This window comes from Pseudodesulfovibrio alkaliphilus, assembly GCF_009729555.1.
GTDB lineage: Bacteria > Desulfobacterota > Desulfovibrionia > Desulfovibrionales > Desulfovibrionaceae > Pseudodesulfovibrio > Pseudodesulfovibrio alkaliphilus.
The window spans coordinates 1-56,908 of record NZ_WODC01000007.1 but is presented as its reverse complement, the minus strand read 5'-3'; the positions used below and the strand labels follow the sequence as shown (position 1 = coordinate 56,908).

The window sequence follows — 56,908 nt, the reverse complement described above, 5'->3', positions numbered from 1 at the left end:
CGGCTCTGTGGTGGCCATGATGAAGGTGGCACGCGGCGGAGGCTCCTCAAGGGTCTTGAGCAACGCGTTGAACGCCTCCTTGGTCAACATGTGCGCCTCGTCGATGATAAAGACCTTGTAGCGGCACTCCACCGGAGCGTACCCGATGTCCTCCTTGAGACGGCGGGCGTCATCGATGCCCCGATTGGAGGCCCCGTCGATCTCTATGACATCCACGGCCACCCCGGCCGTGATCTGCCTGCAGTTGGAGCACTGGTTGCACGGCTCGGCCGTAGGTGAATCAACGCAATTGAGGGCCTTGGCGAAGATACGGGCGATGGTGGTTTTGCCCACCCCCCGCGTCCCAGAAAAAAGATAAGCCGGAGCGATGCGGTCCTGCTGCGCGGCCCGCGAGAGGATCGCCTTGATGGCTTCCTGCCCGGCGACCTCGGCAAAGGTCTGGGGCCTGTATTTGGCGGTGAGATTCGATGTGCTCATAAGTCTGCCTGATGCTTGTGCGCGGCCGCAAATTTCGACAACAGCGCATGGGATTGGGGGAAATCCGACCAGCCGCGCCGGATTTCCCCCTTGTCTAGCAGATGACGGGCCGACTTGCCACTAGATGGTGTAGCGGTGAAGCCAGTGCTCGTAGTCGGGGTTCTCACCCTTGACGATCTTGAAATACTCGGTTTGAAGCAGCTTTGCCACCGGCCCGGCCTTGCCCTCGCCGATCTCGCGGCGATCAATGGAACTGACCGGGGTGAGTTCGGCCGCTGTGCCGGTAAAGAAGACCTCGTCGGCGATGTAGAGCATGTCGCGGGTGATGGGCTCCTCGCGGACCTCGTAGCCCAGGTCCGTGGCCAGGTTGATGATCGAGTCGCGAGTCAGGCCGCCCAGAACGCCATCGGAGTGCGGGGTGTAAATGACATCGTTGACCACCATGAAAATGTTCTCGCCAGACCCCTCGGACACATGGCCGGTGGTATCCAGCAGCACGGCTTCGTGGTAGCCGTCGGCCACGGCCTCGGTCTTGGCCAGCACGGAGTTGACATAGTTGCCGCAGGCTTTGGCCTTGGTCATCATCACATTGACGTGATGGCGGGCAAAGGTGCTGGTTTTGATCTTGATGCCCTTTTCCAGTGCCTCGTCACCCAGGTACGCGCCCCAAGGCCATGTGGCGATGACCGTGCGGATGGGATTGTTGCCAGGATGCACCCCCATGACGCCTTCGCCGATAAAGACGAGCGGGCGCAGATAGGCTCCGGCCAGCTTGTTGCGCATCAGGGTCTCAATGGCGGCATCGCATAATTCGGCGGCGCTGTAGGGCACCTTGAGGCCCAGTATCTTGGCCGAGTTGACCAGTCTGATCATATGCTCTTCAAGCCGGAAGACCTCGGAGCTGCCGTCGGTACACTGGTAGGCCCGGATGCCTTCGAAGACGCCGGCACCATAGTGCAGTGTATGGGTCAGGACGTGGACATTTGCCTCGTCCCAGGGGACTTGTTTGCCATCAAACCAGATGGTTTCCGATTTTTGGACCATGAAATTCGCTCCTTGGGAAGTGTGTGGCAGGAAGCCTCGACAATGCACGAGTAAAAAATGAAAAGTATGAAAAAGCGACCACAAGGTCAAGATGCGATGCCAAAGGCCTCGGAATTTCATTTTGACAGGCCAAGGCGTCGAGAGTAAGAAATCTACTCTTGCACCCATACTTATTTCAGGAGTTTCTTGCCATGTCCAAATTCGCGAGAGTCGATAGGCTCCCCCCTTACGTCTTCGCCCAGGTCAACGAGTTGAAGATGAAGATGCGCCACGCGGGCGCGGACATCATTGATCTTGGCATGGGCAACCCCGACGTGCCCACTCCCAAGCCTATCCTCGACAAGCTGACTGAAGCCGCCTATCGACCCGGCAACTCCAAGTATTCGGCATCCAAGGGCATCAAGGGACTGCGCAAGGCTATTCGCGACTGGTATCTACGCCGTTATGATGTCTCCCTTGACGACAACCAGGAGGTCTGTGTGACCATGGGGGCCAAGGAGGGGTTAGCCCACTTGGCGCTGGCCATGCTCAGCCCCGGCGACGTAGTCCTCGCCCCGGACCCGGCCTACCCCATCCATCCTTACGCCTCCATCATCGCGGGAGCCGACGTACGTAGGGTGCCCATCGGTCCCGGCCAGGACTTTTTCGAGAACCTGGAAACAGCCGTGCGTCATACATGGCCCAAGCCAAAGCTCCTGATCATCAACTTCCCGCACAACCCGACCACCCAGTGCGTGGAGCTGCCCTTTTTCCAGCGCATTGTGGACTTCGCCCGCGAACACAAGCTTTTCGTCATCCACGACCTTGCATATGCGGACTTCGTCTTTGACGGCTACACCGCCCCGAGCTTCATGCAGGCCGAAGGGGCCAAGGACGTGGGCGTGGAGTTCTTTTCCATGACCAAGAGCTACTCCATGGCGGGTATGCGCGTGGGATTTTGCGTGGGCAACCCGGACATGGTTCAGGCCCTGACCCGCCTCAAAAGCTATCTCGACTACGGCATCTACCAGCCCATTCAGATTGCAGCCACCTGCGCCCTCAATGGCGACCTGGGCGAGAATCCAAAATTCACCACCGAGGACATGGACAAGGCGGTGAAAGAGATCATGTCCGTGTACACAGACCGGCGCGACGCCCTGTGTGAAGGTCTCAACCGCATCGGCTGGACCGTGACCCCGCCCAAGGCGACCATGTTCCTATGGGCTCCCATTCCCGAGGAGTTCCGCCACATGGGCTCGGTGGAGTTTGCCAAGATGCTTCTGCAGGAAGCCGAGGTGGCTGTTTCTCCCGGCCTCGGATTCGGCGAGTACGGCGACGACCATGTCCGGTTCAGTTTTGTGGAGAACCGTCACCGCACCAATCAGGCAGTGCGCAATCTCCGAAAATTCTTCGGAAAGGGCTAATCGAGGTTTTCATGGACGTGATACGACTTGGCTTGGCCGGCTTCGGCACCGTCGGCACCGGCCTGGCCCGGATACTGGACATAAACGGAGAGCGCATTGAAAAGCGGCTGGGCAAACGCATAGAGATCAGGCGCGTACTCGTGCGGGATCTCGACAAGACGCGCTCCTTCGATCCCGGCCCGGGCGTGACTTTCACCAGTGATCCCGAAGCCTTGGTCAACGACCCGGACATTGACATCGTGGTCGAGCTGATGGGCGGCCTGGACACGGCCAAGGCGCTGATCCTCAAGGCTTTCGCTGCGGGCAAGCATGTTGTCACGGCCAACAAGCACCTGTTGGCCGTGGACGGCTTGGAACTCTTCGAGGCTGCTGCCGCCAGCGGCACGGGACTCATGTTCGAGGCCAGTTGCGCAGGCGGAATACCCATTGTCCAGACCCTCAAGGAGAATCTGGCCGGCGACGAGATCGTCAAGATGCTCGGCATCATGAACGGCACGGCCAACTACATCCTCTCCGAGATGACCACCAAGGGCATGGATTTTACCACCGCACTGGACGAGGCCAAAGCTCTTGGCTACGCCGAGGCGGACCCCACCTTCGACATCGAAGGACACGATACCGCCCACAAGCTCTGCGTTCTCATCCGCATGGCCTTCGGCGTGGACTACCCCCTGGATACTCTGCCCGTGCAGGGCATCTCCACAGTCACGCCGCTCGACATCGAGTTCGCCCGCCGCTTCGGCTACCGGATCAAGCTGCTGGCCCACGCCAAGAAGGTGGACGACAGGCTCGAAGCGGGAGTCCATCCGGCTCTGGTGCCCTATACCTATCTCCTGGCCCGAGTGGGCGGCAACTACAACGCCGTCCGCCTGGAAGGCAACGCGGTTGGACCTATCATGCTCCACGGGCAGGGTGCAGGCGATCTGCCGACAGGCAGCGCCGTGCTGGCCGACATCATGAACCTCGCCCGCCAGACCGGCGGTCGTTGCCACATGCTTGACAACACGGGCTTTCGCAACCAGCATATCTCAATGGCCGCCATCGTGCCACCGGGCGAATCGGAGTCGAAGTTCTATTTCCGATTCACCGTGGCCGACCGAACAGGTGTCATGGCAGCCATCGCCCGTTCCATGGCTGAACACGGCGTATCCATCGCCCAGGCGGTGCAGGATGGCGAGGCCGGAGCCGAGGGCGTTCCGCTGGTTATCATCAGTCACGAGACCCGGGCCGAGGCCGCCGAAGCCGTCATCGCCGAAGTGGACGCCCTGGATTTCAGCGTCGAACCCTGCGTCTGCTTCAGAATCCTCTAACGGGACCATCATGAAACTTCTCTATCTTGTTGCCGACGGCATGGGCGACTGGCCTCTCGAGGAACTGGGCGGCAAAACCTGCATGGAGGCGGCGCACACCCCTTATATGGACGAGCTGGCCAGGACCGGCATTGTCGGCCGCGCCAAAACTGTGCCCGATGACATGCCCCCCGGCTCGGACGTGGCCAACATGTCCCTGCTCGGCTTTGATCCGGCCCGTCACCACACCGGCCGCGGTCCCATCGAGGCGGCCGCCCAGGGCCTCGTCCTCGACCCGGACGACCTTGTCTGGCGGCTCAATCTGGTCACTGTCTCCAAACTGACCATTGACGGCTACATGCGCGACTACTCCTCCGGCCACATCTCCACCGAGGTTTCGCGCCCGGTCATCGAGGCCCTGCAACAAAAGCTTGGCAACGACACCTACGTCTTTTATCCAGGCGTCCAGTACCGACACCTGCTTGTCCAGAAGGGCGGCGCCTTGACCGATGACGCCCGACTCAAGATCAATCCGCCACACGATATCACCGACAAGCCCATCAAGTACGATCTGCGAGCCTTTTCCCGCAGCTCGCCACTCTGGGACCTCGTCTTTGAGGCGGCCGACCTGCTTGCCGATCGGGATATCAACATGAGCATGGCCAACGCCATATGGCCATGGGGTCAGGGCCGTCCCCTCATGCTACCCGACTTCGCCGAAATCTTCGGCCTGCGAGGCGCGGTCATCTCGGCTGTGGACCTGATCAAGGGATTGGGCAATGCCTCGGGAATGCGTGTCCTTGACATAGAAGGGGCCACCGGCCTGCTCGACACCAATTATCAGGGCAAGGTCGACGCCACCCTCAACTTTCTTGAAAATAACGATTTCGCCTTCGTCCACCTTGAAGGGCCGGACGAGTGCGGTCACGGCGGGAACGCAGCCGAGAAGGTCGAGGCCATCAACCGTTTCGACGCCCGTGTCGTCGCCCCGCTGCTGGCCGCCCTCAAGGGCCGCGACGTGGGCTTCATCGTCACCTGCGATCACTTCACGCCAATCGCCGAGCGCACCCACACCACGGACCCGGTCCCCTTCATCATCAACGGCCCCGGCTGCCCAGCCTCGGGCGTGGATGGATTCAGCGAAAAGACGGCCGCAAGCACCGGCCTGATCCTGGACAAAGGGCATGACCTGCTGCCCTTTGCCCTCAAGACCTTGGGGATGCGGGTATGACCGCCGCCATACAGTTTCCGGCCTCGTCCAGTTGGTACCGCCACTATGTCTCCTATGGAGAAACCGACACTATGGGCGTTCTTTACTATGCCGAATATCTGCACATCTTCGAACGCGCACGGAGTTTTTTCATTCGTGAACATGGCATGAGTTACGCCGAGGTGGAACGGCGCGGCATCATCCTGCCCGTGCGCGAGGCCCAATGCCGCTACCGCGTCCCGGTCCGATTTGACGACGAGATTCTCGTCCATGTCGGCATCACTCGGTGGAACCGGGCCTCCATGCTCTTTGGTTACGAGGTCATGAATCATGACAGGACCGTACTCCATGCCACGGGCATGACCGAACACGCCGCCGTGGACGCCACCGGCAGGCCTGTGCGCGTACCAGACTGGCTGCGTGAACTCTTTGCCTGATCACCCTTTCCCTTTTGACAAACCACCCCCTTTTATCTTGAAACTCATCAAGATCGTGATGCTTTCTTAACGGAAACACCTTAAACAAGCGTTTACATCCTGCCGAGCCTCTGGCACACTTTGCCTATGTTCATCGATGCCCACATGCACGCCTTTCATCCAAAAATCGCACAAAAGGCACTCGCTCAACTGGATGACCACTACACCATCACCCCGGTGGGCACCGGCACCTTGGACGATCTGCTGAACCGGCTTGACCGGGCGCATCTTGACTCGGCCGTGGTCCTTACCGCCGCCACCACCCCGGCCCAGGTCATTCCGGCCAACGACTGGGCGCTGTCCATCAAACGGGACCATCCCCGGCTCATCCCTTTCGGCACGGTTCATCCCGGCTTCAAGGCCATGGAAGACGAGCTAGACAGGCTGGAGGAAAACGGGATCAAGGGCTTGAAATTCCACCCGGATTTTCAGGGTTTTCGACTCGACGATCCGGCACTGTACAATGTCATGGAAATGGTCGGAGACCGATTCGTCTGCCTTTTCCATGTTGGCGACACCCTGCCGCCCGACGACAATCCCTCATGCCCGAGAAAACTTGCCCAATTGCGCAAGGTCTTCCCGGCTCCGGTCATGATCGCCGCTCACATGGGCGGTTACCGCCACTGGGAATACGCCCTGGAACATCTGGCGGCCACGGACGTGCTGGTGGATTCGTCAAGCACCCTGGATTTCGTGGACGACGCCATGTTGCTGCGCCTCTACCGCGCCTTTGGCAGCCGCCGTATCCTCTTTGGCAGTGATTATCCCCTGTTCGATCCGGGCTGCGAGATTGAGCAGCTCCGGCGACGCCTTAGCCTCTCCACTATAGAGCTTGAGGCCATCCTGGGCAACGCTGCTGATATCCTGATGCCGGGAAATGCCACCTTTTTCTCTGATAACGATCACTCGGATGCTGCCTGAGCCCCATTTGTTCATTCCACTTGCTGCATCGCCCAATCAACCTGAGCTGACAGAAAATTGTTGCCCCGGGAAACTGTGAACGTGTATGGTAGCAATATTAGACCTTCTCAACCATGGGGGATATGTCATGAAACGAATTTTCGCCGCCATGCTGGCCCTTGCCATGCTCCTGTCGCTGACCGCTTGCGGAAGCAAGAGCTATGAAGTCACCACCAAGACGGGTAGGACCTTCAACACCCAAGGCTCGCCCAAGTACGACATGAAGAGCGAGACCTACACGTTCACGGATGAGGAAGGAAAAGAAGTGATCATCAATCAGTCCGACGTGGACATCATCCGCGAAAGCGGCAAGTAGCCACTCCAGATTCCGAGCTTGCAAGCCCCCGGTCGCGTGACAGGGGGCTTTCCAGTGCCCTGCACCTCAGATCAGGTCGATTATGGAGCCGAAACCGGGATCAAAAAGCCGCTTGTGGGTTCGGACGACGAATCCATCGGTCATGCCCGAGATATAGTCGCAAAGCATACGTCTGCGACCGTGCGGGTCGTCGCATCCGAGAATGGCCGCGTGGTAATGATCCGGCAGCAGCCGCAAGATGGAGTTCGCCTTGCCGACATACTCATCCTCAAAAACCGCAAAAACCTTGCGCAGGATGATACCTCCCTTGTATTCGAGCTGATGCACCTGCGGAGTGCGAAACACCAGATCTCTGGCCAGTTTCTGCATGAGTTTGCAGCGTTGACCGACCTCGGGAGGCACCGAGATGTCGTATAGGTAGCGATTTGTCCTCTCGGCCAGCGGGTTGTCGCGGCGGACCAGGGCCGTAGCGTGGATGAACTGGCCGATAAGCCGCGCCAGAAACGGGCCGAAACCGTCGTTCAAGACCGCATCGCACAAGGCATCGAGAAACCCAATGTCCTCGGTATCCAGTCCGGGTGCCTGTTCGTCCCGCCAATTGCGCAGTTTCTTGATGGAGATGAATCCGGCACGAATGGAATCATCCAGGTCATGGACCGAATAGGCGATGTCATCGGCCCAGTCCATGATCCTGCATTCCAATGATTTGAATGAATTCAGTTCTTTCCCGGAGTTGAAAAGATCACGCAGGCACATGCCCGGGCTGATGAAGTCGAGCACCTCCTCCTGGTTGTCGTAGAGAAAATGCCTGTCCTTGTCGGCCGAATCCCGAAACAGCGTTTTGTACTTGAGCATCCCGTCAAGAAAAGCCCTGGTGGGCTTCATGCCGGTCCAAACCGCCTTCTGGCGGTAGAACAGGCCCACCAGGATGCGCAGATTCTGGGCGTTGCCCTCGAAGCCCCCGGACGGGCGCATCAGCTCATTGAGCGCCCTCTCCCCGGCATGGCCGAATGAGGGATGTCCGATGTCATGCGCCAGACAGATGGATTCCACCAGATCCTGGTCAATGTGAAATCCGTCGCCAAGCTCGGCCGCAGAGCGGTTGAGATGGTTGACGATGGAACGCCCGATCTGGGAGACCTCGATGGAATGGGTTAGCCGGGTGCGATAAAAGTCGAACTCGCCCGAGAGAAAAACCTGGGTCTTGGACTGGAGCCGCCGAAAGGCAGGAGAATAGATAATACGGTCTCGGTCCTGCTCGAAAGGGGTGCGCCCCTTGTCGTGGCGGGACTGCCCATGTCCGATGCTCTCGGTGTCGAAATCGGTGTAAAAACCGTTTTCCATTGGTTCCCCCGCAGGATAGTGAGCCCCGCCGTGTCGGTCTATTCCAGAACTCCGGCCATAAGCGGACCGATGCGGCTTGGCGTGTCTTCTTCAGAAGTGGGCAGCATGCCGAGGATGCGGCCGCGATACATGACGGCGATCCGGTCCGCCAGTTGCAACGCCTCGTTGAGATCGCCAGTGACCAGGAGAACACCCGCCATCTCGCGTGCTTCGAGCAGCCGCCGCCAGACCTCTTCGGTGGCCGAAACATCAAGCCCCTGAGTGGGCTGCTCGGCCACGATGAAGCGCGGCTGGCGGTACAACTCGCGAGCCAGCACGGCCTTTTGCAGGTTGCCGCCGGAAAGTTGCCAGGCCAGGGCATGAATACGGCCTGGCCGGATATCGTATTTCTTGATCAGTTCCTCAGTGTCGCGCTCGGCACGACGTTTGTCGAGCCACATCCCCCTGGCGAACCCCTTGCGCGTGGTCAGCAGCAAGTTGTCCACAAGGTTCTGGTTGCGCATGGTGGCCAGACCGAGCCGATCCTCGGGAATGTAGCACATGGACCGATTCCAAGTGGATTCGGCGAAGAACTTGCGCCATGGCTGGCCCATGATGAAGACGGTGTCAACGGGCGGCTTGACCAGCCCCGTGACGGCCTCCACCAGCTCCTTTTGCCCGTTGCCCGCCACGCCGACAACGGCCACGATCTCGCCCTGACGCACCTCCAGGTTGACATCTGTCAGCCCAATGCCCGTCATGTCCCTGATTTCAAGCACCGGCTCGCCGATCTCTACAGGTTGGCGGTCCACCTCAAGCAGCACCTCCTTGCCCACCATGCGCGAGGCCAGTTCGGCCTTGGATTCGATGGCGGTCGGGTCCAGCTCGCCTTCAATTCGACCACGCCGGAGGATGGCAATCTCGTCGGCCAGGGCAATGACCTCCTCCAGCTTGTGGCTGATAAAGATGACCGACTTGCCCTGCTCTGTCATGCGCCACAGTGCTTCAAAGAGCCTGTTGGTCTCCTCGGGCGTGAGCACGGCCGTGGGCTCGTCAAAGATGAGAATGCGGCTTTTGCGATAAAGCAACTTGAGAATCTCCACCAATTGGCGCTCGCCCATGGACAGGTCGCTAATGCGCCGCGAAACGTCAACGGCCAGTCCGTATTCCTCGGCCAAGGCGGCCACCCGAGCCTCCATCTCGTCCGGCTTGATGAAAAACCCACCCTCCTGGCCGAGCAGCACGTTTTCCGCCACGGTCATGGAATCCACAAGCATGAAATTCTGGTAGACCATGCCGATCCCGGCGGCGATGGCGTCTCTTGAGGACTCGAAGCGCACGGGGTGACCATCCACCTCCATGGAACCGGAGTCGGGCTTGTAGCGACCGGCCAGCATGCTCATCAAGGTGGACTTGCCCGCCCCGTTTTCGCCAAGAAGCGCCTTGATGCGGCCGCAGTGGATATCAAGGTTGATGGCATCGTTGGCCAGCACCTTGCCAAAACGCTTGGTCACGTCCTTAAGCCTGACCACGGGCACGGCCCCATCGGGCAGCGCCCTCACCCGAGCGGGCCGGACATAGCGCAATTCGGACATGGGCTAGGCCTCCGGCTCAATATTGGTGCCCAAAGCGGCCGGGGCGTCGATGCGGCGACCGCGCCAAGCCGAGAAGATGAGCACCAAAATGGTCAGCAGGTAAGGGAGCATCAGAAGCAGCGATGACGGGATGTGGGTTCCCATGGCCTGAAGTCGAAGTTGAAAGGCCATCACCCCGCCGAAGAGATAGGCCCCGATCACTGCCCGGCCCGGCCGCCAGAAGGCAAAGATGACCAGAGCAACGGCGATCCAGCCGCGCCCACCGGAAAGACCGTTGGTCCACAGATGGGTATAGGCCAGCGAAAGATACGCCCCGCCAAGGCCGATGAGAAATCCGCCAGTCAGCACTGCGAAATAGCGCAAGGCCACGGGCTTAAGGCCGACCGCAGCCGCAGCGGCGGGCATTTCCCCCGTGGCCGTGACGTGAAGCCCGAGACTGGTCCGTCGGAAGAAGACCCAAAAGAGCAAGGGAATGACAAAAGAAATGTAGACCAGCATGTCCTGGCGGAAGAAGATGTCGCCGACCACGGGAATAGCCGAAAGCAGCGGGAAGGCGAAAGGATCGAAGCCGGGAGCGGCAAGCCCAACGTAGGGAACGCCGAGAAAGGTACTCACGCCAAGACCGAGAATGGTCAGGGCCAGGCCGGAAACCACCTGGTTGCCAAGGCAGGTGATGCAGACAAAGGCGTGGAGCGAGGCGAAGAGGAGTCCAGCCGTACCGCCAGCCAGAAAGGCGAGCCAGGGCGAACCTGTGGCAAAGCTGGTCACAAAGGCGGCCAGGGCGGCCACAGCCATGATCCCCTCGACCCCCAGGTTGAGCACCCCGCCCTTCTCGGTCATCATCTCGCCCAGAGTGGCGTAGAGGATCGGTGTGCCCGACTGCACCGCGGCGGCCATGAGCGGTATGGTGAATTCCCACATGGGCGTCACTCCTCCCCTTCAAGCGGGACGCGCTCGATGCGGTAAGTCAGAAAGAACTGGCCGGCCAGCACCGTAAGCAGGATCATACCTTCCATGATCACGCCGAAGGCGGCCGGGATCTGCAACTCAAGCTGAAGGTTCTCCACCCCCACCCGCAGGGCGGCCAGCAGAAAGGAGCCAAAGGCGATATTGAGGGGTTCGAGCCGGGCCAGCCAAGCCACCACAATAGCCGTATAGCCATACCCCACCATCAGGCTGGGCTGCAATCGATTGAGCACGGCCGAGGTCTCGATGCACCCGGCCCAACCGGCAAATCCGCCGGAGAGACACATGACGAACATGGTCAGCAGACCGTAGCGGATCTTGGCATAGCGGGCCACGCGGGCTCCCTCTCCGCTGGCCTTGAGCTCGAAACCGAGACGGGTGAAGCGCATGAAAGCCCACAACCCGGTGCCAACCACGGCGCAGAAGAGCAGACCCCAATGAACACGGCTCGTGCCGATGCCCACGATGACCGCCCCGGAAGTGAACTCTGGCGTCATGGGAAAACCGAAGCTGGTCGGGTCCTTCCATACGCCAAAGACAAGGTAGTCAAGAAGGAGGATGGCGATGTAGTTAAGCATCAATGTCGAGATGATCTCGTTGACGCGCAGCTTGAGCTTGAGCACGGCCGGGATGAAGGCCCAGGTTCCGCCCAGCAGGAAGGCCATGATGAACATGAGCGGCATCAGCCCGTACCATGGCAGATGCGGGAAACTGAGCGCCATCCAGGTGGCCCCGATGGCCCCCAGGGCGAATTGCCCCTCGGCCCCGATGTTCCATATTTGCATCCGAAAAGCCACGGCCACGCCGAGAGAACACAGGAACAGAGGTATGGCTTTGAGCAGCGCCCCCTCAAGGGCCCAGAGATTGCCAAAGCTCCCTTCCCAGAGGATGAGCATCCCCTGCAGGGCGTCCTTGCCCTGCCCCGCAAGGAGCAGGCCGCTCACGACCAGCGAAAAGAGCAGGGCGCCCAGGAAAATGACCAGGGCGCCCCACTTCCAGGGTTCATCTCGTTTTCGTATCTTCAGTGCCATCTGTCCGAGTCTTTACTCGGCCGAACCGACGACGCCTTCCACGAACCAGGTCATGCCGAGCATTTCCTCGTCAGTCATGGAAGTTCCCTCGGGAACGGCGATCTCGCCCTGCTGGTTCTTGATGGGACCGGCGAACACGGTGTCAACGCCGTTCATCATCTCGTCGCGCTTGGCCAGCACCATGGTCTTGACATCCTCTGGGACCATCGGCCCCATGGGCGCGATGTCCACCACACCGTCACGCATGGACCACCACAGCGCCTGATCGCCCTGCCAGGAGCCGTCGCGCACCTGTTCCACCGTCTTGACATACATGGGCGCCCAGTTCCACATGGCCGAGGTCAGGTGCGCCTTGGGCGCAAAGGAAGACATGTCGGAATTGTAGCCTACAGAGTAGGCTCCGGCTTCCTGTGCTGCTTCCTGCGGGGCCGGGGAATCCTGATGCTGTGCGATGACATCGCAACCCGCGTCGAGCAGGCTCTTGGCAGCGTCCTTCTCCAGAGCCGGGTCATACCAAGTCTTGGTCCAGACCACGCGCACCTCGGCCTCGGGGTTGGACTGACGCACACCCAGGGCATAGGCGTTGATGCCGCGGATGACTTCGGGAATGGGGAAGGCGGCCACGTAACCGAGCCTGTTGGACTTGGTCATGGCACCGGCCACCAGACCTGTCAGGTAACGAGCCTGATAGATGCGGCCGAAGTAGTTGTTGACGTTCTCGGACTTCTTGAAGCCGGAGCAGTGCATGAACCGGACGCCGGGAAATTCCTTGGCCACCTTGATGGTCGGGTCCATGTAGCCGAAGCTGGTGGTGAAGATGATGTCGAAATCCTTGCGGGCCATGTTGCGAATGACGCGCTCGGAGTCGGCGCCTTCGGGCACGGACTCGACATAGGACGTTGTGGCAAAATCCAGAGCCTCAACGGCCTTGCGGCCCAGATCATGGGCATAGGAGTAGCCCGCATCGCCCACGGGCGAGACGTAAACAAATCCGGCTTTGACCGTCTTCTCCTCGGCAGGAGCGGCCTCTTCCGCAGCCTCGGTGGCTCCGTCGGGGGTAGCCTCGGATTTGGCCGGTGCCTCGGCCTTAATCTCCTCGGGTGCTTCGGCGCAGGCGAAAAGGGACAGCATGAGCGCCAGCGACAGGGCGGACGCAGCGATAAGTTTCATCATTTTTTTCATCGTGGACCTCTCCATGTGCGTTTATATCAACCAATAATATCCCAGCATGATTCTTTGGGCAACACCCACTTCCATGAAGCGAACTTCATCACTTCGTAATATCTGAATATTTATTTTCAACTCTACCCTGAGGTCTGGATGATGGGCTGGACGAACTGGGTGCCGGCATCCCACGGAAAAAGTATCCAGGTATCCTGGCTGACCTCGGTAATGAAGGTTTCGACCATGGGCCTCCCGGCGGGCTTGGCATAGACGGTGGCAAAATGGGCCTTGGGCACCATGTCGCGGGCAATCTGCGCGGTTTTGCCAGTGTCCACAAGGTCGTCGATGAGCAGCCATCCTTCGCCGTCGTTATCCACAGTCTTGAGTACCGTGGCAGTGCCCTGATTCTTCCAGTCGTAGCTGGCAAGACAGATGGTGTCGATGAGACGGATGTCCAGTTCGCGGGCGATGATGGCCGCAGGCACGAGCCCGCCCCGAGTGATGGCAACGATGCCCTTCCACGGCCCCTTCTCCATCAACCGCCACGATAAGGCGCGACAGTCACGCTGCAACTGTTCCCAGGAAACGGGATACATCTTCTGGTAGCGGCTCTGGTCACCCATGTTGGTCGATCTCCTGGCTTTTATCCAAGGGGAAGGAACGGAAGAACAGTGCATTTACCCTTGTTCGTCCGATTAATCAAGGAATTGTGACAGGCCAGACAAGACAGGCACAACACACTGCTTTTTATAGATATAAATTACAAACAAGGCGCTATGGGCACTCCCTCGTCCGCCAGCCACTGCACGCCATGAATGGCCGCGCCGTAGAGGCCGCTACGGTCATCTGCATTGAGCCGCACTGGTAGTGTGCACAAAAAATCGGCATGGGTGGAGCAACTGCGGAATTCATCCAGAAATTCTGGGATAGTGACGAACAGGGCGTTTCTGGCGGCCACCCCGCCTCCGATTACCAGGCCGCCCCTGGACATGACAGCCAAGGCCCAGTTGCGGCACGCCCGGCCGTAGAACCGGGCAAACCATCTGGCTGTGGGGCTTTCAGGGGTGATGACGGCGGAAATGTCGGCAGGAGAAAGCCACTGGCCCGTAAGATGGGCATGAAGAAGACGCAACCCCGGACCAGAGACCACCACATCGGCCTCGGCGCAGCCGCGCCCGGTCTCGCGGCGGACAAACGCCTCGAATTCGGCCTCGTCAGATCCAGTGAAGGGAAAAGCCATGTGCCCCGCCTCGGATGCCAAGGCGATCCACCTTCCCCGGTCTGGAATCAACGCGGCATGGCCGAGTCCCGTGCCCGCGCCGATGATCCCCACCACTCCGTCCGGGTTGGCCTGACCCGGCTGGAGAATCCGGGCGTGGTCCATGACCCGGCTGCGGCAGGCCTGGGCCTGGGCCGCGAAGTCATTGATCAGGCAGGCCCGATCCGCGCCAAGTTCAACATCGCCCAGATCCAAGTCCCAAGGCACGTTGGGCAGTCGGCATCTGGTTCCGTCGACAACCGGACCGGCCACGGCCAGCACCGCTGCATCAAAGCCAGAGTCAAGGGCGAAGCCGCTCTCCCGAAGCTGGTCGATCAGGTGGGCAAAGGATGTGGCCTCACGGGAGGCGAGCCACCGGGCTTCTCCCATGTCAAGCACACCGCTCACAGCCTTGAAGACCGCAAATCTGCTATGAGTGCCGCCTATGTCGGCAGCCAGAATTCTGACCATGTCCTGCCCTCCGCCATGAGGGCAATCTAGCACAATCGGCGGCGAATGACAGCCCGCAGGGGATTGAAACCTGCAAATCCGCCAAGGGCTGATTCGCTCGGTGAATGCCGCGACCGTCAGAGCAGAACGCGAAGAGAGCGGAAGCTTACGCGACCCGACTCACCGCAGCATCGTTTTCTTCCCGGGCTTCGTCAGGGGTGACGAGGTCTTCCACATCCAGGGGGCTGCTGCGTTTTTCAACATATTTGCGGGTGATGCGACGCAGGGTCTCGGTCTTACCCTCGCGCTCGCTGGGGCTGAGAAATGAAGCGAGCTTGCGCTCGAGTTTGTAGGAATTCTGCTCCTTGCTGATGGCCACGATGCCTTCCAGTACGAGCTTTTGATTCAAAAGTTCCACCCTCGTCGAGTAATTAATATTTTCAGCTATGGGTGAAAAGACGAGGTTGCTAAGAACCAATCCATAGAGGGTGGATATGAAGGCCACGGGGATGTTCTTGAGAATGACGGCCGTATCGTTGATGCCCATAAGCAGGCCGATGAGCCCGATGACGCTGCCCGCCACACCGAAAGCCGGGGCCATTTTCGCCATGGTCTGGAAAAACCGCTCGCTCTGCTGTCGGCGCAGTGTGAAGAAGGCCATCTCGGTATTGAGTGTCTCGCGGATTTCCTCCTCCTTGTAGTTATCCACAAGAAGGATAAGACCGTTCTTCAGAAACGAACTGGTGGCCCTGGCTTCGCTTCGTTCCAGGGAAAGCAGCCCGTCCACCTTGCTCTTGACCGAGAGGTCGAGCAGGGTGTTGACGATCTCGCCGGGGGTGACGTGGCCATTGGTGTAGGCGTTTTTGGCCACCTTGAAGGCGTTACGGATGTGGGCCGTCGGATAACTGACGAGCATGGCCGCGCAAAGACCGGAAACCACCACCAGGAACGCGGCCAGATTCCAGTAGGCCGAAGCGGCGCCTGTCAACAGAAAACTGCCTACGAAAAGCAGCAGGCTGAGTATCACGCCGATGAGATTTTTTCGATTCATGGCTTCCTCCGACCGGGTCAGTTTTCGTTGATAATGAGAATTTCCACGCGCCGGTTCATTGCCTGATTGCCTGGATTGGTGCCGGGCAGTTCGGGATGGAGCGCCCCCCTGCCGGTGATGGTCACTCGCCTTGGATCAACGCCGAAGCGGTTCATGAGCAAATCCGCCACAGCGGCCGCCCGGCCGGTGGACAGAGCAAATCCGCCCATGGCACCACCCCCCTCGGCCTCGTCTTCTGACGCATGACCCACCACATGGACCATGCCCACACTCAGACGGGCGACAGCTGATACCTCCTGAAGATACTGCTCCGCTTCAGCCCCTGTCCCCTGCTCTCCTGCACGAAAGAAAAGATCGCCACGCAGACTGACGCGCACTCGCCCCGCCCCTTCGCGGATCACTGTCACCCCATCGGCACGCGAACGGAAAAGCACCTGGTTATCTGCCATACGCACCGTGTCCCGCGAGCCATGGGTGTCTGCCCGGGACGAGAGTTGTCCGATGAGCCCGACAAGCGGATCAAGCGCCCCCATGTCCCGCGCCTGTTCCGCGCTTTGTCGGCTGAAGAGCACCCGCACATCCTGGTGGGTGCTGGCGTAAATGAACAAGACCACGAAAAGCACGAACATGACCATCATCAGGTCTGCCCAGGGCACGGCCCAATCGTTCACTCCCGTGGAACGCCCCCCCCCTTCAATCTGGTCGAAAGAGGATAGTCCCTTGGCGAAATCAATGTTGATGTCTGGCATGGTTCTCCCGCGCCTGAGGCGCACCCGCACTGAAGCAAGAACCACGCCATGAACGCAACCCTGCGAAATGGCGTCATTCCATAACCCAAAGCCGACGAAAACCCGCCGCTCATCACTCCCCGCGGCGGAATTACGTCGCCCACAGGGGAGCAACAGACGCAAAGCGACCCCCCAAATGCTTCATTGACTGTCCTGCAAAAGTGAGCCAGCTTCAGGCCACCATGAAACAGCGCACTCCCGGCCCATTCACGTCCACGGTTCCCATCGTCCTCGCCTCTGCCTCCCCCCGCAGGCGGGAGTTGCTGGCCGATCTCGGCCTTGATTTCGAGGTGGTTCCCAGCCGGGCAACAGAACCCGCACCGCTGCCCGGGGAAAAGGCCGACGACTATGCAGGTCGCATGGCGAGAATGAAAACCATGGAAGTTGCTGAACGGTTTCCAGAACGTACCGTGCTCGGTGCGGACACCATTGTGGTCCTCGGTGACAGGATCATGGGCAAACCGTCCGACCCCGGCAATGCCCTGTCCATGCTCACAGCCCTCTCGGGCCAGACCCACCAGGTAATTTCCGCCTTCTGCCTGATGACCCCTGGCCGCACCCCCCTGACCCGAGCCGTGACAACCGATGTGGACATGCGCGCCTCAACCGAGGCCGAGTTACGCGCCTACATCGCAACCGGCGAGCCCATGGACAAGGCCGGGGCCTACGCCATCCAAGGCGTGGGCACCTTCCTGGTCACGGCCATCAGGGGGTCATACACCAACGTCGTGGGGTTGCCGGTTGCACGGGTGCTGGAGGCACTGGTCGAGGGGGGACTCGTCCGGCCCCGGAATAGCTGAAGGCGAGCCTCCCCTACTTCTTTCTGGGGCTGGCGTAGAGAATCGTCTCATGCAGGGCCGCATGATGATGGCCTAAATAATAGCTATAGCCGCCTGAGATTTCACGGATCAGCCTGGGCAGATGATAGAGATCCTTCGGGGTATGGTACAGGGAGATGGCCAGCTTCGGCGTGAACTTGCCTATGGTTTCCATGGCCCCCTTGATGGCCTCGGCCTCGGCCCCTTCCACATCGAGCTTGATCAGGTCAACCCGCTTCAGGCGGCTGGCCTTGACGAACTCGTCAACGGAGATCACCTCGCATTGCACGGAACCCTGGCCACCGCCGCTTGACACATGTGTGCCCTGGCCAGACAGGTTGAAATGCAGGATGTCTTTTCGACTCCACAGCCCCAGCGGCACAACCTGGTAGTTGGGACACCTCTCGCCAAGGGCGTCGTTGGCCTTGCAAAAGCCAACGGGATCAGGCTCAAAACCATAGATTCTTCCTTGCTCGCCCACGGCCCTGGAGAATTGGGTCTGCGCACCGACAAACTCGGAAACACCGCCGTCAACAATGATGTCGCCCTCCTCGGGCCTGACACTGGGGTGGAAATACTCGGGATACTCGGAAACCCTCAGGTAGCCGACATTCCCTGTCTCCAAGGCCCGAATCCGCGCCGCGAAAACCTCCCGGCTCTCTCTGTCCTCGAGTTGGTTGAAAACGAACTCCAGAGAATCTTTGTTCTCATTGAAATAGTTGGGAATGTGTGTGGTGGAAATGACCGCGTTGTAGGGAATGGGCATGAAGTTGAAGAACGAATCGTATCCGACCCGGGCCAAGAGTTTGGCACAATCCGCAAGCACGCCGTAGTCATAGCTATGATGAAAATGTACAATGTCGAACGACACATTGCCTGCAAGCACACTGATGGGGAAGACGTTGATCGGTTGGCCGTTCCTGTCGGCACCGATCTCCCTCGGAAGATTCTGCTTGTGATCGAAGACAAACACCCCCCGGACATTCTGCATCAACGAATCCGGGATGTGCGTGATGGCCGCGGCGCGGCAAACGATGGCCAGATTGTGGCTGTTCGGAAAGGAATTCGGCCGCAGCAGCGGTGCCTTCTTGATGTATTCCAGAAGCCCCATGACATCTCCTTAGTCCCGCGTGAAGGCCGCCACGCCACCGCCATGATAAGGGAGGCCCGGATCCATCGCGGTCACAGGTTCTTTCGTTAGCCGACCCGGGGAATTATCTCAACGAAAGATTTCCATGGCCCTGGAATACCCTACTTCTCGCTCACAGCCAGCAGCCCCCCGGCACAGAAGAGAATGACCGCCGTGACCCTGTTCTGCAGCCGGGTCAGGCATCTCTCGCGCAACCAGCGAAAGGTCCTGGCTCCGAAAAGGGCGTAGGTCACTGCGCTGCTGCCCTGAACGACGAAGAAGCTCGCCGCCAGGATGAGGAAATGCACATCATAGTGGCCCGGGTCGATGAACTGCGGAAAAAGCACGGTGAAGACCAGAATGGATTTGGGGTTGGACATGCCAGTGGCATAACCGAGGCAGAACAACCGCGCCAATGTCGTGGTCGGCCTCGCCGGGTCCCAGGAAGCGTCCACCGGCGGCTGCCGCCAGTTCCTGACGGCGAGAACCAGAAGATAGACCACACCGACCCACTTGATGATGCCAAATATCAGACTTGAACTCTGGACCACCACGCCAAGCCCGAGATAGACGATGAGCATCTGCGTAACATAGGCGCATGAACCGCCCGCAATGGCGGGCAGCGTCCGGGCAAATCCGTTACGCACACTCGAGGACATGGAGAACATGGTCATGGGTCCGGGCGTGTAGGCGATGGCTGTCATGAGCAGAAGATAGGCGAACCAGGTGTTGAATGCCATTGACGGCCCCTTGCAAAAAACAATGATTGCCGGACCATAATCCACTCCCAGAACAGTGTAAATACGGGCACACGGCCATGATGTTCTTTTTCCCGATTATCGGCCCCGTTGTCATTGAGGAAAAGATCCATCGCCCCTTCTTCCCGGACCGAATCGGAAACGGCTGAAATGACCAAAGGCATACCGGACGGCTGCGTCCTTGACGGTTCTTGAGAACACAAGATACAGGGACGCGAACGTAGCCAAGCCTGTTGTGCAACGATACCGTCTGCATGCTCACAGCAGCCGACGACCGCCGAGGAGAAAGACCGTGCATGTGGAACTGACAAGGCCGACCCCAAGCCATTTCCCGCGCATTGTCGAGGTGTGGGAAGCCTCTGTCAGGGCGACACATGATTTTTTGGCCGCTGAGGACATCGACTTTTTTCGTCCAATGGTCCTTGATGCTTGTTCCCAAGTCAAGGAACTGTGGGGCGCCGTAGACGAATACGGGGACATCCTCGGATTCATGGGGTGCGTCGGGAACAGAGTCGAGATGCTCTTTGTCGCCCCAGCCTTTTTCGGGCGAGGAATCGGAAGTACCCTGCTAATACATGGGATCAGGACACTCGGCGCCACGTCGGTTGACGTGAACGAACAGAATCACGGAGCCACGGCGTTTTACCTGCATCACGGATTCGAAGTGGCGGGTCGATCTCCGGTTGACGGCACTGGCAAGCCATACCCGCTGCTCCATCTGCGACTGCCGCCAAAAGCGTGCCCCCTCCCCTCCCACCCCTGAGGGGCGGACCTGAACTCGCGGCAAAAGGCCATACCGGCCCATCGAACAAGACATTAATGAGGATCTCCGTGAAATCCACATCCCCAATCAATACTCTGGGCACTGCCCTGGCCACCCTTGGCCCCATCGGACATTTTCCGAAGGCCCCTGGCACATGGGGGTCGCTGGCCGCTGTGGTGGCCGCGCCCTGGCTCTTCCTGCCCCTGCCGCTGTGGGGGCGGTTGGCCGTCCTGGCTCTGATCTTTGCGGTGGGAATCTGGGCCTGCGGGGTGGCCGAACGCACCATGGGCCGCAAGGACCCGGGCTGTGTGATTATCGACGAACTCTTCGGCCAATGGCTCACACTGCTCTTTTTCGCGGCCATGCCCATCTGGCAGCTCGGCCTCGCCTTCATCCTCTTCAGGGCCTTCGACATCCTCAAGCCCTGGCCAGTAAAATGGGCCGAGACCGCCTTCCCCGGCGGCCTGGGCGTCATGGCCGACGACGGCGTTGCCGGGCTCTACGCCCTGCTCTGCCTGCACTTTGTCGCATGGATTCTTTGAACCTGACTTCAGCGAGCCTCTGCCCCCAGACCCATGATCGTAAAAAAAAGGCCGCCCCCTCGCGGGGACGGCCTGCAAAACATCCTGTCTGCGAGCGTTACCGGACCACGAACTCGGCCCGACGGTTCTTGGCCCAGGCGGTTTCATTATGGCCGGGATCAAGAGGACGCTCCTCGCCGAAGCTGACGATGCTCATCCGGCCCGGGTCCACGCCCAGAATCACCAGATGCTCGTAGGCTGCCCGAGCCCGACGTTCGCCCAGGGCGAGATTGTATTCCTCGGTGCCGCGTTCGTCGCAATGCCCTTCGATGATCACCCGGACATCGGAGAATCGGCGCATGATGTTCGCCTTCAGCGCCAGGATGGAGCGAGCCTCCGCGTTCAGTTCGTAAGAATCAAAGGCGAAGTGAATGGTAACGCTGGTCAGCTCCTCCACCGCCTCGGCCTTGGCGCGGCGCTCGGCCTCGGAGGCCAGCGTGGATTCATCCACAGAAGGCTGCGCGGGCGCGGGCGGCGGTGTCCACCTGCTTTCGTCCGTAACCTCGACCTGAGTACCGGGGGGGGTACTGGTCGTTGTTTTTTTGGCACACCCGGCCCCGGCGACGAGCGCGAAGGCCAGAAGAATCATTGCCGCGAGATGCCATTTCGAGTTCATGCCCACTCCTTGAGGTAGGGCCGTTTTTCGGCCATTGACGTTTGAGCTGCCCGGGAAAAAGGAATTTCCAGAATATGGTGTACCTTTTCTCCGTGAAAAATCAACCCTGATCCAGTGACGATTCACCATTGCAACGCCGTATCCCACGCAGGGGCAAAGGCCTGCCCCGGCCCGGTGGAGAGCATCCGTGGCGTGTCCCCGTGCCGCGTGGTGAGATATAGCTTGAACTCACCAGTACGATTGGAGGCGAAAGCCAGAAAATATCCATCCGGGTCGAATGCTGGATATTCATCGCTTCCGGGTCCGAACGTCAACTGTTTCTCACGTCCGGTCGAAAGATCGTGGAGAAAAATCCGATGCCCCCCCGGGGTGCGATGGGTATAAGCGATGTAACGCCCGTCAGGACTGATGCAGGGATGGGTGTTGTATGTGCCGCTCATGGTCACGCGACGGACCTGCCCCGACTTCATGTCCATCAGATAAATATGCGGGTTGCCAGCACGGCCGGAGGTGAAGGCCATTTTGGAACCAATACGGTCAAAACTGGGAGAGACCTCGATATACGGACTACTCGCCAATTTGCGTTTGGGCCTGAACGATTCGTCCAGTTCATGGAGGTCCGTGGTTCCGTGAAGATTGAGGGCCGCCACAGGCATGTCGCCGGGGCCGAACATGGGGCTTATCACCGTTGTGCCGAGCCCCTGAGAGTACAAGGTGATCTTCTGCGTTTTGCTGTCGTACACCCCCAGCTCGTGGCGGGTCTTGGCTATGTGGGTGAAGATTATCTTCGACCCGTCGGCCGACCAGGACGGGCTCAGGTTGTAGCCGCCAAGTTTGGTGATGCGCTTCAGCTCGCGCCCCTGGGGCAGGACGGTGAAGATTTCCTTGCCCTCTCCCTCCTGCTTGACAAAGGCCAGCGGCGAGTCGAAGAACCCCTTCTTGCCGGTCAAGGCTTCGAGAAAGGCGGAGCAGAAACGGTCCGCGGCCTGGGCCAGGGTGATCTCGCCCACATCGTTGTATGCCTTGCCAACCACGCGGCGGCCGCCAAAAGTCTCAAAAACCCGCGCCTCCACATATCGCCCATTCCAGCCCGTGGTCATGCAAAGGTCGATACGGGCCAGCTGCATGGGCCGAAAGTCGATATCCCCGCTGCCGACGCCCCGGCTCGGGTCTCCGCCGAGCAATTCGGACAGGGGAATAACTTTCAGGAAGGGAATGTAGCTCAGGTTGTTGGCCACCAGTTCCTCGAACGCCCTGGCCTGAGGCTGGGGCAGTTCATTGCCGCCAAGCGATTTGGGCGGCAGCAGAACGATGTTGACCATGCGTTGACCGGGGCCGTGGATGTCCACGGTAAGCGGTCCCGAACCGAGGGCCGAGGTCGCGGCGAATACCGCGACGACAAGCGTGGCGCAAAGCGTCAGAATGCGTTTCATTGCGGTTTACTCTGAAAGTTCCTGGCTGTTGAAGTTGATGCGGAGGACGCGATCCCTGTCGGTCCTTGGCCGCTCCACAGACTCGGTTTCCCTGATGGCCCGCAGGGCCGAGCTGTCGAACTCGGGATTGTTCGACGACTGGATGACCCTGGAGGAAAGAATTCTGCCTTCGCCGTCAAGGGATATCTCAACGGTGACGACCATGTTCGTCTCGCCCGCGAAGCTCGGATAACGCCAGTTCTTCTTGATGGCCGAACCAACGATAAGGGCATAGACCTCGGACAAGCCCGACCCGCTGCCGCCGACCACCCCGCCCGCAATACCGCCTTCCTGGCCACCCTGCTGACCGCCGTGGGCATAGACCTGAGCGCCCTCGCGCTTCTTGATGGCCGCCAGCTCCCTGGCGATGGCCGCGCTCTGCTGCTGCTCCTGGGTCTTGGCCTTTGCCTGGGCCGTAGCCAATCCCTCGGCCAGCATCTGCTCCGCAGTTTTTTGCGGCTTGGGCTCGGGCTTTTTGGGTTCGGGTTTTTTCGGCTCGGGCTTCTTGGGTTCGGGCTTTGGCTCGGGCTTGGGTTTTTCCTCTTTCTTGACCACTGGCTGCCTGTCCACCTTGGTCGGGCTGATGTCTTTTGGCTCCGGCTTGGCCTCGACCACCGGCACGGGCTTGATCTCTGCCACTGGTTCGGACGCGGCTTCGACTACGGGCACAGGGACCTGGGAAGGAGCTGTCTCCGTAGCGCTCACGGCCTCCACCACCGGGGCCGGTCCGGGCGGCGGCGGAGCCAGCGTCACCAGATCCACCGAATAAACCGGGCGATCCATGCTTACCCGCACGGTCTGACCCCCCGACCAGAACAGGGCAAATGCCATGAACGAGGCGTGGAGCACAAAGGAAATCGTGAACCCGAGACTTTGCCGCATTGGGAGCTGTCATCCAGAGCTATTTTTTTTGACCTTGGGTCTTTCGGTCCGAGGTCTCCTCAGCCACGATGCCCAGACGGTCGATACCCGCCGCCTTGATCTCGCCCATGACCCGGACAACCGTTCCATAGGGCACTGCCGCGTCGGCCCGAAGATAGAGCTGCTTCATCTGCCCGGAGACCAGTCGCGTCAGGTGGCCCTCCAACTCGTCCTCGGCAACCTGGTACTCGTCGAGAAACAAGCTGCCGTCGCCCTTCACGGTGAGCACCAGATGCTCGGAATCCTGAGGCAGACTCTTTACCGTGCGCGTGGTGGGCAGGTCCACTTCAACCCCCTGGGTCATGAGCGGCGCTGTGACCATGAAAATGATCAACAGCACCAACATCACATCCACAAAGGGAGTGACGTTGATCTCATTGAGAAAACCTCCACCCGTCTTGATCGCCATGACGGCCTCCTACTGCTCGCCCTTGGTGGCCCAGGTGATCTCGCGCTCGGCGCGGTTGAGAAACGCCCCGGCAAAATCGATCATCCCGGTTTCCACCTCGTTGAGCTTGCCGAGGAAGTAGTTGTAGAAAATCGTCCCAGGGATGGCCACCAGCAGACCAATGGCCGTGGCCACCAGCGCCTCGGATATGCCGGGAGCCACGGTGGCCAGTGCTGCGGACTGGGTCAGCCCGATGGAGTGAAACGAGTGCATGATGCCCCAAACCGTGCCGAACAGGCCGATGAACGGGGCCGCGTTGGCACAGGTGGCAAGAAAGGGCAGATTGTGGGTCAACGAACGCATTTCCTTTGAAATGCCTTGCTTGAGCACTCGGCGCAAGGTGTCCTTGACCAACAGCCTCTTGCGATCGCGGTTGACATCCGCCTTTTCCAGCAGGCGGAATTCCTTGACCGCCAAGGTGCTCACCCGCGAAAGGGGCGACTGTTCCCTTGAGCCCAAGGCCTTGAGCCCGGACGAAAGGTCGCCCGCGGACATGAAGGCATCATACCCCTCCATGACCTTCTTGCGGGCCGCGCCGATGGTGAAAAACTTGTGGAAGATAATGGCCCAGCTCCACAGGGACATGCCCGCAAGCAGGAGCATGACCATTTTAACGGCCAGTGTCGCCCCGGCCAGGAGGGAGAAGAGATCGCTGTCAGGAAGCATGTTCATGGTTTCACCCCACCAATACGTATGTTGCGAACCGTCTCAAAGGGTTCGAAAAGACTGGTTGAAAATTCGCACCCTGATCATCTGGCCGTTCGGCGCAGACAACGCTCAACTATCTCGCGGGCGTTGGCCTCGGTCTGGCGGTATTCCTCGGTCGTCAGCCCCGCGCCCAGGGCGATGGTTCTGCGCAACTCTCTGGAGACGAGATCCCTTGGCGAATGTGCATCATTGTTGACCACCAGTCTGGCGCCGAGCCGACGGGCCAGCGCGGCCACATGCCCGTTGGTGTAACTGTGACCACCCCGAGTGGTGATCTCAAGGGCCACGCCCTTTTCGGCGGCCAGGGCCACCTCTTCCTCGGTGATCAGTCCGGGATGCGCCAGGATGTCCACCCCGGCCTCAATGGCCGCCAGATTGGTGCCCGGAGCAACGGGCTCAACAGGCGTCTCGCCGTGCATGACCACTATCTGCGCCCCGGCCTCACGGGCCTTGAGGGTCATCTCGCCGATGAGTGGCGGCGGAATATGCGTCAACTCCACCCCTGCCAGAATGGTGATGTCGTAGAAATATCCGTGTCGCTTCACGAAACGCAGGATGTTCTCGACAGTGAAGTAGAGAGTACTCTCATCGGCGTGGTCGGTCATGCACAGAGCCTTGTAGCCGACAACCTCGGCCCTGCGAACAAGCTCCGCCGGAATGAGTTCGCCGTCGCTGAAGACCGTGTGCGTGTGCAGATCGATCATGGAGGGCCTACATCTTGTATTTTATGTCGTCTTCAGAAAATTTCTCAAGCTCTTCCGCCCACTTGTCAGCACTCTCGGTCTTGATAACGCGTTCCGCCCCCTGCTGCATGGCGCCGCCCCCCTGCTCAAGCACATGGTCGGCGGCACGGATGGGGCACTTGGCCCGCACGGCCAGGGCGATGGCGTCCGAGGGGCGGCTGTCGAGCCGGCGAACCTCGTCGCCACGGGCTGTGACGATCTCGGCAAAGAACGTGCCCTCGCGAATGTCCGTGACCTCCACGCCTTCGACATTCCAGCCAAGACCAAGAATGGTCCCGAGCAGCAGGTCATGGGTCATGGGCCTTGCAAATGGAACCGCATTGATGGCCACGGAAATGGCCATGGCTTCCATGGCGCCGATCCAGATGGGCAGCACTCGCTCGCCCCCCGACTCCTTGAGCACGAGGATGGGTGCCTTGCTGTTCTCGTCCAGGGCAAGTCCAAAGATGTCCATCGTTACCACGGTATTCCCGTTCCTTCGCCCATGAGAGAATGTTTCTTTGCCTCAATGATCCTGACTGGTACCAGCATGCCCACAAGGTCGTCCGCATGCCCCTTTTTCATGTGCACATTGACGATGCGTCCGGCCGGGTCCCGCCCTTTCCAGGAGGGAACCTCTCCCCCCTGCATACGGCTCAGGCCCTCGATAAACACGTCGGTTTCCATGCCCTCAAGCATTTTTAGACATTTTCTAGTAATACTATTTTGCAGAGTCTGCAAGCGCATCAGACGATCCGCGGCCACTTCGGGGGCCACTTTGGGCTCCATGTTCACGGCGGCCACCCCCGGACGGTCGGAATACTTGAAGGAAAAACTCGACTCGAAGCCCACGGCCGCCATGACATCAAGAGTGGCCTGAAAATCGCGCTCTGTCTCGCCGGGAAAACCCACGATGAAATCCGTTGTCAGCGCCATCTCGGGCCGAGTCCTTTTGAGAGCCTCCACAACACCCATGTAGCGATCGAGCGTGTACCGGCGCCGCATGGCCGCAAGGACCGCGTCGGAGCCTGATTGCAGGGGCAGGTGTAGCGACGGGCACAGGGTCTCGTACTCTCCGAAGGCCGCTATGACTTCGGGCGCAATGTCCTTGGGGTGCGAAGTGGTGAAGCGCAGCCGGTCGAGCCCCTTGATGGCTGCCACCCTGCGCAGGAGCTGGGCAAAGGTGGTCCCGACCCCGCCCTTGTCCATGCCGAAGCTGTTGACGTTCTGCCCGAGCAGGGTGATCTCGCGCACTCCGGCGTCAACAAGCGCCTGGCACTCGGCTACCACCGCGTCCGGGTGGCGCGACTTCTGGCGGCCCCGGGTATAGGGCACGATGCAATAGGCGCAGAAATTGTCGCACCCCTGCATGATGGTGACGAATGCCTGCCGGGCAAATTGGACAGATTGCGCAGGCACGGACTCGCGCTCGTCATAGGTCGGCATGAAATCCAGCAGGGCCAAACGCTCCTCCATTCCGGCTGCGATGCGCTCAAGGGCGTTGGGCGCCCCTGCAATGCCGTCTGAACCAAAAACAAGACGCACGAAGGGAAACCGCTCAAAGAATCCCCGGCCGATCTGCTGGGCCACACAGCCGCCAACAGCGGCAAAAACTCCTGGATCTCGCCGCAGATGGCCGGCGATGCGGCCAAGTTCGCTGTAAACCTTCTGTTCCGGTTTGTCCCGGACACTGCATGTGTTGAGAATGTAGACGAGAGCCTCGTCCTCGCCCGTCTGTCGCCACCCCCGGCTCTCCAAGGCGCTGGCCAGCCACTGCGAATCATGGACATTCATCTGGCACCCGAAGGTGGTGATGTGAAATTTCATGCAATCAAATCCTGCCCGGTGTCACCGGGCAATTGCGGGTTGAAGAGAAAAATGCGTCGCGGCGATCAGAGCCTTAAGCACTGTCGATCCAGGTGTCCAGAAAGTGCAAAACCTTTTCCAGAGTCTGTTCGCGGGTCAGCCGGGTATTGTCGATGGTGAATTCCGCATCCGGGTCTTCCTCAAAGGGCACGTCCACACCGATGACCTCGCCCAACCCCGGACACGCTTCGCCCGTTTGTTGACGGCGCAGCGCCCTGCGGTAAAGATCGGCAGCCACGAGTCCCTCGGGGCGTCCGGCCTCGCGCCGGATGGCCTCATCCAGTTCGCAGCGCACAAAGACCTCGGCGAACCGCGGGATGCTTTCTCTGGCCCTGGCGCGCATGACCACCTTGTGAGCCGAACCGTCCATGAGCACGTTGCGCCCCTGCCAAGCCAGTTCCACGGCCTCGTCCACAAACATGGCATAGGCCGCCTCGCGCTCCTGCGCCGTGTACTTCGGCTCGGGGAAATAGGTCTTTCTCCGCTCGTCCATCTGAAGCAGCACCGTCTCCATCCCCCGCCCGAGCAGGTGGTCGCGCACCCCCCTGGCAAGAGCGCTCTTGCCGCTGCCCGGCAACCCCACGAACCAGACCGCGAATCCAGGCACCTGCCCTTTCACGCTCCCCGCTCCATGTACTTGTCGATGTTTTCCCAATCGAACACATCGTCCTCAAGCACGTTGACCATGAGATTGAAGAGCCCCTGTCGCACACTGGCCGGATGGTCCGGGTACCACTGGGGCGAGGCGATGACCAGGGCGCGAAAGACAAAGAACGGCGCCAGCACCTCCAGCACCTCGGCATCGCCGGTTCGCTCCAGGTATTCGCCGAAATAGACGCGGTAGAGGCGCTCAAAGGGTCCGGCGAGTCTGTCGTGGCCATAGAGACTCCACAACAGATAGTTGATGGCCATGGTGGCCAGATCGCCGCCGGGCTCGCCCCACTCACCCCGGCTGCGGTCAAGAACCGAGAACTCGCCTTGCTCCGTGACCAATACGTTCCAAGGATGGAAATCGCCATGCACCGCACTGAGCCGATGGGCGTAGCCACGAAGCTTCCAGCGCCAATCCACCAACCGCTTCTCCAGGGCAATGAACCGGGCATCCTCAAAGGCCGGATATGGGTGCGGATACGCCTCGTCGATCATACCCAGGATGCACTCGCTCGACCCTATCAAATTGCGGATGCGTCGATGATACAGCGGTGCATCGTCAAGCTTGCGCGAATGCACCCGAGCCAACCAGCGGGCGTAGTCCCGGGCCAGCTCCAGGTCCGAATCGCGAAAGTCGCCCAAGCGGATTCGCTCAAGATCCAGAAAGTAGTCGTGTCCCTCCAGCTTCTCGTTGACAATGAAGAACTCCCTTGGCCGGTCCACTGGTATAAGGGCGTTGTCGTCGTCCACGTAGCCCAGGCCCATGGGACGGACATGACGCTCCATCCGCGCCGAGGTCTCATGCTGAAACATCAGGATAGCCGCCCGATCCCAATAGAACTGGTGGCCATACTTGTCCCCCTTCATGATGGACAATACGGCCTCGCGGATCTCACCGCCCGCCATGAAACGGATCAGCAGGGGTTTTCCGTAGCCGAACCCCTTCATGCCCTGGGCATCCAGGCTACCGATGTCGCCTGCGGCCAGCAGCTTGGCGTCATCGCCGTAGACCCTCTTGAGATACGTTTCGATGTTGGCGATTTCCAGCCGAATCATGACGCCTCCTTACCTTGGGCCTGTCTGAGCCCGGATCGGGCCTTGGCCGAGGCGACGCAGGACCTATTCCAAAGGTCCGAAGCTCGCCTCGTAGCGCTTGGTGAATTTCTGGAAGGAGAAGCGGTGCTCCTGTGTGCCCTTGTGCTCCACAGCGTATGCCGCGCACACCGAACCGAGCCGGGCCGCCTCGGCCACGGTCTTTTCCATGGCCAGCCCCTTGAGCAACCCGGCACGGAAGGCATCGCCGGCCCCGGTGGGATCGACCACAGAGCTTACGGGCACAGCCGACACATGGGTCTCCTGACCCTTGCAGTTGACCACCGACCCCTTCTCGCCCAAGGTGGTGATCAGGTAGGCCACGCGCTCCACCACCTCGGCCTTGGTCATTCCGGTGGCCTTGAGGATCATCTCCAACTCGTAGTCGTTGGTGATCAAAATCTCCGCGCCGTCAAGCGCCTGGACCAGTTGTTCACCGCTGAAGGCGGGTATCTGCTGGCCCGGATCGAAAATAAAGGGAATGGCATTCTCCCGGTAGTAGCGGGGGTGATCCATCATATCCCCGAGGTTGCCGGGGGAGATGATGCCCAGGGCATCGGCGGAATCGATGGTGGTCATGTCGAACTGGCAGGGATACTTCATGGCTCCAGGATTGAAGCCGGTGATCTGATTGTCCGCCTGGTCCGTAGTGATGTACGCCCCGGCGGTAAACTCCTGCTCCACGGTGCGGATCCCCTCCGCACCAATGCCATGCTCCTGCAGCCAGGTATCGTATGCGGCGAAATCCCTGCCCACCTGACTGAGCAGAACCGGCTTCTCGCCCAAAAGCGACAGGTTGTAGGCGATGTTGCCTCCCGTGCCGCCGAATTTCTCCTCCAAACCGTCAACCAGAAAGCAGACATTGAGAATATGGAGCTTGTCAGGCAGGATATGATTGGAGAACTTGTCTGGAAAGGTCATGATGCGGTCAAAGGCGAGAGAGCCGGAAATGTAAATTTGCATTCTTCCTCCTGAAGACGGCTGGTTCGATGACCGGGACAGTAAGGCCAGCCGTCGGGAAGTGTCAACGGCCCTGTGCGGTCATCCTTCTCCCCGGCCTCCCGGTCGGGTTTCCTCGCGAATCCAGGCAAGAAAGTCCGGGTTGCCCCCCTCAATGGGCAGGGCCACCACGCAGGGGACATCATACCCGTGCATGGCCCGCACCGCCTCGGTCAGTTCGGGCACCAACTCGGTGCGGGTTTTGGCGATGACCGACACCTCCTCGCCGCGCTCCACCCTGCCCTGCCACCAATACATTGAACTTATGGCGCCCAGAACATTGACACAGGCGGCCAGCCTGCGCTCCACCAGCACCCTGCCGATGTCCTCCGCCTCCCGCATCGTTGCGCAGGTCATGTACACGAACGATTCCGTCATCCTGGCCTCCAGAATTTCGTGGTCCGACATATCAATGATACATTTTTCATCCTGCGACGCAAAGAGTGTTCACCAATTTGCCGCTTGAGCCCCGGCTTCGGTGATGCTAACCAGTGACCGTCAACAACCGCGGAGAACTCATGAACACAAAACATCGCGCCCGCGAGATATACGCCCGGCTCAAGCGTCGCTACCCGGCACCGGCTCCGGCCCTGGACTGGAGCGATGCCTGGGAACTGCTGGTGGCCACCGTGCTGGCCGCCCAATGTACCGATGAGCGCGTGAACAAGGTCACGCCCGTGCTCTTCGCCCACTGGCCGGACATCGCCTCCCTGGCCGAAGCGGACGTGGCCGAGGTGGCGGACGTGGTCCGCTCCACCGGGTTCTTCAGAAACAAGGCAAAAAACCTCAAGGCATCGGCAAATCGGATCATTGAGGTCTACGGCGGCGAAGTGCCCCGGACCATGGCCGACCTGATCACCCTGCCGGGCGTGGCCCGCAAGACGGCCAATATCGTTCTCTCCAACGCCTTTGGCGTCTTTGAGGGCATCGCCGTGGACACGCACGTCAAGCGCCTCGCCTTCCGCCTCGGATTGACCAAAAACATTGACCCGGTCCGCATCGAAAAGGATCTCATGCCCCTCTATCCACGCGAGACATGGGGCGAGATCAACCACTTCCTCGTCTACTTCGGTCGCGAGGTCTGCCCGGCACGTTCGCCCCGGTGCGGGTCCTGCGAACTCGACGACCTCTGCCCTAAACATGGAGTCAAGGCTTAACATGAGCATTCCCGGACAATTCACACTGCACACCACAGACGGCCAGGCCCGCCGGGCCACCCTGACCACGGCCCACGGCGAAATCCAGACGCCCATCTTCATGCCCGTCGGCACCCAGGGAACGGTCAAGAGCTTAAGCCCACTGGATCTTGAGGAGATGAACGCCCAGATCATCCTGGGCAACACCTACCATCTTTATCTGCGTCCCGGCGACGAACTGGTGGCACGGCGCGGCGGTCTGCACCGATTCGCCAACTGGAAACGGCCCATACTGACCGACAGCGGAGGGTTCCAGGTCTTCAGCCTGCAATCGATCCGCAAGCTCTCCGAGGAGGGGGTGGAATTCCGTTCCTACATCGACGGATCCAAGCACTTCTTCTCCCCGGAAAAAGCCATCGACATCCAAAAGAACCTCGGCTCGGACATCATGATGGTTCTCGACGAATGCGTGGGCTACGGCGCGGACAGGGAATACACCGAAAAATCCCTGGAAATGACAACCCGTTGGGCCGAGCGCTGCCGCACACATCACCCCCGCGGCACCAATGGGCAGATCATGTTCGGCATTGTTCAGGGCGGTTTCTTCAAGGATCTTCGGGAAAAAAGCCTTGATCAACTGCGCGGCATTGATTTTGAGGGCTTTGCCATCGGTGGACTGTCAGTGGGGGAATCCACAAAGGAAATGTACGACATCCTCCACCATATCACCCCCTTGATGCCCGCTGACAAGCCACGTTATCTCATGGGCGTGGGCACTCCGCTGGACATCCTTGAAGGAGTGGCCGCAGGCGTGGACATGTTCGACTGCGTGCTTCCTTCGCGCAATGCACGAAACGGCACCCTCTTCACCTCACAGGGCAAGGTGAACATCAAGCGGGCCGAGTTCGCCGAGGACGACTCGCCCCTTGATCCCGAGTGCGGCTGCTACACCTGCCGCAACTTCACCAAGGCGTATCTGCGCCATCTGTACATGGCCAAGGAACTGCTCTCCTACCGACTCAACACCTACCACAACCTGTATTTCTATCTCGACATGATGAAGCAGGTACGCGCATCCATCGAAAACGGCTCCTTTGCCGAACTCAAGAGGCGGTTCGAAGCCGCCTACGCCACGGAATAACCATGCGCCGCTTGCTCGACGGACTCCTCAGGCTCATCGGGGCCGTCACCCTCGCCGGGCTTGTGCTGGCCTTGGGCCTGATTATCGGGGCCGGTCACTGGATGCGGGTCAACGACGCTCCGAAACAGGCGGACTACATCATTCCCCTGGCTGGAAAAACGAGCAGACTGATCAAGGCGGCAGAGCTGTACCACCAGGGATTTGCCCCGGTCATATTGATGAGCAACGCTCGCGAGCTGCCGCCTTCGCGACTCGACGAACTGCGCCTTGAGATCGGATTCCCCAACTACGAGACCCATGAGTACCACGCTCGTCTCGCCGCCCTTCTTGGAGTCGGCGACGCCATGGGAGGCAGCTTCGGCAACGGCCACATCAGCACCGTTGAGGAGGCCGAAGCCCTCAAGGCGCATCTCGCAGGGAGCACTCCACGACTGCTGCTCGTCACCTCGCCCACACACACGCGCCGGGCCAAGATGGTTTTCGAAAGCACCTTGCCCGAGTGTGAAATCACCGTCGTGGCCACGGACGAGGACGGATTCGACAACACTTGGTGGCGCGACCAACGGATGGCCCAGTTCCTGGTCATGGAGTTCGCCAAAACCGCCCACTACCTGTTGGGCGGCGTATTCAGATCAACGGATGGAAGCCCGACGGCGGCCGACTCCGGCAAGAGGAACTGACCAATACGACATCTCGTTTGATCGCGTTGACACAACCTCTCCCCGAAAGGAGAAAAGGAATCGTCAATGACCGCGTATCTCGTTGTGTTTCTGGCCTCCATCGCCGCCTCGGGACTGACCCTCTATTCCGGCTTCGGACTGGGCACCTTGCTGCTGCCGGTCTACTCGCTCTTTTTTCCTCTGGAGGTCGCCGTGGCCGCCACGGCCATGGTCCACGGCGCCAACAACGCCTTCAAAATCGGCGTGGTCGGAAGACACGCGGACAGGTCCCTGGTCATGCGGTTCGGTATTCCCGCCATCCTCGCGGCTTTTGTCGGGGCGGCATTGCTCGGATACGTGGCGCATTTTGGCGAAATCGCCCGCTATTCCCTGGGCACCCATGAGGCCGTGGTCACGCCCATCAAGCTCTCCATAGCCCTGCTCATGCTCGCCTTTGCCCTTTTTGAGCTGCTGCCCTCTCTGCGCGGACTGAAGTTTGACAGGAAATACCTCTTTCTCGGGGGCCTTCTTTCAGGATTCTTTGGCGGATTCTCGGGACACCAGGGCGCTCTGCGCTCGGCCTTTCTTGCCAAGGTCGGCATCTCACCCCAGGCGTTCGTGGGAACCAACGCCGTCATCGGATTCATGGTGGATATGATCAGAATAACCATCTATGCCGCAGCCTTCATGACGGCCGGCACAATGGGCCTTGCAGACACCGCTCAGTGGCCCCTGATCGCCACCGGGACAGTGGCCGCCTTTGCCGGAGTGCTGCTGGGCAAACGCTACCTGCACAAAATGACCATGAACAGCGTCCAGGTCATCACAGGAGCTTTCCTGCTTGGCATTGCCATCGCATTGGGACTCGGAATTGTTTGATTTTTCTCAAAAACAAGCCAGGCTATCGCACCCAGGACCGCCGCTAAGGGCCAGAGCTTCGACAACCCGCGCTTGGATCACGACTACCCAACCACCTCGCCCCCGCTGGGCTCGTGCTGATCGGCCACCACAGGCCGTGCCGACGCGGGAGCGGGGTCGGGATAGTGACTGGCGCATTCGAGCAGGGTCATGTTGGCCTGACTGCTCATGGCGTCCTGGCCCAGTTTTTTGAACAGCTCATCGATGAAGCCGAACTTCTCGGCGAAATCGCGGAAGACCCGGTTGGCCGCGTCCATGTTCACGGCCCTGACCACGTCAAGCACCCGGACCTCGTCGAGGGAACGCACCGGGGCATAGACCTCCCGGTCATGCTCGTCGGTCAGCACCGTGTATCCCGCCCGTTGCAATACCTGGAATATGTCGGAAACCAGCGTGGCCGGGGCCATGATTCCTTCGGAAATCTCCTCCACCGAAGGCAGCGGTCTGCCGTCGTGAAAGCGTTTGGCCAGCAGGCTCATCATCAGCACCGCAATCTTTTGCCGCTCAAAGGGCGTGGCCTTGCCGAAATAGCGCTGCCTGACAAATGAGTTGAGGTTCTGCCAGGCGTAACTGACCTCGCAACCGAGAAGCACCACAAGCCAGCTGATGTATATCCACATGAGCAGGAGCGGCAGCTGGGCAAAGCTGCCATAGATGGCGTTGTACTTGGCCGCCCCGATCTGCCAGTGGATATAGAACCATTGGGCGGTCTGCCACAGCACCCCGCCCACCACACCGCCCAGAATTGCAGCTCCGAGATGCACCTTGGTGTGGGGAATGAAGGCGTACATGAAGGAAAAGGCCATGGCGATGAGTGCATAGGGCGTGGCCTTGATAAACGCCGCCTCAAGCAGGCCGATGGCCTCGACACTGAGCAAGCCAGTGACGATCTGCTGCTGTTGCAGGCTTAGGTTGAAGCTTGAGGCTATGAGCAACACCATCGGACATATGAGGATTATCGGGAAAAAATCGGCAACCTTGCGCCACGTGGATCGCCCCTTGGTCACACTCCAGATGGTGTTGAACGCCTTCTCGATGGTGCCCACCAGGGAGAGCACGGTAAAGAGCAACGTGGCCACGCCCACCCAACCCAGGGCCTGAACATTTGTACGGTCGATGTATTCAATGATCCTGTCGGCCACCTCGGCCCGGCCCGTGGTCAATTTGAGAATCAGGGTGCGAATGAATTCCGTGTTCTGAAGCCCGAACCCCTTTGAAATGGAAAAAGCCACGGCCAGGAACGGCACGATGGACAGGATGGTGGTAAAGGTCAGGGCGGCTGCCCGGATAAGGCACTGGTCCTTGATGAATCCGAAACCGACGAGATAGAGCAAACGCGAAATCGATCGCCACAACCGCACCGGCAACGGGGTATCCTGGTCGTTACTCGTCCAGATGCCTTCGGAAAAATGGCGTTTGAATTCCCTGGCCTTTCGTTCGAGATCTTCCTTGGTCATGGCCGCTCCGTGTGGTGCTCGCGATCACCCGGTCACAAGATCGCCCGGGCAAGACGACCATACCCGGCTTTGCCCTCCCCAGGCAACCCGGCATGTGTCATTTGAACAGATCGCGCAGAAAATTGAAGGATCTTTCCGGCAGACTCAGAATGTTGCGCACCGTGTCGTTGAGGATCCTATCCTTGGGAATCCTGACTTCCGGGTTGGAAAGCTTGCCGACCAACTCTATGGTCAGGCTCGGCACCACCACGAAATCATTGCGTATGGCCAAATTGATGGTGTCATCGGGCAGGCTGAACCAGCCAGTACCGTAGCATTGCAGCACAGGAGGCGCCTCCACCCGGAATGTGTTGGCCGTGAAAACGCCCTGCTGAACCGCGAACTCGCCGTAAGCCTTCCAAAACGAGGTTCGCCGTGTTCTTGGATCATCGGCTATCTGTCCTATGGAGCGATCCGGCTCGGTTGAAGATTTGACTTCGTACCCGGTGAATTTGAAAGACCCGTTGCGAATCTGCACCTGTGCCGAGCCGTTCAGGTTGGCCAGGATGTCGTCATCCGTGCGGCCGGAGCTTTCGAGGTCAAAAGACACTTGGGTGGCACCGCGCACATAGTCCCTGCCCGCCACATCCTCCAAAAGAAGACCGGCCTGCATCTGAGTGACCCCCAGACGCATCTTGAGGACCAGGGAATCCTTGACGACCTGACCGGCAAGCTCTCCGGTCAAGGTTCCCTCGTGGACCGTGCCCTTGACATCGCCCACATGGATGATCCCCTTGTCAGCATGGACTTTGGCCGAAAAATCCCGCGCTCGAATCTTGCCTAACTTGAACTCCTGGAATCGGCCCTGGCCGTCGAGGCGCAAACCGCGCAGAAAGTTCAAAGGCAGATCCACCGGAGGGTTCCGGGGCGCCCTGCCTGCCTGTCGCTCCTCCTCGGTGGGAGATGGCGGCAAATAGCGGTCAATATCCAACGCTCCGGCGTCAAAATCAAAGGCGAGCATGGGGCTTGACAGGCCCGTACCGACCACACGGCCACTGATGGGCATCCCATCGAGTTCGGCAATCACATCGTCAAGAATGAAACCATCGGCATCAAGGGTGAAGCGGCAGGCAAGGCTGGCCGAGCCCAGGGCCTCGGGGTCTTTGGTGGCGATATGGCCGCCGCCCAGTTCGCCGATACTCCTTCTGGGATCAAGCCGGGGCAGCGAAAACTGGCCCGCGGCATTGAATCGCGTATCCATGTTGGTGACATGAACCTCGCCCAGAAGATCAGCACCCAGTGTCGTCAGCACTCCCTTGACCAGCGAGGCGGTGTGCGAACGGGTGTCAAAGGCCAGCTCACCGGCCAGAGTCAAAGCGCCTTCCCGACCAAGAAAGATCGGGCCGGACACCTGTCCGCTTGTGCTCAGACCCTTGCCTGCGACAAAGGGAGCGTCAATCCCCAGCGCAAGCGGTCCGGCCATGGTCCATATCAGCGATTCGCCCTGGACCGCTCCCCTGGCATCCACGCTGGTCGACACGGAAAAATCGTACTTGTCGCCCGATGTGCCTCCACGTGACTTGAACACCGACGAGGCAACGGCCCTGGCTACCTCGCGATACACGATGCCGCCGTCCCGACCCGCAATCCCCACTCTCCCTCTGCCCAAGCTCAGTTCAACCTCTCCGGACAGGGCACGGAGTATGCCGATAGACCGGACATCAGGCGGGCAGACCAGAGAACTCGTCTCCACACGCGCAACAAGAGTGGACGGCCCGATCAACCGCAGCGCCCCGGTGGCAAAAGGAGCGAACCCCACAGGAAGCAACTCGGCCCGAAGCTCGCCGCGCAGGGCCAGCGTTGGGTTGCCGCTTGCCTCGTCGCGTCCCAGGGCAAAATGCGCTCCGGTCTTAAGATGCACCCCGTCCGGGACAACAGCCGAGGCCTCTGCTTCAATAGCTCCGCCTTGGGCGTCGACAGCCAGCCTCACGTCGGTGCTGGTCGTCTCAAACAGCCTGAAACTGTCCATGGAAAGTGTTCCCTTGCCACGAAGATCCCGTGCAAAACCCAAGGGATAATCAGCCCAGATAAAGGGCTCGTCGGTCATGATCAAAGGCAGATAGCGGTCCAGGTCAAAGGCGTCGCCCCGCAAATCAAAGGTCCAGACCGGGGTGTTGAAATCCCTCAAAGACAGATCGCCGCGCAGAGTCTGGTCATCCAGGGTCAGGGTCATGCCGGAAAAAAACAAGCCATTGGCGTCCACATTAAGGGCCGTGGAAAAGGTGCTACGCTCCAACCCATCAACCTTGGAAACCGGAATCCCGGGCGCATACCTGGTGATAACCTTGGCCGGGGAGAACGGATGCAAGGTGACGGTACCGGAGGCTCCCAGCGAACGACCGAGATCTGTGCTGTGCAGACTCCCTTCGACCATGAGTCCGAGGAAGCGGCCACGAATGCCCTCAAGCGCCACCACTCCTTTGTCCCAGTCCGCCGTCAACCGGGCCGTCAACTCTGCAGGAGAAGCGCCCCGAGGCAGGAAGCGGCCGCCTATCGAGGCGGACAGGCTCGCCTCCTCCAGCGCGAACCCGGACCAATCCTCGTCCATCCTCACCATGCCCTGAATGGTCAGTTTTGACTGCACCCCCTCATGGCCCCACGAAAAATCACTGTCGGCCACAAAGGGAACACGCTGACCGGAGCGAATCCCGCCTGTGCGCAGGTCGATCCCCCCCAGGTCGAAATGCACACCGCCCTGATGATCCCGATAGACTATGGAAGCATCAGAAATCTCAAGACCGCTCAGAGAAACGGTATCGACCCGGAATGAGGCCGTCCCGGATCCTTCCCGGCGCCCCATATCTTCCAACAGCGCCAGCCAGTTGAATGTTCCTTGTTCCGGACGGACAACATTGACCCGCACCCCCCGGGCCACGATGGACTCGATCTCCACGCTTCCGGAAATAAGCGGCATCAGACGGACGATGACATGCACGATGTCTATCTCGGCCAGAGGAGTGGCACCGTACTCGGCAGCGTCCTCCACGATCAACCCCCGGACCTCAAGCGAAGGCATGGGATACAGGGCGATATCCAACCCGCCCTCAAGGTGCACGGGCCGCCCCAGAACCCCCTCTGCCATGGAGGTGAAACGAAGACGAAACTCCTCGCTGTCCACATAGAACGAAGCCCAAAGGAGTACGGCAGCCACAACGATGACGCAGGCGACCACCGCCTCGAGGACCACTTTGCCGACACGACCGATCATGAACGCCACCTTCCGGCAACACCGCGGCGGTCAGCGCCCTCAAGACGAATCAATGCGGAAGCGCCGAGCCGCAGCCCGGTTTCCGCCGCAACCCGTTCGCATTTGACCTTAAAGGCGCAGTAGACGCCATCCATGGAGCCCTGAAGCGCCTCGAAGTTACCCTGCCCCTTGGACAAAACGACATCGGCATCACGCAAAAGCCGGAGAAATCCAGGCGAGCACCTGTCGAGCACTGTGCCCGGCGTATCCACGCCGCTTTCCGTCACCCGGCACAGACGGGTCATGCCAACCTCTGCCGCATCGTCCAGTGTCGCATCGTTGAGGATGGGTCGCGAGCGCACCGCATAGGTCACGTCGCAGCCTCGGGCAAGCAGTTGCCGAACCAACAGCGTGTCCAGGACAATTTCTCCCGCGTTGTCGCCAAGCACCATCACCCTGGCTCCCGTAAGGGTCTCGGCACTGAACCGGGCGAGAATGGCGGGATCGACGCATCGGTCCAACGCATCCAATTCCGACTCCCAATCGAGATTGAGGTCAACGCCCCGGTCCATGCAATTGCCGATAATGGCCAGTTCCAGTGCCAGGGCAAGCGGATGGCCGCCCGGTTTCGCTGCCTCGGCGTCGAGACGCGCCTGAAGACCGGGCAGCAGCCGTAACGCGGCCTGGTTATCCCTGCGTTTGTCGTCGAGATAGTAATCCGCCGGACAACCGCCCAGTTCAACCACGACCTCGGCCACGGTGTCCGCCAGATGTCTGGCAATGACCGGCGGCGGCACGTTCAGATCCAGCCCGGCCAGTCGATCCTCCCACGCCTCGGCGATACGTCGGCGGCCCGCCTCATCATCCGGCAGAGCTAGCCGCGCCTCGCGTTGCGCCATGCGCCCGAAGCACTCAAGGCATGCTGTCGCTGTATTCATCGTCCATTTCCGGTACTGCGATCACGGTCCCGACATCCAGACGGTCTGGAATTCGATGCTCATGATTCCAACACGTTGAGGAGAAAAAATGGCACAACATGCCGGTCATTGCAAGAAATCCCGATATCTGATCGGCCGGGGGGCATTGCCCTTTCCGGCAGACCGACCAAGGCGGTCAAATCTCTTGACGTGGTTCATGGAAGCGAAACGCGGACTGGAAAGGACCATCATCGCCCTCCCCACCGCCTTGTGGAAGAACGATCAAATCATTCGTGGAATTGATCCGAGGAGAGTCCGACTATGGCGATTCCGGCCTTGTCGGCCAGGGCCACCGCCGCTTCACGGTCGAAAAAAAGACTTTTGCCCCCTTCAATACCAAGGCAGGAAGCGCTTCCCTCGGCCATGATGCGAACGGTGTCGAGACCGAGGCTGGGCAGATCCACCTGTTCCTGCTGGCCGGGTTTGAATATCTTGACGATCACGCACCCGGGACCGCCCAAGGCGCACCCCCGGGCAATGGCTTGATCCGTGCCCTCCAGCGCTTCGACGGCAGAGATGATCCCCTCGCGAAGCACGAGGCACTGGCCTATATCCATCCGGCCGAGTTCCTTGGCGATCCGCCATCCAAAGCGCAGATCTTCCCACTCCCTTCCGTCTGGTTCGCGCCGGGTCATGACCCCTGTGGGGGTGAGCAAATCCGGCAGATATTCATGGGCAGGAATCACGGGCATTCCTTCGCGCTCCAGTTCTCGAGCCAATGCGCCAAGAATGGCCGAATCGCCCTTGCCCTTCTGACTGAAGAGAAGCTTCACCGCGCGCATATCCAGATGGCGAATGTCCATGACCTTGGGCTTGTCGATGGTTCCGGCCATGATTACCCGCTGCACCCCGTGCTCGCGGAAATAGTCGATGAGCTTTCCGAGTTTTCCAAGCTTGAGTTCGCGCCAGACATCCGCATGGGCGGCCACCTCCATATTGGTATGGCCGGTGAATCCGGCCACCACCAAACGACACCCATGCGCCTTGACACCCTGGGCCACCAGCAAGGGAAACTGACGCCCGCCGGCAATCAATCCGATGGTGGAAATGGCTTCGCTCATGGCGACGGCTTACGGCTCCTCGTGGCAGTTGCGCTGTTTGTGGTCAGGGGTCACACCATTCTTGCTCTCGCGGATGAAGGCCACCAGCCGGTCCACCTGGGGAATGCCGACAATCTCGCGCTCCACCTGGGCCAGCCCCTGTTCACGGGTGAGACCCGATCGGAATATGATCTTGTATGCCTTCTTCAATCCTTTGCAGGCTGCCGCATCAAAGCCGTTGCGGCGCAGACCGATGAGATTGGGTCCAAAGAGCATACCGCGAACGCCATGGGCCAGCATGAAAGGAGGCACGTCGAGCTTGTATCCGCTGGCGCCGCCCAAAAAGGCGTACTCACCTATACGGATGAATTGCTGTACTGCGGAGAGACCGCTGATGATCACGTTGCGGCCCAACACGACATGCCCGGCCAGATTTACGGCATTGGCCATGATGACGTTGTCGCCGATGACGCAGTCGTGCGCGATGTGTGCATAGGCCATGAACATGCAGTTGGACCCGATGCGAGTCTCGCCTTCGCCTTGGACCGTACCCCGGTGGATGGTGACGCATTCGCGAATCCTGTTGTTGTCACCAATTCGGGTATAGGTCTTCTCGCCCTTGTAGGCCGTGTGTTGAGGCTCACCGCCAATGACTGCATGGGGGTGGACATGATTGCCGCTGCCAAGTTCGGTGAACGACTTGATCACCACATGGGATTCAAGAAGCGAACCGTCACCGACTCTCGCCTCGGCACCGACCACAACAAATGGACCGATATGAACATCAACGCCGAGCTGGGCAGACGGGTCGATGACCGCGGTGGAATGAATCTCTGTTGCCACTACATATCCCCTTTCTTGGCCACAGCGGCAGAAAACTCGCCTTGGGCCACTACATGACCATCCACCTCGGCTACGCCCTGCATGCGCCAGATATTCATCTTGTGCTTTTCATAGGTGACGTTGAGCATCAGCCTGTCACCGGGAACCACCGGCTTGCGGAACTTGACCTTGTTCAGGCCAGTGAAAAGGAACACCTTGTCCTCAAGGGGTTCACGCACTGTACTCATGACGAAGACACCGCCAGCCTGGGCCAGAGCCTCAAGGATAAGCACACCGGGCATCACCGGAAGTCCAGGGAAATGTCCCTGAAAAAAAGCCTCGTTCATGCTGACATTCTTGTACGCCTTGAGCCTGACGCCGGGCTCGAACTCCAAAACCCGATCCACCAGGAGGAAAGGGTAGCGGTGAGGCAGCATCTGCATTATCTGCCTGATGTCCAGAAGGTGTTCACTGCTGCTCATGGTCGCTCCCCTTTGGGGCGGCCTTCCTGACCGCCTTGAGTTCCTTTTCCAGAGCCTTCACGCGTCGAAAGAGTTCCGGCAGCCTGGGCATGCACGAACCAGCGGCCCTGAGGAAGGTGGTGGCAGGCATTACCGGGCTCCCGGCCAACCTGCTGCCCCCTTCGATCTTGCCGGAAACACCGCTCTGCGCCCCGATCATGGCTCCGTCGCCTATGTCCGCATTGTCGGCAACGCCCACCTGTCCTGCAAGGATGACGTTGTCGCCCACACGGGAGCTGCCCCCGATGCCAACTTGGCCGATGATCAGGCAGTTCTGCCCCACCTGCACGTTGTGTCCGATCTGCACGAGGTTATCAATCTTTGTACCCCGGCCGATACGCGTGGTGTCCAGTGCAGCCCTGTCAATGGTCGAGTTGGCACCTATCTCAACATTGTCTTCAACCTCCACGATGCCGATCTGGGGGATTTTCATGTGTCCAAGAGGTGTTTGGGCGTACCCATAGCCATCCCCGCCGACCACCGCCCCAGGCTGGAGGATAACATTGTCGCCAAGGATCACTCCGCCCATGACCACGGCATTGGGATAGAGCTGGCAATCGGAGCCGATAACACTGTTCTCCCCCACATAACAGCCGGGAAAAATGATGCTGTTGGCACCGACAATGGCCCCGGCCCCGATAAAGGCGAAGGGATAGACAGTGGCCGAAGCATCGACACGGGCCTCGTGATGAATAAAGGCAAACTCGCTGCCACCGGACAGGCATCCCTGGGGAACAGCAAAGACATTCACCACCTTGGCCAAGTCCATGTAGACGTTGGCGCTGACCAGCGCACGGGCAACCCGATCGGCATACGGGCCGGAGGTGAGAACACATCCGGCCCGGGTCGAATCCAGCAAATGCGCGTACTTGGGGTTGACGAGAAAGGAGATTTCGTCGGGTCCCGCCTTTTCCAGGGTATTCACCCCGGCAATCTCCATATCGTCCCCGGTGTGGTCAAGGCCAAGTTTTTCGGCAAGGGCCGACAACTTGATCTTCATCGTGATTATTTTCCGGCTTTTTTCAGCTTATTGAGCTCTTCGACGAGGTTGTCGGTGATGTCAACGCCTTCGGCGACATAGGAAACGCCGCTGGAGCCCATTTCAAAAATGGCGGTGTAATTGTTGGCCCTCGCGTATTCAGCCATGACTTTGATGATTTTCTCGAGCACTGGCTGGCCGAGTTCCTGCTGTGCAGCCTGCATCTTCTGGCGATACGCGGCCACACTGTCCTGATAGTCGCGGGTGATGCGGCGAAACTCGCGCTGCTTGTCCTGCTTGGCATCCAACTTAAGAGCCATGTCCTGATTGCGCAGTTCGTCTTCGAGCCTCTGGATGTCTTGGGCCTCTTTCTCAAGGCTCTTTTCAAGGGGCTCGAATTGCGCCTTCAATTTTGCAGCCACGGCCTTACCGTAGTCGCAATTGACCATCACCGCCTGCATGTTGAACACGCCGATTTTGGTCTCGGCGAACGCCGCCGAGTGAAAGAGAAGGACACAGGCAATGGCCAAAAACAAAACCTTTTTCATATGATGACTCCTTGCAATAATGCGCTGTCTAGAATTGTTGCCCCATTAGCATTTCGATCTTATGACGTCCAGTGCCGCCAAGGCGGTCCAGCCCGTACCCGTAGACAATGCCGATCGGCCCCATGGGCGAATACCAGTTGATACCCGCGCCGACACTCTTGTAGAGCCCCAGCGTTGGAGCCGTGCCCTTGCGAACAGGCGAGGAAAAGAACATCTCGCTCTCCTTCCACGAGTTGCCTGCATCAAAGAAAAGCAGAGAGCCGATACCGTACTCCTTGCTCAATTGCCGCCTCAGCTCAAAATTCACATAGAACGCCTTGTTGCCGCCCTCTTCGCCGTCCTTCCCGTCAAGGGGCGAGATGGCATAGGAAGAATAACCGCGAACAGAACCCACGCCGCCAAGCTCGAACCGTTGGTCCGTCGGCACTTCGGAGTTGCCGAAATTCCGGTGCAGGTAGCCGCCCCATACCTTGGAGAAGAACACGACCTCTTCCAGAGCCGGAGTGTACCACTGGAAAGACCCGGTATATTTGACAAAATCATCTGTTCCACCGAGAGGCCCTCCGCCATAGGCTACGCCGAGAGTCGTGACCGTGCCGCTGGTGGTGAACATGAAATTGTCACGTGTATCGCGGCTGATGCCGACACCCAGCTTGCTGAGGAAATGAGAACCCTCGTCGTCCCTGACCGACTGGGACGCATCGCTGCTGATGTCTGACAGCACATAATACTCTGCTGTATAGTCCCAAGCCACTGTGGTGTATTCGCCGATGGGATAGTCGAAACTTGCGACACCTCCCACCGAACGCTTGGTGTAGGTGTTGTATTCCTCGTCGCGTTTGTGGGCCTCAAGAGTCATGCCCACCTCGGAATCATTGAGATTGGGATTGCGGAAGGTCAAGGTATAGACGGTCTTCCGGCCACTGAATGCGCCGTTGAGGGAAAGCAGGTATCCCTTGCCGAAGAGGTTTGACTCGGAAACCTGGGCCGCGAGGTAAACATTGTCATAGGTGGAATAGCCGATACCGCCGCCGATACGACCAGTGGGTTTGTCCTTGACCTTGACGACAAGGTCCATCTCTTCCGGGTTACCCGTGGGAACCGGCGAAATATCCACTCTCTCGAAATATCCGAGATTGGTCAGTCGCTCGTGGGAGCGCTTGAGCTTCTCGCCGCTGAACATGTCGCCATCGGCAAGCCGCATGTCACGCAGTATGACGTTATCACGGGTGACGGTATTGCCTTCAATGAGCACACGGCGGATATGCACCCGCTGATGTTTGGAGATGGTGTAGACCACATCGACAATCTGGGTTTCGGGATTGTCCCTGAGGTTCACCTTCACATCCGTATAGGCATATCCGTAATCATTGTAATACGTCGTCAGCTTATCGACATCTCCCTTGAGCAGGGAACGATCGAAGTATTCATCTTTGTCCTTGAGTTTGCCGATGTCGGTAATTTCAGCGAGCTTGCTCGGGTCCTCAATGAGATCCCCCTTGAAGATGGTATCGCCCATCTTGTAGCGATTGCCTTCCCAAACCTGATAGGTGACGGTGATGCCGTTATCCTTGATGTCCACCTCGGGCCTGCCCACACGGACCTCGATAAAGCCCTTGCTGTTGTAATACGCCTCAATGGCGGCGGCATCGCGGTCCAAAAGTTCTTCCTTGAGCACGCCGGTATTGGTTATCCAGGAGAACATTCCGCGCTCCTTGAGAGCCAACACCCCCTTGATGTCAGAGGGATCGAGCTGCTTGGCCCCGTCGATGACCACATCGGTGATGTACAGCTTGGGGCCTTCGTCCACGACGAACGTCAGGCGGGCGACGCCGCTCCCGGCGTCCTCGATTTCATGGGACACCTTGGCCTTGTAGTAGCCGTCCTTGCGGTACATTTCCCGAATGACGCGGATGTCGTCGGCCAGCACCTTGGGGTTGACCAGGCCCCCCTTCTTGGTGGACACGGCTTCCAGAATGTCCCCGGACTTGATAGCGTCTGAACCACGGACGCCCAATGCCTGGATGCGCGGCTTCTCCACAACGACAAAAACCACGCGCTTGCCCTCGGGCACATCATCGATGCGCACTCTGACATCATCGAAATATCCGAGATCATAAATATTCTTCAACGCAGTGTTGGCGGCCTTCGCCGTGAGCATGTCGCCTCTTTGGATGGTGAGGCGCATGAGAACCACGTCCTTGTCCAGCACCTTGGTTCCCTCGACGTCCACCTCGGCAACAACTTCGAGCTTGAGCAGGTCCACCCGCATACGAGCCACCAGATCGTCAACGGCCGGCAACAAATTGATGAGCCCGTCCTTGGTCACGGAGATCGATTTTCCGCCATCACTGCCGTAGGCATCCACGAGCCGTGAATCCAGCGAAATGGCATTTCCGATCTGGTTCATGGCGCCGAAGACCGCGAAACCAGCCCCGGTAAGCATGGCCACCTCACGTGCCGTGGTTGTTGTCACCGAGGTGATATTCTTGTCATGAAGTACGTTCCTGACCTCAGTTCCAGCCACCACATCGAAACCCACATCGCGCAATCGATCAGCCAGGAGTTCCGGCAGACTGTCCTTGAGATAGGAGAACTCGTCACCTGCGTTGATGACAAAAGGCAAAACAGCGACCCTGACATCCCCGGCGACACTCTGCGCACGAGCAATGCCAGCGTGGACGAGCAAAAGTGTAACCAAGACCAGGATCGCCATCATGCGAGCGCGACTAATGAGCATACAATTCTCCTGAGCGCAATTCCAGCCGCCTGTGCATCATCCCGGCCAGGGCCGGGTTATGCGTCACGACAACAAAAGTCATACCCAACTCTTCATTCAATGCAACGAGAAGCTCCCCGATCCTGGAGCCGTTCTCCTCGTCAAGGTTGCCAGTGGGCTCGTCAGCCAGCAATACGCTCGGCTTAAGGAGAATCGCCCTGGCAATGGCCGCCCGCTGGCGCTCGCCTCCCGACAGGGTCGTCACCTTATGCTGCGCCCGGTGTCCGAGACCGACCATTTCCAAGGTCTCGGCCGCCATCCTGATACCCTCGCTCCGCCCCTTGCCCGCGATGAAGGCAGGCATGGCCACATTCTCGAGGGTCGTGAACTCCGGAAGCAGATGGTGGAACTGAAACACGAACCCAATGTCGCGGTTACGCAGCCGCGCACGCTGTCTGCCACCCAGAGTGCTAAGATCAACGTCGTCGAGAAATATCTTGCCCGAGGTTGCCGTGTCCAGCGTTCCGAGAAGGTGCAAAAGAGTGGTCTTTCCCGAGCCAGACGACCCGAGAATGGCCAAGGATTCTCCCTGGGCGATGTTCAGGTCGACATTCTTGAGCACTTTCACCGTTTCCGAAGGCCCTTCAAATTCCTTATCCACGGCAATCAATCGGTATATAGCCTCTTTACTCATAACGCAAGGCATCGCTCGGGTTCAGGGCGGCAGCCCGTCTCGCCGGGTAAATGGTCGCCAGAAAACACAAAAGGAACGCCGCCAGACCGATGGCCGCGAGGTCAAGCGCCTCAAGCCGAACCGGCAGATAGTCCACGGGGTAGACATTGCTCGGCAGCTTGATGAACTGGTACTCCTTGAGCAACATGCTCACCGGCACACCAATGAGAAAGCCGAGTACCGTTCCTGCCAGTCCGATGAACGTCCCCTGCAGCATGAAAATGCGCCTGATGCTGGAAACATCTGCGCCGAGAGACATCAGCACCGCAATATCCTTGGTTTTCTGAATCACCAGCATGACCAATGTCGTGACAATGCTGAAGGAACCGACGAGAACGATCATGGCCAGAATGATGAACATGGCGGTCTTCTCCAGCTCCAGGGCGGCGAAGAGATTGGCGTTCATCTCCTGCCAGTGGCGCACATGAACCGTAAAAGACCCGATGCGGTCGCGCAGTAACGCGGAGACGGTCTCCACGTTGTAAACATCGTTGACGCTGACCTCGAGCCCCGAGACCACATCGTCCTTGAAGCCGAGCAATTGGCGCGCTGCGGGAATGGTCACGTACCCAAGGGACGAGTCGTACTCGAACATCCCTGTCCTGAAGATTCCGGCCACCACAAAGGGCCTGACCTTGGGTGTGAAACCCGCCGCACCGGCCCTGCCCGAAGGAGACAGCAGATGCACCTCCGAGCCCTGGGCCAGCCCGAGCCTGTTGGCCAGCTCCGAACCGATGATGATGCCCGGCACCTCGGCCGAATCGTCAAGATTGGCTATGCCGCCGCTGATCATGTCTTTTGAAAGGCTGAGCACCGAGTCCGAAGTGTCAGGGTCGATGCCGCGCAGAACCACGCCCTTGACCCCGTTGCGAGTAGAGAGCATGACCTCGGAATACACAAAGGGAGTGACGCCGATTACGCCCGGAACCTGGGTGGCCTGATGGGCCATCTCGCGGTAATCCTTGATGCCTCCCCGCAGGGAGGAGACGAGGATGTGGGCGTTCACGCCAAGAATCTTGTCGCGCAGGTCGGTCGAAAAACCGTTCATCACACCAATGACCACGATGAGCGCACCGACCCCGATGGCCACTCCGAAAACGGCAAAAAGCGAAATGATGGATATAAACGCCTGCCTGCGCAGGGCGAACAGATATCTCAGCGCGACAAACGTCTCGAATCTCATAGGCTCACTCGTGTCATGTGACGCATGGGGCCTTACCCAACCTCCGGCCGCAACAACGGAAACAAGATGACCTCACGAATAGAGGCGCTGTCGGTCAGAAGCATGACCAGCCTGTCGATGCCGACCCCCTGTCCAGCGGCGGGGGGCATGCCGTATTCCAGAGCACGAACGTAATCATCGTCCATGAAATGCGCCTCTTCATCGCCCGCCTCCTTCTCGCGCACCTGCTCTTCGAACCGTCCCCGCTGATCCACGGGATCGTTGAGCTCGGAAAAGGCGTTGGCCATCTCCCGGCCGGTCATGAACAGTTCGAATCGGTCGGTGATGTCCGGATTCTCCTCGTTGCGGCGGGAAAGGGGCGAGATGTCCGTTGGGTAATGATAAATGAAATGGGGCTGAACCAAACGGGGCTCCACCAGAATATCAAAGAGCTTGGCCTGAAGCTTACCAAGCTTCTCCCCCTCGGCCACCTTCTCCCCCCTGGCCTTGACCAGGGCCTTGCACTGCTCATAGTCGGCAAACACTTCACGCGATAGACCGCCGATTTTCTCCAGCGAATCGTGAAATGACATCCTGGTCCATGCCCCGACAGAAAGATCGATCATCTCGCCCTGATACGGCACAATCGTTGAGCCTGTGACCTTTTGCGCGATCCGGGAGAACATCTCCTCGGTCAGGTCCATCAGATCCTCGAAGTTGGCGTAGGCACAGTAGAATTCAAGCATCGTGAACTCGGGATTGTGCTGTGTCGAGATGCCTTCGTTGCGGAAGTTGCGGTTGATCTCGTAGACCTTTTCGAACCCGCCCACCAGAAGCCGCTTGAGGTACAGCTCCGGCGCGATGCGCATGTAGAGCTTCATGTCCAGGGCATTGTGATGGGTCTCGAAGGGTTTGGCCGTTGCCCCACCGGGAATGGCCTGCATCATGGGAGTTTCCACCTCCATGAAGCCCTTCTCATCCAGAAAACGGCGCAACTCGCGCACCACGGCCGTGCGGGCCATGAATATTTCCTTGGTCCGTGGCGTGACGATAAGGTCCACGTAACGCTGCCGGTATCGGGTCTCCACATCCTTGAGGCCGTGATACTTGTCCGGCAGCGGACGCATGGACTTGGTGATCAGCTTGAACTGCCGGGTCATGACGGTCAGTTCTCCGGTCTTGGTTCGGAAGAGAGATCCCCGGATACCGACAATATCGCCGATGTCGGTTTTCTTGAAGAGCTGATACTGCTCAGTGCCCAGATCGTCCCGGGCTGCGTAGACCTGGATGCGGCCGCCCCGATCCTGCAAATGGAAAAACGTCACCTTGCCGAAAGAGCGGTATGACACCACCCGTCCAGCCAGGGCGAAATCGTGGTCAGCCGCTTCCAGAGTCTCGGCGTCCACTTCGGCGAAACGGGCCCAGAGGCTTTCAATTTCCGTATCGCGTTTAAAGTCGTTGGGATACAGATGGATATTCTCATCCAAAAGCTGACATGCCTTCTCAACGCGGGTCTTGATGACCGAGTTCAGTTCGTCCCTGGCATCAAGGGCGGTAAGCATGGACACAAAACGCTCGGCGTGAGCCGACTTGGTCGCCAGCTTGATTTTCTTATTAATTTTCGTATCGTTTGACAATGTTGTTTTCCCTGTCCCCTGCAAAGTCTAGAAAAAAACAAGAGACGTTGATTCCGTAAGCCAAATATCAGTTCCCGTCAAGAAAATGAACCTCTTAACCCTGACATAATCATGCCGGACAAAAGTTGAAAATCTGATTTTTTCCCCTTGACCCTGCCGGGGGTTTTGTTTAAACACTCTTTCGCCTCAACGGCAAATGCTCCCCAGTAGCTCAATCGGCAGAGCGGGTGACTGTTAATCACTAGGTTCGCGGTTCAAGTCCGTGCTGGGGAGCCAAGGAAATCAAGGGTTCACGAGATTCACACTCGTGAACCCTTTCTTTTTTGCTCCAAATTTGCTCCAATGCGTCACCAGGAGGTGGAGCATGGCGACCATCAGAAAACGCGGGGCCGGGTCACTGCATCAAATTGAATGCGGAACGCCAGATACGACGCGAAAAGATAATGCGCAGAGGTCTCGCCTGACATAAATCAGGGCCAGCTAATCAGAATTATGCAGGAGGCTTAGCTTAACATATTTTCCTAGATCGGTACTTTTCAAATGTCTTGAAACTGTCTTACGGTTGCTTGGATGGAGCCATGCAGCAAGCCAGCCAATAGCTACCAGCATGATTGGGTAATTACGAACAAAAAAACGATCAAGCCCAACGCCTGCACACATCAAAACGCCCTTTCTATTGCGAACGCTCGGAGCAGGCGGGGCAGAAGAAACACCCCCATCGCAATCTTTTTCCTTCTCGATAAAGACTGGAATCCCATCTTCGATTGAAAATTTTTGTCCGGATTGATGGTCAACCAAGCTGTCGCCTTCGTATGTAAGCATATTGCCCCCGCCGGGGACACAATACGCGGCTTCATGAGTTTTTTCATCAGATGCGGGCTTGCGAAGGACGATTTTATATTGATCACAAAACCAACATGCCCAGGGGCCATTTTCCAATGAGGAGATTCTGTGGGCCATAGGAACTACGTTGAGACCAGGAAATCTATCAATAAATCTATATATAGATTTATACAAAGCACCGTCGAAAATTATCTGACACGGCACTAAGCCAACTTCTTCTGCCATAGCCTTCAATTCTTCAGGCATCGGGGCCTCATCCTTGTAGAGGTTGGGAGCTGCGGGGAGAGGACTGTTGATCCAACGTCCAAACCTTTCCCGTCCTTCTTGGATGAGCCTGTTAAGGAGAAATAAAGAGCCTTCGTTTTCAGTTGTGATAACAGCCAGGCCCCCTGGCTTGAGGACCCTTGCGACTTCTTTGATCATGGCGGACGGATCTAGAACATGCTCAATAACTTCACGCGAAACAATCCGGTCAAAGCAGGAGTCAGGAAAAGGAAGCGCCTCAGCCATGGCAACCGAGCAGTTGCTAGGTATCTGACTGGCAATGGCCCGGTGAACCATTTCAGAAGAAATATCCGTACTCCATAGGCGGGAATTCTGGAACAGGTTATGAATATTTTTTTCGTCACTTCCCATGCCGCAACCCAGTGAAAGAATGTCCAATCCATCTTCCAATTCCAGCATCGTCAAAATATGTGCAGAAAAACGACGATACATATATGTAGTGTAATCAACTTTTGTTTTATGATCTCCAGTAAACCTCGTGTGGTTTCCAATGTCGACCAAGGGAAATCGCAAGCCGTTGTCTCCCTCAGAAAATTTAGAATAAAGCCTGTCGAAGGCAACCTTGTGTTCATTTACGTTGAGCATCTTATCCATACTATTTGCCTTTCTTGTTATCAAAACACCTATCGCCTGATAGACTCACCACAAAGGCATCAGTCCGCCAGGTTGTATTTTTGACCATGAGACCTGTGAAAATCGAAAGATGCATCACCTATCCTGAGTGATTCTCCAGCCTGACACAACACCAAAGCTGATATATCGCCTGTTTTTTGTTTACAATAACATCCAGCCTCTACGTCATTCCGTGGCATTGAAGGTTCAATGGGCCCCCTCCTCTCGACTTCAGTTAAAACCGTATCGGCCCTTTTCCGTTTTTCCTCCAGGCCCGGAGGAACAAGCCACCCATCGCTTGCCCATGATTCTTTTTGGCAAGGGCTTCCCGCCATGGGCTGGTTCTTATCCTCGTTTTATGATAGAATGCACACTAAAGCATTAGCCCACGCGAGGGAAGCAGGAATGAACGCGAACAACCGTTCCAGGCGGGGGAACGCCTTGATTCAAGATTGGTAAATCGGGAATTCCAACAGGTGGACATGTTAGATATTCGCAAGAACCTCCCTTTTCAGAAGATCAAGCTCTACTGCGACTTGACGGACTGGTACCAACTCCTGACGCCGGTTGAGGATTACGCTGAAGAAGCCGCCTTCTATCGACGCCTGTTTGAGACCCATTGCCAGCGTCTGCCCCGGGACCTGCTTGATCTCGGCAGCGGCGGTGGCCACAATGCCGCCTACCTGAAGACGACTCTGACCTGCACTCTGGTCGACCGGGAACCGGCCATGCTCGCGTTGAGTCGCCGTCTGAACCCGGAATGCGAGCATGTTCGGGGCGACATGCGGTCCATCCGGCTCGGGCGCATCTATGATAACGTCCTTGTGCATGATGCGGTAAGCTACATGACCACGCGAGCCGATCTCGCCGACGCCATCGCCACAGCCTTCGCCCACACCGCCCCGGGCGGGGTGGCGATGTTTCACCCGGATTACGTCTCCGAAACCTTCGAGCCGGGCACTGCAAACGGCGGCAGCGATGGCGAAGGACGCGCCCTGCGTTACTTTGAATGGCGATGGCTCCCCGACACAGGAAAGGAAATGTACGTGACCGACATGGCCTTCCTCTTGCGCGACGAGTCCGGGGCCGTTGAAGTCATCCACGACCGCCACATCATGGGCCTGTTCTCAAGAGCCGTATGGCTGAACCTGATCGCCGCCGCAGGTTTTAAACCCCTCGCCGTCCCCTTTGAGCACAGCTCCCACACCGAGTCCGGGCACGAACTGTTTCTCGGACTGCGGCCTATCTCCGAAAGAGACACCTGACATGAGCGAACCCTCGTCACATTTCCGGGCCATCTTTTTCGAGCTATACGAGTCCCTCCCCAGACAGGGACCGGGCAACCGCGATTGCGCCGCCAAAGCCATTGCCTTATGCCGCGACCTGCCGCCCGGGGCGGCGATCCTCGACCTCGGCTGCGGTGTCGGAGGACAGACGCAACATCTCGCGGAACTCACGGCAGGCAACATCGTGGCCATGGACAGCCATGCTCCCAGCATAGACCGGCTGCACGCCGCTGTCGCCGAGCGCGGACTTGCCGAAAGAATCCGCCCTGTGGTGGGTAACATGGCCGATCCAGGGTTTCCTCCCGCGAGTTTCGACCTCATATGGTCCGAAGGCGCCCTGTATAATATCGGCATGAACAACGCCCTGGCCTTATGCAGGCGATTACTGCGAGTCGGCGGCTACCTCGCCTTCACCGATGCCGTCTGGCGCAAGGATGCCCCACCCGCCGAGATCAAGGAGGGCTTCGAGATGGACTACCCGACCATGGGCCGGATTCCTGACATCCTGGCGGCGATCAGGAATCATGGGTTTTCGCTCATCGGCCACTTCACCCTGCCGGACAAGGCATGGTGGACCGACTTCTACACGCCGATGGAAACCGGCATCGAAAAACTCCGCAGCAAATATGCAGATGACAATGAAGCCCTTGCCGTACTCGCGTAGCTGGCACAAGAACCCGAACTACATAGGAAGTATTCCGAATACTACGCCTATGAATTTTTTGTGGCGCTTCGGGGGAAATGAGAAAGCCGCAATGGACCGGAAACAGGGAATCTCTCCACTCTTTTTTCGGACATCAGTGAGATTTTTTCCCCGTCATGGTGTAGGCTGTCCTGAATGGCAACAACACTCGCGAGGAAAAAAATGAAAGAATACGATGTGATCGTCCTGGGCGGCGGCCCGGCAGGAGGGGCAGTGGCCGCGCCTCTGGCCGATGCAGGCAGACGGGTGGCCATGATTGAGGCCGATGCCTTTGGAGGGGTGTGTCCCCTGCGCGGCTGCAATCCCAAGAAAGTATTGCTGGCCGGCGCTGAGGCCGCGCATATGGCCGGCAGCATGCTGGGCACCGGCCTGACCGGCTCGATGGCCATCGACTGGTCTGCACTGATGCGCTTCACCCGGTCCTTCGTGGACCCGGTGCCGGAAAGGGCACGGGCCGCGTATGCTGACAAGGGCATCGACACCTTTCTTGGCCGAGCCGCATTCGTCGATCCGCATGTGGTCGAGGTGCAGGACAACCGACTGACCGCAAAGGTCATCTGCGTCTGCGTCGGGCTTGAACCAAGCCCTCTGCCCGTGCCCGGTGCCGAGGCCATGCCCGTGAGCGATGACTTCCTAAGCATGGAATCCCTGCCGCGCCGTGCCTTGTTCATCGGCGGCGGCTTTATCGCCTTCGAACTGGCTCATATCGCCCACCACGCCGGGTCCGAGGTAACGCTCCTCAATCGTAGCGACCGGGTGCTTCGCCGGTTCGACCCGATGCTTGCCGACGACTTGATCCGGGCGTCCAGGGACATTGGCATTGATGTACGGCTGGATGCGCCGGTCCGGTCCGTGGAGCGGATCGGCGAAGGCTGGCGGGTTCGGGCCGGAAACAACGTCCCCATTGATTTCGACGCTGACATGGCCTTCAACTGTACAGGCCGCCGTCCGGCGATAGACAGGCTCAATCTGGACGCCGCCGGAGTGGAGTTCGGACCTCTCGGCATTGCGGTCAACAACCGGATGCAGAGCGTGTCCAACCCCCATGTTTACGCCGTGGGCGATGTGGCCGACCAGGGAGCGGCGCTGACCCCGGTGGCAACCATCCAGGGACAGACGGCTGTAGCGAACATCCTGAACCCTTCATCTGCCACTGTAAACTACTCGGGCATCCCCAGCGTCTGCTTTACGCTGCCCCCCCTGGCCGGGGTGGGGTTGCTCGAGGAAGAGGCGCGGGAGCGCGGACTCTCCTTTACCGTCAGGGAAACCGATCTATCCGCCGCCTTTTCCTGGAAACGGCTCAACCAATCATACGCCAGGGCGCGGGTGCTCATCGACGAATCTGGCGACCGCATCCTCGGAGCCCACATCCTCGGGCACAATGCCGAAGAAATGATCAACCTCTTCGCCTTGGCGATCCGCAATGAAATCCCTCTGTCGAGACTCAGGGACACAGTGTGGGCCTACCCCACCTGCGGCTACCAGGTGAAGTACATGGTCTGATGCGGTCCAAGCCGCCGCTCCGGGCTCCGTGAGGCGGCTTGCGCGGTCCGATAATGCTTGCCGCCCTCATCCGATTCGGATAAAAGCACCCCCTTATGAACACTCTCGCCATGACCACACTCCTCCTCTGCGGCGGCGCCCTCGTCGCCTTCGTCCTGATGGTACGCGGCTCAAAACGACGCACCACCACCCGCGCGAGCATCAATATCGACTTCGACACGGCCAAGGAACGCGAAGACAAGAACCGCTACTTCAGCTGATCCCGCGGGCGGGCGTCCGCCCACTTTCCCCATCCTTTGTTTTTCACCGAACCTGGCGAACAATGCAGCAATGAACCGATTGTTCATTCTCCGCGCATTTCTGCTGCCAGTCGATCTGCTCGGCTGTTCAGAGCCCCCGACCAACAGGTCCAGGACTATGTGGAGAGCTATTTCGCCAACATTGCCTGGCCCTGGATAGCATCCTCATTGCGCTTGCTTTGATACGCGGCCAGTCCCTTTCTGGATTCCTCACCGGCCAGTTCTCCGACCGATTCCTTGCCTGTGCAAGCCACAGGAAATCAGCGTGCAGCCTCGAAGTTGGCGGCGGCAGCATCAAGCACGGCGCGTGCCGCGGCGGCATCTTCAAATCCCAGCCCCTCCATGCCGCCATCCGGTCCCTTGTAGCTGGCAAACCATAAGTCGATTATCTTGCTGACGCCTGGGTATTCCGCGTCAAGCTGCGTCATGCTTTCAACATGGGCAAAGGGCGAATCCTTGGTCAGCACCGCGATCAGCTTGTCATCCTGTTCGCCGTCGTCGAGCATCTTCAGAACACCGATCACGCGAACATCGATAACCGTGCCACGTGGCACGGCCTGACCCAGCACGATCACATCCAGCGGGTCGCCGTCACCGCCCAATTCCTTGGGTAGGGCGGTCCCCGGAATGGCGCCATAATTACCAGGATAGCCAAGATAATTCACCACACGTGGCTTGCTCTTCTTGAATTCCCAATAGATGGCCTTGGGGTCGTCCTTGCTGACCTCCCATTTGGCCGAGGTGCCTGTCGGAATCTCGACAATGGCCCGCACGGTACCATCCTTGTTGATTGCCTTCATGCCCATCAAATCTTCGGTGCCGACAATGGTGAAATCATCCTTGGGCCTCATGGCTGCAGCATGGGGCGTCGTATCAGAAAAAGCGAGGCCCCCGAGCGTTTCGGCCTGAGCCGTGGTCGATATCATGAAAAGGCAGACGGCCCCAATCATCAGCAGGTTCTTGAACATACTGTCCTCCTTACAATTTATTGATTAAGCATGGTACCAAGGGCATGTGACGGAACGATTACAAACAGCCATTCTTAACGTGACAGGCTCATGGTTCGTCGCCTATGCCAGAACCCTATTCTATAGCCACCTGCGAGATGACGCCGGCGTTGGCTTCGGACCTCCTTGGCCTTGCCGAACGCCTCGCCACATCGTCTGGCCCATCCTTCTCTTCTGGCTCGTTGTGGTGATTCTCGGACTCAAACGGTACCGGCGCACCCTCGAGTCATGACCCCCGGCAAAGCCGGGGGCTTGAGTTTGTGAGCCGCTCAAAGCGGCTTTAAGAACCGCCTAAAGGCGGAATTTCAGTTGTTCGATTCGCTTATCTTCCTGCTCTTGTTTGCGAATGT

Annotated in this window: 56 protein-coding genes and 1 tRNA gene (1 of these 57 cut by a window edge); 18 read left to right on the top strand and 39 right to left on the bottom strand. The window is 58.9% G+C overall.

Annotated features, from left to right (window positions below; all coding sequences use genetic code 11):
• A protein-coding gene (gene dnaX, locus GKC30_RS10990) for a DNA polymerase III subunit gamma/tau (protein ID WP_155934786.1) crosses the window boundary here: on the bottom strand, window positions 1–477 show its 5' portion. It extends 1,449 nt beyond the left edge of the window; 477 of the gene's 1,926 nt are visible here — the first part of the coding sequence; it begins with the start codon at window positions 475–477; the stop codon falls past the left edge of the window.
• Between the two features lie 120 nt (window positions 478–597).
• Window positions 598–1,521 (bottom strand): branched-chain amino acid transaminase, encoded by a 924-nt coding sequence (locus tag GKC30_RS10985; RefSeq protein WP_155934785.1) that lies wholly within the window; start codon window positions 1,519–1,521, stop codon window positions 598–600.
• 191 nt (window positions 1,522–1,712) lie between these two features.
• Between GKC30_RS10985 and GKC30_RS10980 the strand changes: the two genes are divergently transcribed.
• The 6 genes from GKC30_RS10980 (at window position 1,713) to GKC30_RS10955 (ending at window position 7,175) form a co-directional block, all read left to right on the top strand.
• Window positions 1,713–2,924 carry an aminotransferase class I/II-fold pyridoxal phosphate-dependent enzyme gene (locus GKC30_RS10980; protein WP_155934784.1) on the top strand — a complete coding sequence of 404 codons (1,212 nt, stop codon included), beginning with the start codon at window positions 1,713–1,715 and terminating at the stop codon, window positions 2,922–2,924.
• A gap of 11 nt (window positions 2,925–2,935) precedes the next feature.
• On the top strand, window positions 2,936–4,234 hold the full coding sequence (locus GKC30_RS10975) for a homoserine dehydrogenase (protein ID WP_155934783.1): 1,299 nt from the start codon (window positions 2,936–2,938) through the stop codon (window positions 4,232–4,234).
• Window positions 4,235–4,244: 10 nt separating this feature from the next.
• Window positions 4,245–5,444: a cofactor-independent phosphoglycerate mutase gene (locus tag GKC30_RS10970; RefSeq protein WP_155934782.1), complete on the top strand. Its 1,200-nt coding sequence runs from the start codon at window positions 4,245–4,247 to the stop codon at window positions 5,442–5,444.
• On the top strand, window positions 5,441–5,860 hold the full coding sequence (locus tag GKC30_RS10965; protein ID WP_155934781.1) for an acyl-CoA thioesterase: 420 nt from the start codon (window positions 5,441–5,443) through the stop codon (window positions 5,858–5,860). The genes GKC30_RS10970 and GKC30_RS10965 overlap by 4 nt, the downstream gene beginning before the upstream one ends.
• A gap of 126 nt (window positions 5,861–5,986) precedes the next feature.
• Entirely contained in the window at window positions 5,987–6,820 is an 834-nt protein-coding gene (locus GKC30_RS10960) for an amidohydrolase family protein (protein WP_155934780.1), read from the top strand.
• A gap of 127 nt (window positions 6,821–6,947) precedes the next feature.
• A complete protein-coding gene (locus tag GKC30_RS10955; RefSeq protein ID WP_155934779.1) occupies window positions 6,948–7,175 on the top strand; it encodes a YgdI/YgdR family lipoprotein in 228 nt (75 codons plus the stop codon).
• Between the two features lie 66 nt (window positions 7,176–7,241).
• Here the strand turns inward: GKC30_RS10955 and dgt are convergent, their stop codons facing one another.
• From dgt to GKC30_RS10910, 9 genes are all read right to left on the bottom strand, one after another.
• Window positions 7,242–8,519, bottom strand: coding sequence for a dGTP triphosphohydrolase (gene dgt, locus GKC30_RS10950; RefSeq protein WP_155934778.1), 1,278 nt, complete (start codon window positions 8,517–8,519; stop codon window positions 7,242–7,244).
• 38 nt (window positions 8,520–8,557) lie between these two features.
• Window positions 8,558–10,093, bottom strand: a complete 1,536-nt coding sequence (locus GKC30_RS10945; protein ID WP_155934777.1) for an ABC transporter ATP-binding protein — start codon at window positions 10,091–10,093, stop codon at window positions 8,558–8,560.
• A 3-nt stretch (window positions 10,094–10,096) separates the two neighbouring features.
• Window positions 10,097–11,014, bottom strand: a complete 918-nt coding sequence (locus GKC30_RS10940) for an ABC transporter permease (RefSeq protein WP_155934776.1) — start codon at window positions 11,012–11,014, stop codon at window positions 10,097–10,099.
• Window positions 11,015–11,019: 5 nt separating this feature from the next.
• Complete coding sequence (locus tag GKC30_RS10935) at window positions 11,020–12,090, bottom strand: ABC transporter permease (protein ID WP_155934775.1); 1,071 nt, start codon at window positions 12,088–12,090, stop codon at window positions 11,020–11,022.
• A gap of 12 nt (window positions 12,091–12,102) precedes the next feature.
• Window positions 12,103–13,272, bottom strand: coding sequence for a BMP family ABC transporter substrate-binding protein (locus GKC30_RS10930; RefSeq protein WP_196772861.1), 1,170 nt, complete (start codon window positions 13,270–13,272; stop codon window positions 12,103–12,105).
• A gap of 122 nt (window positions 13,273–13,394) precedes the next feature.
• A complete protein-coding gene (gene gpt / locus GKC30_RS10925) occupies window positions 13,395–13,877 on the bottom strand; it encodes a xanthine phosphoribosyltransferase (protein WP_155934774.1) in 483 nt (160 codons plus the stop codon).
• 137 nt (window positions 13,878–14,014) lie between these two features.
• Window positions 14,015–14,983, bottom strand: a complete 969-nt coding sequence (locus GKC30_RS10920; protein ID WP_155934773.1) for a glucokinase — start codon at window positions 14,981–14,983, stop codon at window positions 14,015–14,017.
• Between the two features lie 145 nt (window positions 14,984–15,128).
• Window positions 15,129–16,013 carry a motility protein A gene (locus tag GKC30_RS10915; protein WP_155934772.1) on the bottom strand — a complete coding sequence of 295 codons (885 nt, stop codon included), beginning with the start codon at window positions 16,011–16,013 and terminating at the stop codon, window positions 15,129–15,131.
• Window positions 16,014–16,030: 17 nt separating this feature from the next.
• Window positions 16,031–16,762 carry an OmpA/MotB family protein gene (locus GKC30_RS10910; RefSeq protein ID WP_155934771.1) on the bottom strand — a complete coding sequence of 244 codons (732 nt, stop codon included), beginning with the start codon at window positions 16,760–16,762 and terminating at the stop codon, window positions 16,031–16,033.
• Between the two features lie 221 nt (window positions 16,763–16,983).
• On the opposite strand from GKC30_RS10910, the gene GKC30_RS10905 reads away from it, so the two are divergent.
• Window positions 16,984–17,601, top strand: coding sequence for a Maf family protein (locus GKC30_RS10905; protein WP_155934770.1), 618 nt, complete (start codon window positions 16,984–16,986; stop codon window positions 17,599–17,601).
• A gap of 13 nt (window positions 17,602–17,614) precedes the next feature.
• Here GKC30_RS10905 and GKC30_RS10900 read toward each other — a convergent pair whose 3' ends face one another.
• Together GKC30_RS10900 and GKC30_RS10895 are read right to left on the bottom strand one after the other, a co-directional pair.
• Window positions 17,615–18,730, bottom strand: a complete 1,116-nt coding sequence (locus tag GKC30_RS10900) for an FkbM family methyltransferase (RefSeq protein WP_155934769.1) — start codon at window positions 18,728–18,730, stop codon at window positions 17,615–17,617.
• Window positions 18,731–18,870: 140 nt separating this feature from the next.
• Window positions 18,871–19,488: a LysE family translocator gene (locus GKC30_RS10895; protein WP_155934768.1), complete on the bottom strand. Its 618-nt coding sequence runs from the start codon at window positions 19,486–19,488 to the stop codon at window positions 18,871–18,873.
• A gap of 433 nt (window positions 19,489–19,921) precedes the next feature.
• On the opposite strand from GKC30_RS10895, the gene GKC30_RS10890 reads away from it, so the two are divergent.
• The gene (locus GKC30_RS10890; protein ID WP_196772864.1) at window positions 19,922–20,269 is read left to right on the top strand and encodes a GNAT family N-acetyltransferase; all 348 of its coding nucleotides are present in this window, start codon (window positions 19,922–19,924) and stop codon (window positions 20,267–20,269) included.
• A gap of 56 nt (window positions 20,270–20,325) precedes the next feature.
• Complete coding sequence (locus GKC30_RS10885) at window positions 20,326–20,811, top strand: phosphatidylglycerophosphatase A family protein (protein WP_155934767.1); 486 nt, start codon at window positions 20,326–20,328, stop codon at window positions 20,809–20,811.
• A gap of 97 nt (window positions 20,812–20,908) precedes the next feature.
• Here the strand turns inward: GKC30_RS10885 and pal are convergent, their stop codons facing one another.
• From pal to cutA, 12 genes are all read right to left on the bottom strand, one after another.
• Window positions 20,909–21,301 (bottom strand): peptidoglycan-associated lipoprotein Pal, encoded by a 393-nt coding sequence (gene pal, locus GKC30_RS10880; protein WP_367614092.1) that lies wholly within the window; start codon window positions 21,299–21,301, stop codon window positions 20,909–20,911.
• Between the two features lie 287 nt (window positions 21,302–21,588).
• Window positions 21,589–22,899, bottom strand: coding sequence for a PD40 domain-containing protein (locus tag GKC30_RS10875; protein WP_155934765.1), 1,311 nt, complete (start codon window positions 22,897–22,899; stop codon window positions 21,589–21,591).
• 6 nt (window positions 22,900–22,905) lie between these two features.
• Window positions 22,906–23,820, bottom strand: coding sequence for a cell envelope integrity protein TolA (gene tolA, locus GKC30_RS10870; protein ID WP_155934764.1), 915 nt, complete (start codon window positions 23,818–23,820; stop codon window positions 22,906–22,908).
• A gap of 19 nt (window positions 23,821–23,839) precedes the next feature.
• Entirely contained in the window at window positions 23,840–24,268 is a 429-nt protein-coding gene (gene tolR, locus GKC30_RS10865) for a protein TolR (RefSeq protein WP_155934763.1), read from the bottom strand.
• A 9-nt stretch (window positions 24,269–24,277) separates the two neighbouring features.
• The gene (gene tolQ, locus GKC30_RS10860) at window positions 24,278–24,979 is read right to left on the bottom strand and encodes a protein TolQ (protein WP_155934762.1); all 702 of its coding nucleotides are present in this window, start codon (window positions 24,977–24,979) and stop codon (window positions 24,278–24,280) included.
• Window positions 24,980–25,056: 77 nt separating this feature from the next.
• The gene (locus GKC30_RS10855; protein ID WP_155934761.1) at window positions 25,057–25,719 is read right to left on the bottom strand and encodes a histidinol phosphate phosphatase domain-containing protein; all 663 of its coding nucleotides are present in this window, start codon (window positions 25,717–25,719) and stop codon (window positions 25,057–25,059) included.
• A 7-nt stretch (window positions 25,720–25,726) separates the two neighbouring features.
• On the bottom strand, window positions 25,727–26,221 hold the full coding sequence (locus GKC30_RS10850) for a bifunctional nuclease family protein (RefSeq protein WP_367614091.1): 495 nt from the start codon (window positions 26,219–26,221) through the stop codon (window positions 25,727–25,729).
• Complete coding sequence (miaB, locus tag GKC30_RS10845; RefSeq protein WP_155934759.1) at window positions 26,215–27,564, bottom strand: tRNA (N6-isopentenyl adenosine(37)-C2)-methylthiotransferase MiaB; 1,350 nt, start codon at window positions 27,562–27,564, stop codon at window positions 26,215–26,217. The genes GKC30_RS10850 and miaB overlap by 7 nt, the downstream gene beginning before the upstream one ends.
• Before the next feature lie 73 nt (window positions 27,565–27,637).
• Window positions 27,638–28,222 (bottom strand): adenylyl-sulfate kinase, encoded by a 585-nt coding sequence (locus GKC30_RS10840; RefSeq protein WP_367614090.1) that lies wholly within the window; start codon window positions 28,220–28,222, stop codon window positions 27,638–27,640.
• The gene (locus GKC30_RS10835) at window positions 28,219–29,310 is read right to left on the bottom strand and encodes an aminoglycoside phosphotransferase family protein (RefSeq protein WP_155934757.1); all 1,092 of its coding nucleotides are present in this window, start codon (window positions 29,308–29,310) and stop codon (window positions 28,219–28,221) included. Before GKC30_RS10835 ends, GKC30_RS10840 begins: the two co-directional genes overlap by 4 nt.
• 63 nt (window positions 29,311–29,373) lie before the next feature.
• Window positions 29,374–30,309, bottom strand: coding sequence for a carbohydrate kinase family protein (locus GKC30_RS10830; protein ID WP_155934756.1), 936 nt, complete (start codon window positions 30,307–30,309; stop codon window positions 29,374–29,376).
• A 78-nt stretch (window positions 30,310–30,387) separates the two neighbouring features.
• Window positions 30,388–30,723 carry a divalent-cation tolerance protein CutA gene (gene cutA, locus GKC30_RS10825; RefSeq protein ID WP_155934755.1) on the bottom strand — a complete coding sequence of 112 codons (336 nt, stop codon included), beginning with the start codon at window positions 30,721–30,723 and terminating at the stop codon, window positions 30,388–30,390.
• Between the two features lie 140 nt (window positions 30,724–30,863).
• On the opposite strand from cutA, the gene nth reads away from it, so the two are divergent.
• The 4 genes from nth to GKC30_RS10805 all read left to right on the top strand — a co-directional run bounded on the left by nth (window position 30,864) and on the right by GKC30_RS10805 (window position 34,160).
• Complete coding sequence (nth, locus tag GKC30_RS10820; RefSeq protein ID WP_155934754.1) at window positions 30,864–31,502, top strand: endonuclease III; 639 nt, start codon at window positions 30,864–30,866, stop codon at window positions 31,500–31,502.
• A 1-nt stretch (window position 31,503) separates the two neighbouring features.
• Window positions 31,504–32,622, top strand: coding sequence for a tRNA guanosine(34) transglycosylase Tgt (gene tgt, locus GKC30_RS10815; protein WP_155934753.1), 1,119 nt, complete (start codon window positions 31,504–31,506; stop codon window positions 32,620–32,622).
• 2 nt (window positions 32,623–32,624) lie between these two features.
• Window positions 32,625–33,302, top strand: coding sequence for a YdcF family protein (locus tag GKC30_RS10810; protein ID WP_155934752.1), 678 nt, complete (start codon window positions 32,625–32,627; stop codon window positions 33,300–33,302).
• A 66-nt stretch (window positions 33,303–33,368) separates the two neighbouring features.
• Window positions 33,369–34,160 carry a TSUP family transporter gene (locus tag GKC30_RS10805; RefSeq protein WP_155934751.1) on the top strand — a complete coding sequence of 264 codons (792 nt, stop codon included), beginning with the start codon at window positions 33,369–33,371 and terminating at the stop codon, window positions 34,158–34,160.
• Window positions 34,161–34,243: 83 nt separating this feature from the next.
• Here the strand turns inward: GKC30_RS10805 and GKC30_RS10800 are convergent, their stop codons facing one another.
• From GKC30_RS10800 to lysS, 12 genes are all read right to left on the bottom strand, one after another.
• The gene (locus GKC30_RS10800) at window positions 34,244–35,656 is read right to left on the bottom strand and encodes a YhjD/YihY/BrkB family envelope integrity protein (RefSeq protein ID WP_155934750.1); all 1,413 of its coding nucleotides are present in this window, start codon (window positions 35,654–35,656) and stop codon (window positions 34,244–34,246) included.
• A gap of 97 nt (window positions 35,657–35,753) precedes the next feature.
• A complete protein-coding gene (locus GKC30_RS10795; protein ID WP_155934749.1) occupies window positions 35,754–38,903 on the bottom strand; it encodes an AsmA family protein in 3,150 nt (1,049 codons plus the stop codon).
• Window positions 38,900–39,820, bottom strand: a complete 921-nt coding sequence (locus GKC30_RS10790; protein ID WP_155934748.1) for a damage-control phosphatase ARMT1 family protein — start codon at window positions 39,818–39,820, stop codon at window positions 38,900–38,902. Before GKC30_RS10790 ends, GKC30_RS10795 begins: the two co-directional genes overlap by 4 nt.
• Before the next feature lie 266 nt (window positions 39,821–40,086).
• A complete protein-coding gene (locus tag GKC30_RS10785) occupies window positions 40,087–40,920 on the bottom strand; it encodes an LpxI family protein (RefSeq protein ID WP_155934747.1) in 834 nt (277 codons plus the stop codon).
• A 9-nt stretch (window positions 40,921–40,929) separates the two neighbouring features.
• Window positions 40,930–41,742: an acyl-ACP--UDP-N-acetylglucosamine O-acyltransferase gene (gene lpxA / locus GKC30_RS10780; RefSeq protein WP_367614089.1), complete on the bottom strand. Its 813-nt coding sequence runs from the start codon at window positions 41,740–41,742 to the stop codon at window positions 40,930–40,932.
• Entirely contained in the window at window positions 41,742–42,203 is a 462-nt protein-coding gene (fabZ, locus tag GKC30_RS10775; RefSeq protein WP_155934746.1) for a 3-hydroxyacyl-ACP dehydratase FabZ, read from the bottom strand. The genes lpxA and fabZ overlap by 1 nt, the downstream gene beginning before the upstream one ends.
• On the bottom strand, window positions 42,190–43,242 hold the full coding sequence (gene lpxD / locus GKC30_RS10770; RefSeq protein WP_155934745.1) for a UDP-3-O-(3-hydroxymyristoyl)glucosamine N-acyltransferase: 1,053 nt from the start codon (window positions 43,240–43,242) through the stop codon (window positions 42,190–42,192). Before lpxD ends, fabZ begins: the two co-directional genes overlap by 14 nt.
• 5 nt (window positions 43,243–43,247) lie before the next feature.
• Window positions 43,248–43,769: an OmpH/Skp family outer membrane protein gene (locus GKC30_RS10765; protein ID WP_155934744.1), complete on the bottom strand. Its 522-nt coding sequence runs from the start codon at window positions 43,767–43,769 to the stop codon at window positions 43,248–43,250.
• 28 nt (window positions 43,770–43,797) lie between these two features.
• Window positions 43,798–46,509 (bottom strand): outer membrane protein assembly factor BamA, encoded by a 2,712-nt coding sequence (gene bamA / locus GKC30_RS10760; protein ID WP_155934743.1) that lies wholly within the window; start codon window positions 46,507–46,509, stop codon window positions 43,798–43,800.
• Window positions 46,499–47,182 carry an ABC transporter ATP-binding protein gene (locus tag GKC30_RS10755; protein WP_155934742.1) on the bottom strand — a complete coding sequence of 228 codons (684 nt, stop codon included), beginning with the start codon at window positions 47,180–47,182 and terminating at the stop codon, window positions 46,499–46,501. Before GKC30_RS10755 ends, bamA begins: the two co-directional genes overlap by 11 nt.
• Complete coding sequence (locus GKC30_RS10750; protein ID WP_155934741.1) at window positions 47,175–48,404, bottom strand: lipoprotein-releasing ABC transporter permease subunit; 1,230 nt, start codon at window positions 48,402–48,404, stop codon at window positions 47,175–47,177. Before GKC30_RS10750 ends, GKC30_RS10755 begins: the two co-directional genes overlap by 8 nt.
• 32 nt (window positions 48,405–48,436) lie before the next feature.
• The gene (gene lysS, locus GKC30_RS10745) at window positions 48,437–49,945 is read right to left on the bottom strand and encodes a lysine--tRNA ligase (RefSeq protein ID WP_155934912.1); all 1,509 of its coding nucleotides are present in this window, start codon (window positions 49,943–49,945) and stop codon (window positions 48,437–48,439) included.
• 275 nt (window positions 49,946–50,220) lie between these two features.
• Between lysS and GKC30_RS10740 the strand changes: the two genes are divergently transcribed.
• A tRNA-Asn gene (locus GKC30_RS10740) sits at window positions 50,221–50,296 on the top strand.
• Window positions 50,297–50,500: 204 nt separating this feature from the next.
• Here GKC30_RS10740 and GKC30_RS10735 read toward each other — a convergent pair.
• Window positions 50,501–51,742 (bottom strand): class I SAM-dependent methyltransferase, encoded by a 1,242-nt coding sequence (locus tag GKC30_RS10735; RefSeq protein ID WP_155934740.1) that lies wholly within the window; start codon window positions 51,740–51,742, stop codon window positions 50,501–50,503.
• A 500-nt stretch (window positions 51,743–52,242) separates the two neighbouring features.
• Between GKC30_RS10735 and GKC30_RS10730 the strand changes: the two genes are divergently transcribed.
• The 4 genes from GKC30_RS10730 (at window position 52,243) to GKC30_RS10715 (ending at window position 55,512) form a co-directional block, all read left to right on the top strand.
• A complete protein-coding gene (locus GKC30_RS10730; RefSeq protein WP_155934739.1) occupies window positions 52,243–53,025 on the top strand; it encodes a class I SAM-dependent methyltransferase in 783 nt (260 codons plus the stop codon).
• Window position 53,026: 1 nt separating this feature from the next.
• The gene (locus GKC30_RS10725; protein ID WP_196772859.1) at window positions 53,027–53,710 is read left to right on the top strand and encodes an SAM-dependent methyltransferase; all 684 of its coding nucleotides are present in this window, start codon (window positions 53,027–53,029) and stop codon (window positions 53,708–53,710) included.
• Window positions 53,711–53,911: 201 nt separating this feature from the next.
• Window positions 53,912–55,252, top strand: a complete 1,341-nt coding sequence (locus GKC30_RS10720) for a dihydrolipoyl dehydrogenase family protein (RefSeq protein WP_155934738.1) — start codon at window positions 53,912–53,914, stop codon at window positions 55,250–55,252.
• A gap of 110 nt (window positions 55,253–55,362) precedes the next feature.
• Window positions 55,363–55,512: a hypothetical protein gene (locus GKC30_RS10715; protein WP_155934737.1), complete on the top strand. Its 150-nt coding sequence runs from the start codon at window positions 55,363–55,365 to the stop codon at window positions 55,510–55,512.
• 299 nt (window positions 55,513–55,811) lie between these two features.
• Here GKC30_RS10715 and GKC30_RS10710 read toward each other — a convergent pair whose 3' ends face one another.
• Window positions 55,812–56,519: an inorganic diphosphatase gene (locus tag GKC30_RS10710; protein ID WP_155934736.1), complete on the bottom strand. Its 708-nt coding sequence runs from the start codon at window positions 56,517–56,519 to the stop codon at window positions 55,812–55,814.
• Between the last annotated feature and the right edge of the window lie 389 nt (window positions 56,520–56,908).

Coding starts and splice junctions, on each gene's coding strand:
- cutA (WP_155934755.1), bottom strand. CDS start 30,723: ATGACGGAATCGTTCGTGTACATGACCTGCGCAACGATGCGGGAGGCG.
- GKC30_RS10895 (WP_155934768.1), bottom strand. CDS start 19,488: ATGGCATTCAACACCTGGTTCGCCTATCTTCTGCTCATGACAGCCATC.
- GKC30_RS10900 (WP_155934769.1), bottom strand. CDS start 18,730: ATGGGGCTTCTGGAATACATCAAGAAGGCACCGCTGCTGCGGCCGAAT.
- GKC30_RS10830 (WP_155934756.1), bottom strand. CDS start 30,309: ATGCAAATTTACATTTCCGGCTCTCTCGCCTTTGACCGCATCATGACC.
- fabZ (WP_155934746.1), bottom strand. CDS start 42,203: ATGAGCAGCAGTGAACACCTTCTGGACATCAGGCAGATAATGCAGATG.
- GKC30_RS10935 (WP_155934775.1), bottom strand. CDS start 12,090: ATGGCACTGAAGATACGAAAACGAGATGAACCCTGGAAGTGGGGCGCC.
- GKC30_RS10930 (WP_196772861.1), bottom strand. CDS start 13,272: ATGAAAAAAATGATGAAACTTATCGCTGCGTCCGCCCTGTCGCTGGCG.
- dgt (WP_155934778.1), bottom strand. CDS start 8,519: ATGGAAAACGGTTTTTACACCGATTTCGACACCGAGAGCATCGGACAT.
- GKC30_RS10755 (WP_155934742.1), bottom strand. CDS start 47,182: ATGAGTAAAGAGGCTATATACCGATTGATTGCCGTGGATAAGGAATTT.
- GKC30_RS10765 (WP_155934744.1), bottom strand. CDS start 43,769: ATGAAAAAGGTTTTGTTTTTGGCCATTGCCTGTGTCCTTCTCTTTCAC.
- tolA (WP_155934764.1), bottom strand. CDS start 23,820: ATGCGGCAAAGTCTCGGGTTCACGATTTCCTTTGTGCTCCACGCCTCG.
- GKC30_RS10955 (WP_155934779.1), top strand. CDS start 6,948: ATGAAACGAATTTTCGCCGCCATGCTGGCCCTTGCCATGCTCCTGTCG.
- GKC30_RS10715 (WP_155934737.1), top strand. CDS start 55,363: ATGACCACACTCCTCCTCTGCGGCGGCGCCCTCGTCGCCTTCGTCCTG.
- gpt (WP_155934774.1), bottom strand. CDS start 13,877: ATGGGTGACCAGAGCCGCTACCAGAAGATGTATCCCGTTTCCTGGGAA.
- GKC30_RS10905 (WP_155934770.1), top strand. CDS start 16,984: ATGAAACAGCGCACTCCCGGCCCATTCACGTCCACGGTTCCCATCGTC.
- GKC30_RS10785 (WP_155934747.1), bottom strand. CDS start 40,920: ATGAGCGAAGCCATTTCCACCATCGGATTGATTGCCGGCGGGCGTCAG.
- GKC30_RS10835 (WP_155934757.1), bottom strand. CDS start 29,310: ATGATTCGGCTGGAAATCGCCAACATCGAAACGTATCTCAAGAGGGTC.
- GKC30_RS10725 (WP_196772859.1), top strand. CDS start 53,027: ATGAGCGAACCCTCGTCACATTTCCGGGCCATCTTTTTCGAGCTATAC.
- GKC30_RS10915 (WP_155934772.1), bottom strand. CDS start 16,013: ATGAATCGAAAAAATCTCATCGGCGTGATACTCAGCCTGCTGCTTTTC.
- GKC30_RS10985 (WP_155934785.1), bottom strand. CDS start 1,521: ATGGTCCAAAAATCGGAAACCATCTGGTTTGATGGCAAACAAGTCCCC.
- GKC30_RS10810 (WP_155934752.1), top strand. CDS start 32,625: ATGCGCCGCTTGCTCGACGGACTCCTCAGGCTCATCGGGGCCGTCACC.
- GKC30_RS10735 (WP_155934740.1), bottom strand. CDS start 51,742: ATGGATAAGATGCTCAACGTAAATGAACACAAGGTTGCCTTCGACAGG.
- GKC30_RS10980 (WP_155934784.1), top strand. CDS start 1,713: ATGTCCAAATTCGCGAGAGTCGATAGGCTCCCCCCTTACGTCTTCGCC.
- GKC30_RS10885 (WP_155934767.1), top strand. CDS start 20,326: ATGAGGATCTCCGTGAAATCCACATCCCCAATCAATACTCTGGGCACT.
- GKC30_RS10975 (WP_155934783.1), top strand. CDS start 2,936: ATGGACGTGATACGACTTGGCTTGGCCGGCTTCGGCACCGTCGGCACC.
- GKC30_RS10855 (WP_155934761.1), bottom strand. CDS start 25,719: ATGATCGATCTGCACACGCACACGGTCTTCAGCGACGGCGAACTCATT.
- GKC30_RS10710 (WP_155934736.1), bottom strand. CDS start 56,519: ATGTTCAAGAACCTGCTGATGATTGGGGCCGTCTGCCTTTTCATGATA.
- GKC30_RS10920 (WP_155934773.1), bottom strand. CDS start 14,983: ATGGTCAGAATTCTGGCTGCCGACATAGGCGGCACTCATAGCAGATTT.
- GKC30_RS10910 (WP_155934771.1), bottom strand. CDS start 16,762: ATGCCAGACATCAACATTGATTTCGCCAAGGGACTATCCTCTTTCGAC.
- GKC30_RS10750 (WP_155934741.1), bottom strand. CDS start 48,404: ATGAGATTCGAGACGTTTGTCGCGCTGAGATATCTGTTCGCCCTGCGC.
- miaB (WP_155934759.1), bottom strand. CDS start 27,564: ATGAAATTTCACATCACCACCTTCGGGTGCCAGATGAATGTCCATGAT.
- GKC30_RS10790 (WP_155934748.1), bottom strand. CDS start 39,820: ATGAATACAGCGACAGCATGCCTTGAGTGCTTCGGGCGCATGGCGCAA.
- GKC30_RS10720 (WP_155934738.1), top strand. CDS start 53,912: ATGAAAGAATACGATGTGATCGTCCTGGGCGGCGGCCCGGCAGGAGGG.
- tgt (WP_155934753.1), top strand. CDS start 31,504: ATGAGCATTCCCGGACAATTCACACTGCACACCACAGACGGCCAGGCC.
- GKC30_RS10805 (WP_155934751.1), top strand. CDS start 33,369: ATGACCGCGTATCTCGTTGTGTTTCTGGCCTCCATCGCCGCCTCGGGA.
- GKC30_RS10890 (WP_196772864.1), top strand. CDS start 19,922: ATGGTCCTTGATGCTTGTTCCCAAGTCAAGGAACTGTGGGGCGCCGTA.
- lysS (WP_155934912.1), bottom strand. CDS start 49,945: ATGCTTACCGCCCTTGATGCCAGGGACGAACTGAACTCGGTCATCAAG.
- GKC30_RS10945 (WP_155934777.1), bottom strand. CDS start 10,093: ATGTCCGAATTGCGCTATGTCCGGCCCGCTCGGGTGAGGGCGCTGCCC.
- bamA (WP_155934743.1), bottom strand. CDS start 46,509: ATGCTCATTAGTCGCGCTCGCATGATGGCGATCCTGGTCTTGGTTACA.
- GKC30_RS10800 (WP_155934750.1), bottom strand. CDS start 35,656: ATGACCAAGGAAGATCTCGAACGAAAGGCCAGGGAATTCAAACGCCAT.
- lpxD (WP_155934745.1), bottom strand. CDS start 43,242: ATGAAGATCAAGTTGTCGGCCCTTGCCGAAAAACTTGGCCTTGACCAC.
- GKC30_RS10960 (WP_155934780.1), top strand. CDS start 5,987: ATGTTCATCGATGCCCACATGCACGCCTTTCATCCAAAAATCGCACAA.
- GKC30_RS10875 (WP_155934765.1), bottom strand. CDS start 22,899: ATGAAACGCATTCTGACGCTTTGCGCCACGCTTGTCGTCGCGGTATTC.
- tolQ (WP_155934762.1), bottom strand. CDS start 24,979: ATGAACATGCTTCCTGACAGCGATCTCTTCTCCCTCCTGGCCGGGGCG.
- GKC30_RS10795 (WP_155934749.1), bottom strand. CDS start 38,903: ATGATCGGTCGTGTCGGCAAAGTGGTCCTCGAGGCGGTGGTCGCCTGC.
- GKC30_RS10940 (WP_155934776.1), bottom strand. CDS start 11,014: ATGTGGGAATTCACCATACCGCTCATGGCCGCCGCGGTGCAGTCGGGC.
- GKC30_RS10730 (WP_155934739.1), top strand. CDS start 52,243: ATGTTAGATATTCGCAAGAACCTCCCTTTTCAGAAGATCAAGCTCTAC.
- nth (WP_155934754.1), top strand. CDS start 30,864: ATGAACACAAAACATCGCGCCCGCGAGATATACGCCCGGCTCAAGCGT.
- GKC30_RS10965 (WP_155934781.1), top strand. CDS start 5,441: ATGACCGCCGCCATACAGTTTCCGGCCTCGTCCAGTTGGTACCGCCAC.
- tolR (WP_155934763.1), bottom strand. CDS start 24,268: ATGGCGATCAAGACGGGTGGAGGTTTTCTCAATGAGATCAACGTCACT.
- GKC30_RS10970 (WP_155934782.1), top strand. CDS start 4,245: ATGAAACTTCTCTATCTTGTTGCCGACGGCATGGGCGACTGGCCTCTC.